General features: G+C 66.5%; 57 protein-coding genes and 1 pseudogene (1 of these 58 cut by a window edge). 40 read left to right on the top strand and 18 right to left on the bottom strand.

The window, feature by feature from the left end; genetic code table 11:
- Positions 1–642 carry the 3' portion of a DUF4333 domain-containing protein gene (locus tag M1248_RS24040; RefSeq protein WP_317149938.1) on the top strand. 216 nt of this gene lie to the left of the window's left edge, so 642 of the gene's 858 nt are visible here — the last part of the coding sequence; the start codon falls outside the window, past its left edge; its stop codon occupies positions 640–642.
- Here M1248_RS24040 and M1248_RS24035 read toward each other — a convergent pair whose 3' ends face one another.
- Positions 643–1,614 carry a 5'-3' exonuclease gene (locus M1248_RS24035; RefSeq protein ID WP_317149937.1) on the bottom strand — a complete coding sequence of 324 codons (972 nt, stop codon included), beginning with the start codon at positions 1,612–1,614 and terminating at the stop codon, positions 643–645. It abuts the gene before it with no gap.
- Positions 1,615–1,637: 23 nt separating this feature from the next.
- On the opposite strand from M1248_RS24035, the gene M1248_RS24030 reads away from it, so the two are divergent.
- Positions 1,638–1,811 (top strand): VOC family protein, encoded by a 174-nt coding sequence (locus M1248_RS24030; RefSeq protein WP_232076097.1) that lies wholly within the window; start codon positions 1,638–1,640, stop codon positions 1,809–1,811.
- 5 nt (positions 1,812–1,816) lie between these two features.
- A complete protein-coding gene (locus M1248_RS24025) occupies positions 1,817–2,953 on the top strand; it encodes a Xaa-Pro peptidase family protein (protein ID WP_317149936.1) in 1,137 nt (378 codons plus the stop codon).
- Here the strand turns inward: M1248_RS24025 and M1248_RS24020 are convergent.
- Positions 2,950–3,375, bottom strand: coding sequence for a F420-dependent biliverdin reductase (locus M1248_RS24020; RefSeq protein ID WP_163727890.1), 426 nt, complete (start codon positions 3,373–3,375; stop codon positions 2,950–2,952). The two genes, M1248_RS24025 and M1248_RS24020, sit on opposite strands and share 4 nt — an antisense overlap.
- Before the next feature lie 35 nt (positions 3,376–3,410).
- On the opposite strand from M1248_RS24020, the gene M1248_RS24015 reads away from it, so the two are divergent.
- From M1248_RS24015 to M1248_RS24000, 4 genes are read left to right on the top strand one after another with little or no spacing between them, the layout of a single operon-like run.
- Positions 3,411–4,163 (top strand): SDR family NAD(P)-dependent oxidoreductase, encoded by a 753-nt coding sequence (locus M1248_RS24015; protein WP_317149935.1) that lies wholly within the window; start codon positions 3,411–3,413, stop codon positions 4,161–4,163.
- Positions 4,160–5,338, top strand: a complete 1,179-nt coding sequence (gene cbiE, locus M1248_RS24010) for a precorrin-6y C5,15-methyltransferase (decarboxylating) subunit CbiE (RefSeq protein WP_163727895.1) — start codon at positions 4,160–4,162, stop codon at positions 5,336–5,338. Before M1248_RS24015 ends, cbiE begins: the two co-directional genes overlap by 4 nt.
- On the top strand, positions 5,335–6,090 hold the full coding sequence (gene cobM / locus M1248_RS24005; RefSeq protein ID WP_163727898.1) for a precorrin-4 C(11)-methyltransferase: 756 nt from the start codon (positions 5,335–5,337) through the stop codon (positions 6,088–6,090). The genes cbiE and cobM overlap by 4 nt, the downstream gene beginning before the upstream one ends.
- Positions 6,090–6,821, top strand: a complete 732-nt coding sequence (locus tag M1248_RS24000) for a cobalt-precorrin-6A reductase (RefSeq protein WP_317149934.1) — start codon at positions 6,090–6,092, stop codon at positions 6,819–6,821. The genes cobM and M1248_RS24000 overlap by 1 nt, the downstream gene beginning before the upstream one ends.
- On the opposite strand, the gene M1248_RS23995 is transcribed toward M1248_RS24000, so the two are convergent.
- Genes M1248_RS23995 through cobG form a run of 4 tightly spaced genes read right to left on the bottom strand, consistent with a single transcriptional unit; the run spans position 6,799 to position 11,113 of the window.
- Complete coding sequence (locus M1248_RS23995) at positions 6,799–7,866, bottom strand: aminoglycoside phosphotransferase family protein (protein ID WP_317149933.1); 1,068 nt, start codon at positions 7,864–7,866, stop codon at positions 6,799–6,801. The genes M1248_RS24000 and M1248_RS23995 overlap by 23 nt on opposite strands.
- A 5-nt stretch (positions 7,867–7,871) precedes the next feature.
- Complete coding sequence (locus tag M1248_RS23990; RefSeq protein ID WP_163727907.1) at positions 7,872–9,353, bottom strand: precorrin-2 C(20)-methyltransferase; 1,482 nt, start codon at positions 9,351–9,353, stop codon at positions 7,872–7,874.
- Positions 9,350–9,976 carry a precorrin-8X methylmutase gene (locus M1248_RS23985; protein WP_163727910.1) on the bottom strand — a complete coding sequence of 209 codons (627 nt, stop codon included), beginning with the start codon at positions 9,974–9,976 and terminating at the stop codon, positions 9,350–9,352. The genes M1248_RS23990 and M1248_RS23985 overlap by 4 nt, the downstream gene beginning before the upstream one ends.
- A gap of 9 nt (positions 9,977–9,985) precedes the next feature.
- Entirely contained in the window at positions 9,986–11,113 is a 1,128-nt protein-coding gene (cobG, locus tag M1248_RS23980; protein ID WP_317149932.1) for a precorrin-3B synthase, read from the bottom strand.
- A 139-nt stretch (positions 11,114–11,252) separates the two neighbouring features.
- On the opposite strand from cobG, the gene M1248_RS23975 reads away from it, so the two are divergent.
- Positions 11,253–11,561 carry a hypothetical protein gene (locus M1248_RS23975; RefSeq protein ID WP_163727916.1) on the top strand — a complete coding sequence of 103 codons (309 nt, stop codon included), beginning with the start codon at positions 11,253–11,255 and terminating at the stop codon, positions 11,559–11,561.
- Between the two features lies 1 nt (position 11,562).
- On the opposite strand, the gene M1248_RS23970 is transcribed toward M1248_RS23975, so the two are convergent.
- Positions 11,563–12,486 carry a TauD/TfdA family dioxygenase gene (locus tag M1248_RS23970; protein WP_317149931.1) on the bottom strand — a complete coding sequence of 308 codons (924 nt, stop codon included), beginning with the start codon at positions 12,484–12,486 and terminating at the stop codon, positions 11,563–11,565.
- 133 nt (positions 12,487–12,619) lie between these two features.
- Here M1248_RS23970 and M1248_RS23965 point away from each other — a divergent pair, with 133 nt between their 5' ends.
- The 5 genes from M1248_RS23965 (at position 12,620) to M1248_RS23945 (ending at position 17,707) form a co-directional block, all read left to right on the top strand.
- The gene (locus M1248_RS23965) at positions 12,620–13,267 is read left to right on the top strand and encodes an ABC transporter permease (RefSeq protein ID WP_317149930.1); all 648 of its coding nucleotides are present in this window, start codon (positions 12,620–12,622) and stop codon (positions 13,265–13,267) included.
- A complete protein-coding gene (locus M1248_RS23960; RefSeq protein WP_317149929.1) occupies positions 13,264–14,445 on the top strand; it encodes an ATP-binding cassette domain-containing protein in 1,182 nt (393 codons plus the stop codon). The genes M1248_RS23965 and M1248_RS23960 overlap by 4 nt, the downstream gene beginning before the upstream one ends.
- Positions 14,442–15,209 (top strand): ABC transporter permease, encoded by a 768-nt coding sequence (locus M1248_RS23955; protein WP_317149928.1) that lies wholly within the window; start codon positions 14,442–14,444, stop codon positions 15,207–15,209. The genes M1248_RS23960 and M1248_RS23955 overlap by 4 nt, the downstream gene beginning before the upstream one ends.
- Positions 15,209–16,183, top strand: coding sequence for a glycine betaine ABC transporter substrate-binding protein (locus M1248_RS23950; protein WP_317149927.1), 975 nt, complete (start codon positions 15,209–15,211; stop codon positions 16,181–16,183). Before M1248_RS23955 ends, M1248_RS23950 begins: the two co-directional genes overlap by 1 nt.
- Positions 16,184–16,249: 66 nt before the next feature.
- Positions 16,250–17,707 carry an NAD(P)/FAD-dependent oxidoreductase gene (locus M1248_RS23945; RefSeq protein ID WP_317149926.1) on the top strand — a complete coding sequence of 486 codons (1,458 nt, stop codon included), beginning with the start codon at positions 16,250–16,252 and terminating at the stop codon, positions 17,705–17,707.
- Positions 17,708–17,937: 230 nt separating this feature from the next.
- On the opposite strand, the gene M1248_RS23940 is transcribed toward M1248_RS23945, so the two are convergent.
- Both M1248_RS23940 and M1248_RS23935 read right to left on the bottom strand, forming a co-directional pair.
- Positions 17,938–18,339 (bottom strand): VOC family protein, encoded by a 402-nt coding sequence (locus tag M1248_RS23940; RefSeq protein ID WP_317149925.1) that lies wholly within the window; start codon positions 18,337–18,339, stop codon positions 17,938–17,940.
- 10 nt (positions 18,340–18,349) lie between these two features.
- Positions 18,350–19,168: a helix-turn-helix domain-containing protein gene (locus M1248_RS23935; RefSeq protein WP_317149968.1), complete on the bottom strand. Its 819-nt coding sequence runs from the start codon at positions 19,166–19,168 to the stop codon at positions 18,350–18,352.
- Between the two features lie 59 nt (positions 19,169–19,227).
- On the opposite strand from M1248_RS23935, the gene cobN reads away from it, so the two are divergent.
- The 7 genes and pseudogenes from cobN to M1248_RS23900 all read left to right on the top strand — a co-directional run.
- Complete coding sequence (cobN, locus tag M1248_RS23930; protein WP_317149924.1) at positions 19,228–22,812, top strand: cobaltochelatase subunit CobN; 3,585 nt, start codon at positions 19,228–19,230, stop codon at positions 22,810–22,812.
- Positions 22,813–22,828: 16 nt separating this feature from the next.
- Positions 22,829–23,209 (top strand): PPOX class F420-dependent oxidoreductase, encoded by a 381-nt coding sequence (locus M1248_RS23925; protein ID WP_163727931.1) that lies wholly within the window; start codon positions 22,829–22,831, stop codon positions 23,207–23,209.
- 73 nt (positions 23,210–23,282) lie between these two features.
- The gene (locus tag M1248_RS23920) at positions 23,283–23,669 is read left to right on the top strand and encodes a PPOX class F420-dependent oxidoreductase (protein ID WP_163727934.1); all 387 of its coding nucleotides are present in this window, start codon (positions 23,283–23,285) and stop codon (positions 23,667–23,669) included.
- Positions 23,670–23,709: 40 nt separating this feature from the next.
- The gene (locus tag M1248_RS23915) at positions 23,710–24,177 is read left to right on the top strand and encodes an FxsA family protein (RefSeq protein ID WP_163727936.1); all 468 of its coding nucleotides are present in this window, start codon (positions 23,710–23,712) and stop codon (positions 24,175–24,177) included.
- Positions 24,178–25,776 (top strand): amidohydrolase, encoded by a 1,599-nt coding sequence (locus M1248_RS23910; RefSeq protein ID WP_317149923.1) that lies wholly within the window; start codon positions 24,178–24,180, stop codon positions 25,774–25,776.
- Positions 25,769–27,469 (top strand): apolipoprotein N-acyltransferase, encoded by a 1,701-nt coding sequence (lnt, locus tag M1248_RS23905; RefSeq protein WP_163727942.1) that lies wholly within the window; start codon positions 25,769–25,771, stop codon positions 27,467–27,469. The genes M1248_RS23910 and lnt overlap by 8 nt, the downstream gene beginning before the upstream one ends.
- Positions 27,466–28,218: pseudogene (locus M1248_RS23900) on the top strand (polyprenol monophosphomannose synthase); the annotation flags it as partial. The gene lnt and the pseudogene M1248_RS23900, both read left to right, overlap by 4 nt.
- 35 nt (positions 28,219–28,253) lie before the next feature.
- Here the strand turns inward: M1248_RS23900 and M1248_RS23895 are convergent.
- The gene (locus M1248_RS23895; RefSeq protein ID WP_006245254.1) at positions 28,254–28,589 is read right to left on the bottom strand and encodes an RNA polymerase-binding protein RbpA; all 336 of its coding nucleotides are present in this window, start codon (positions 28,587–28,589) and stop codon (positions 28,254–28,256) included.
- A 137-nt stretch (positions 28,590–28,726) separates the two neighbouring features.
- Here M1248_RS23895 and M1248_RS23890 point away from each other — a divergent pair, with 137 nt between their 5' ends.
- From M1248_RS23890 to M1248_RS23845, 10 genes are all read left to right on the top strand, one after another.
- Positions 28,727–29,056: a hypothetical protein gene (locus M1248_RS23890; RefSeq protein WP_163737106.1), complete on the top strand. Its 330-nt coding sequence runs from the start codon at positions 28,727–28,729 to the stop codon at positions 29,054–29,056.
- A 54-nt stretch (positions 29,057–29,110) separates the two neighbouring features.
- Complete coding sequence (locus M1248_RS23885) at positions 29,111–30,373, top strand: alpha/beta fold hydrolase (protein ID WP_317149922.1); 1,263 nt, start codon at positions 29,111–29,113, stop codon at positions 30,371–30,373.
- Positions 30,374–30,451: 78 nt separating this feature from the next.
- Positions 30,452–31,171: a hypothetical protein gene (locus tag M1248_RS23880; RefSeq protein WP_163727950.1), complete on the top strand. Its 720-nt coding sequence runs from the start codon at positions 30,452–30,454 to the stop codon at positions 31,169–31,171.
- A gap of 195 nt (positions 31,172–31,366) precedes the next feature.
- On the top strand, positions 31,367–32,113 hold the full coding sequence (locus tag M1248_RS23875; RefSeq protein WP_410506727.1) for an ABC transporter permease: 747 nt from the start codon (positions 31,367–31,369) through the stop codon (positions 32,111–32,113).
- Positions 32,110–32,832, top strand: a complete 723-nt coding sequence (locus M1248_RS23870; protein WP_317149921.1) for an ABC transporter ATP-binding protein — start codon at positions 32,110–32,112, stop codon at positions 32,830–32,832. The genes M1248_RS23875 and M1248_RS23870 overlap by 4 nt, the downstream gene beginning before the upstream one ends.
- Positions 32,833–32,849: 17 nt before the next feature.
- Entirely contained in the window at positions 32,850–33,863 is a 1,014-nt protein-coding gene (locus M1248_RS23865) for an ABC transporter substrate-binding protein (RefSeq protein WP_317149920.1), read from the top strand.
- Between the two features lie 7 nt (positions 33,864–33,870).
- Positions 33,871–35,061, top strand: coding sequence for an LLM class flavin-dependent oxidoreductase (locus tag M1248_RS23860; RefSeq protein WP_317149919.1), 1,191 nt, complete (start codon positions 33,871–33,873; stop codon positions 35,059–35,061).
- Positions 35,062–35,121: 60 nt separating this feature from the next.
- Positions 35,122–35,697 (top strand): hypothetical protein, encoded by a 576-nt coding sequence (locus M1248_RS23855; RefSeq protein WP_317149918.1) that lies wholly within the window; start codon positions 35,122–35,124, stop codon positions 35,695–35,697.
- 22 nt (positions 35,698–35,719) lie between these two features.
- Positions 35,720–36,106, top strand: coding sequence for an ArsR/SmtB family transcription factor (locus M1248_RS23850; protein ID WP_163727961.1), 387 nt, complete (start codon positions 35,720–35,722; stop codon positions 36,104–36,106).
- Positions 36,106–37,029 (top strand): cation diffusion facilitator family transporter, encoded by a 924-nt coding sequence (locus M1248_RS23845; protein WP_317149917.1) that lies wholly within the window; start codon positions 36,106–36,108, stop codon positions 37,027–37,029. The genes M1248_RS23850 and M1248_RS23845 overlap by 1 nt, the downstream gene beginning before the upstream one ends.
- On the opposite strand, the gene M1248_RS23840 is transcribed toward M1248_RS23845, so the two are convergent.
- Positions 37,019–37,696, bottom strand: a complete 678-nt coding sequence (locus M1248_RS23840; RefSeq protein ID WP_163727970.1) for a hypothetical protein — start codon at positions 37,694–37,696, stop codon at positions 37,019–37,021. The genes M1248_RS23845 and M1248_RS23840 overlap by 11 nt on opposite strands.
- 75 nt (positions 37,697–37,771) lie before the next feature.
- Here M1248_RS23840 and M1248_RS23835 point away from each other — a divergent pair, with 75 nt between their 5' ends.
- Genes M1248_RS23835 through M1248_RS23825 form a run of 3 tightly spaced genes read left to right on the top strand, consistent with a single transcriptional unit; the run spans position 37,772 to position 43,265 of the window.
- Positions 37,772–39,280: a carboxylesterase/lipase family protein gene (locus M1248_RS23835; protein WP_163727973.1), complete on the top strand. Its 1,509-nt coding sequence runs from the start codon at positions 37,772–37,774 to the stop codon at positions 39,278–39,280.
- 60 nt (positions 39,281–39,340) lie between these two features.
- Positions 39,341–41,305, top strand: coding sequence for a primary-amine oxidase (locus M1248_RS23830; protein ID WP_163737115.1), 1,965 nt, complete (start codon positions 39,341–39,343; stop codon positions 41,303–41,305).
- On the top strand, positions 41,292–43,265 hold the full coding sequence (locus M1248_RS23825) for a phosphotransferase (protein ID WP_317149916.1): 1,974 nt from the start codon (positions 41,292–41,294) through the stop codon (positions 43,263–43,265). The genes M1248_RS23830 and M1248_RS23825 overlap by 14 nt, the downstream gene beginning before the upstream one ends.
- Before the next feature lie 79 nt (positions 43,266–43,344).
- On the opposite strand, the gene M1248_RS23820 is transcribed toward M1248_RS23825, so the two are convergent.
- From M1248_RS23820 to M1248_RS23810, 3 genes are all read right to left on the bottom strand, one after another.
- The gene (locus M1248_RS23820; RefSeq protein ID WP_317149966.1) at positions 43,345–43,671 is read right to left on the bottom strand and encodes a YnfA family protein; all 327 of its coding nucleotides are present in this window, start codon (positions 43,669–43,671) and stop codon (positions 43,345–43,347) included.
- 94 nt (positions 43,672–43,765) lie between these two features.
- The gene (locus M1248_RS23815) at positions 43,766–44,653 is read right to left on the bottom strand and encodes an SCO6745 family protein (protein ID WP_317149915.1); all 888 of its coding nucleotides are present in this window, start codon (positions 44,651–44,653) and stop codon (positions 43,766–43,768) included.
- 15 nt (positions 44,654–44,668) lie between these two features.
- Entirely contained in the window at positions 44,669–45,397 is a 729-nt protein-coding gene (locus tag M1248_RS23810; RefSeq protein WP_317149914.1) for a FadR/GntR family transcriptional regulator, read from the bottom strand.
- Positions 45,398–45,521: 124 nt separating this feature from the next.
- Between M1248_RS23810 and M1248_RS23805 the strand changes: the two genes are divergently transcribed.
- Entirely contained in the window at positions 45,522–46,037 is a 516-nt protein-coding gene (locus M1248_RS23805; RefSeq protein ID WP_163727982.1) for a gluconokinase, read from the top strand.
- Positions 46,037–47,500 (top strand): GntP family permease, encoded by a 1,464-nt coding sequence (locus M1248_RS23800; RefSeq protein ID WP_317149913.1) that lies wholly within the window; start codon positions 46,037–46,039, stop codon positions 47,498–47,500. Before M1248_RS23805 ends, M1248_RS23800 begins: the two co-directional genes overlap by 1 nt.
- Positions 47,501–47,512: 12 nt before the next feature.
- Here M1248_RS23800 and M1248_RS23795 read toward each other — a convergent pair whose 3' ends face one another.
- From M1248_RS23795 to M1248_RS23785, 3 genes are all read right to left on the bottom strand, one after another.
- Positions 47,513–48,004 carry an RDD family protein gene (locus M1248_RS23795; protein WP_317149912.1) on the bottom strand — a complete coding sequence of 164 codons (492 nt, stop codon included), beginning with the start codon at positions 48,002–48,004 and terminating at the stop codon, positions 47,513–47,515.
- 107 nt (positions 48,005–48,111) lie between these two features.
- A complete protein-coding gene (locus tag M1248_RS23790; protein ID WP_317149911.1) occupies positions 48,112–49,068 on the bottom strand; it encodes a DoxX family protein in 957 nt (318 codons plus the stop codon).
- Positions 49,069–49,104: 36 nt separating this feature from the next.
- Positions 49,105–49,608, bottom strand: a complete 504-nt coding sequence (locus M1248_RS23785; protein ID WP_317149910.1) for a DUF6328 family protein — start codon at positions 49,606–49,608, stop codon at positions 49,105–49,107.
- Positions 49,609–49,719: 111 nt separating this feature from the next.
- On the opposite strand from M1248_RS23785, the gene xylB reads away from it, so the two are divergent.
- The 3 genes from xylB (at position 49,720) to M1248_RS23770 (ending at position 52,137) form a co-directional block, all read left to right on the top strand.
- Positions 49,720–51,114: a xylulokinase gene (gene xylB / locus M1248_RS23780; RefSeq protein WP_163727994.1), complete on the top strand. Its 1,395-nt coding sequence runs from the start codon at positions 49,720–49,722 to the stop codon at positions 51,112–51,114.
- Positions 51,111–51,827 (top strand): MBL fold metallo-hydrolase, encoded by a 717-nt coding sequence (locus M1248_RS23775; protein ID WP_317149909.1) that lies wholly within the window; start codon positions 51,111–51,113, stop codon positions 51,825–51,827. The genes xylB and M1248_RS23775 overlap by 4 nt, the downstream gene beginning before the upstream one ends.
- Before the next feature lie 76 nt (positions 51,828–51,903).
- Positions 51,904–52,137, top strand: coding sequence for a DUF6400 family protein (locus M1248_RS23770; protein ID WP_163728001.1), 234 nt, complete (start codon positions 51,904–51,906; stop codon positions 52,135–52,137).
- A gap of 220 nt (positions 52,138–52,357) precedes the next feature.
- On the opposite strand, the gene M1248_RS23765 is transcribed toward M1248_RS23770, so the two are convergent.
- Positions 52,358–53,278, bottom strand: coding sequence for a LysR family transcriptional regulator (locus tag M1248_RS23765; protein WP_163728004.1), 921 nt, complete (start codon positions 53,276–53,278; stop codon positions 52,358–52,360).
- Positions 53,279–55,248: 1,970 nt separating this feature from the next.
- Between M1248_RS23765 and M1248_RS23760 the strand changes: the two genes are divergently transcribed.
- Both M1248_RS23760 and M1248_RS23755 read left to right on the top strand, forming a co-directional pair.
- Entirely contained in the window at positions 55,249–56,121 is an 873-nt protein-coding gene (locus M1248_RS23760) for an EamA family transporter (protein WP_163728007.1), read from the top strand.
- Positions 56,122–56,134: 13 nt separating this feature from the next.
- Positions 56,135–56,482 carry a hypothetical protein gene (locus M1248_RS23755; protein ID WP_163728010.1) on the top strand — a complete coding sequence of 116 codons (348 nt, stop codon included), beginning with the start codon at positions 56,135–56,137 and terminating at the stop codon, positions 56,480–56,482.
- The last annotated feature ends 51 nt before the right edge of the window (positions 56,483–56,533 follow it).

Raw genomic sequence — 56,533 nt, 5'->3', positions numbered from 1 at the left:
GCTGCTGCCTACGACCCGTCACAGCAACAGCACTACGGCCAGTACCCGCAGCAGCCGGCATACCAGCCGCCGCAGGAGTACCAGCAGCCCACCGAGTACGGCCAGCAGGCCTACCCGCAGCAGGGTCAGTACGGTCAGCAGCCCGGCTACGACCCGTCCAGTCAGTACGCGACGCAGTACGGCCAGCCCGGGCAGTACGGCCAGCAGCCGACGCAGTACGGCCAGCCCGGTCAGTACGGTCAGCAGCCCGGTCAGTTCGGGCAGCCCGGTCAGTTCGGCGCGCCCGGCACCGAGGAGGGGTCGAAGCGCTCACTGGCGGTCATCGGCGGTGTGATCGGCCTGCTCGCGGCGGTCATCGTGGCCGTGGTGCTCGTGATGGGCTTCTGGAAGCCCGGTTTCTTCGTCACCACCAAGCTCGATATCGATGCGGCGCAGACCGGTGTACAGCGGGTGCTGACCGATGAGGCCAATGGCTACGGCGCCAAGAACGTGTCCAACGTCAAGTGCAACGACGGCCAGAACCCGACGGTCGAGAAGGGTGGCACCTTCGACTGCGAGGTCAGCATCGACGGAACCAAGCGCCAGGTGACGGTGACCTTCCAGGACGACAGCGGCACCTATGAGGTCGGCCGCCCCAAGTAACTAGCGGTTCGGCAACTCGTCGAGCGCCTTCTGCAGTCGGGCGATCGACGACGTGACGCCGTACTGCTCGGCGAGTTTGACGACCTTGCGCGGGTGTTCGGCGGCCAGCGGCAGGGTGTCGGACGACGTCGACCAATCGAGCTTGGCGTCGGGGGCCAGGTTGCTGGCCACCCGCACCACCGGCCCGGCTTTCTCGATGTAGTCCATGGCGTTCAGCAGTTTCGTCCGATATGCCTTGGACATCTTGGACTTTGGATCGTGTGCGGCGGCCAGAATGTTCTCCAGCGAGCCGTGCTGGGCCAGTAGCGTCGCCGCCGTCTTGTCCCCGACACCCGGTATGCCGGGCAGACCGTCGGACGGGTCGCCGCGCATCATCGCGAGTTCGGCGTAGGCGGCACCGGCCCGCTCGACCGGCACCTTATAGGTCTCGGCCACCTCTTCCGGTCCCCACTTGGACGCCTTCGCCAGGCCGCGACCCAGATAGAGCACCCGGACGGGCACCGGCTCGTCGCGCACGAGCTGCAAGAGGTCCCGATCACCGCTGACGACGACCACCGGATCGCGTCGCTCATGAATGGCCAGCGTGCCCAGGATGTCGTCGGCCTCGCATTCCGGGGCGCCTGCTGTCGCGATGCCGAACGCGTCCAGGATCTCCATGATCATGTCGACCTGCGGTGTCAGGTCGTCGGGCACCTCCTCGACGTCAGGCTCGTCGCCGGGGTTCTCCTCGACCACCCGGTGCGCCTTGTACGACGGGATCAGGTCGACGCGCCACTGCGGCCGCCAATCGTCGTCACGGCACACCACCAGGCGGCTCGGCCGTTCACGGGTGATGACCGTCGCGACGGCGTCCAGGAAGCCGCGCAGCGCGTTGACCGGCCGCCCGTCGGGCGCCGTGATCGACGAGGGCACACCGAAGTACGAGCGAAACCACATGCTGGCGCCGTCGAGCAAGACCAGGGGAGCGGACACGGTTTCAAACAGTAGCGTGGGGTATGGCCTTCGCCGTTGACCGAATCGACCACGTGGTGCTCAACTGCCGCGACGTCGAGCAGACCGTCGACTGGTATGTGCGGGTGCTGGGCGCAGGGGCCGATGACGTCACACTACTGCCGGGATCCCGCCGGCAACCTGATCGAGGTCGCCAGCTATCGGGTCGATTAGCCTGAAAGTCATGCCCGCCACCAGCACTGCGCGATTCGACACCGACGTATACGCACACCGTCTGCGGGTGGCCGCCGCCGCGGCAGCCGATGCGGGCCTGACCGGCCTGGTCATCACGCCGGGCTACGATCTGCGATATCTGGTCGGCTCCCGTGCGCAGACCTTCGAACGGCTGACGGCGCTGGTACTGCCCACGACCGGCGAGGCCACGGTCGTGGTGCCGCGGCTGGAGCTGGCGTCGCTGAGAGACTCGGCGGTGACCGAATTGCCTGTGGTGGTGCGTGATTGGGTGGACGGCGACGATCCCTACGCATTGGTGGCCGACGCGCTCGGTGGGGCGCCGGCAGCCGTCGCGGTGACCGACGCGATGCCCGCCTTGCACCTCCTCCCGCTGGCCGACGTGCTCGGGGTGGTTCCCGTGCTGGCCACCGACGTGCTGCGCCGGTTGCGAATGATCAAGGATCCCGCCGAGATCGACGCACTGCGCAAGGCAGGCGCGGCGATCGACCGGGTGCACGCCCGCGTCCCTGAGTTCTTGGTGCCCGGCCGCACCGAAGCCGACGTGGCGGCCGATATCGCCGATGCGATTGTCGCCGAGGGGCATTCGGAGGTCGCGTTCATCATCGTCGGCTCCGGACCGCATGGCGCCGATCCGCACCACGAATGCTCTGACCGTGAACTGCGGGCCGGCGACATCGTCGTCGTGGACATCGGCGGTCCGTACGAGCCCGGCTACAACTCCGACTCCACCCGGACCTACAGCATCGGCGAGCCCGATCCGGAGGTCGCGCGGCGCTACGCCGTTCTCCAGCGCGCCCAGCAGGCCGCGGTCGACGCGGTGCGGCCCGGCGTCACCGCAGAGCAGGTCGACGCCACCGCCCGCGACCTGCTGGCCGCGGCAGGACTGGCCGACGCGTTCGTCCACCGCACCGGACACGGCATCGGGTTGTCGGTGCACGAGGAGCCCTACATCGTCGCGGGAAACGATCTGCCCCTCGAGGAGGGCATGGCGTTCTCCGTCGAGCCCGGCATCTATTTCCCTGGCCAGTGGGGTGCACGGATCGAGGACATCGTGATCGTCACGGCGGATGGCGCCCTCTCGGTCAACAACCGCCCCCACGACCTGGTCGTCGTGCCTGCGGGCTAGTCGGGCGAGCGGTCCAGCAGGTCCGAGGACCCCAGCACTCGCTCGACGCGGACCTCGATCACCACGCGCTTGGGGTTGGGCCGTGGTGTTCGGTACCGCTGCGCGTACCGCAATTCGGCATCGCGCACCGCGTCCGGGTCGGGGTTGACCGTCGCCTTGCCTTCCAGGGACAGCCATCGCGCGCCGTCGACCTGGCTCAGGACCGCGACACCCTGCTTCTCGGCGTTGACCGCCTTTTGGGAGCCGCCCGAGGTGATCACCCGGGCGATGTGCGTCTTGGGATCGAAGGTGAAGCCCACGGCCACCACGTGCGGCGAATTGTCCGACCGGAGCGTGGCCAGCATGGCCAAGTGGCGTTCGGAGAGGAACGCGATCGCGTCGTTCGTGAGTCGGGTTGTTGCCCGACGACTTGACTGGGCCATCAGGGCCCAACTTAGCGCAGGCCATAATCGCAACCGTGGATGACACGGCCGATACCGAGTTCGTCGTGATCTTCGGCGGACGCAGCGAGATCGGACTCGAGGTGGCGAAACGGTTGGCGCCCGGATCGACCGTGCTGCTGGCGGCGCGCCGCTGCGGCGATCTCGATCAACAGGTCGCGGCGGTGCGAGCAGCCGGTGCCGCCGCGGTGGCGGTGCGTGAGTTCGATGCCGACGCGCTGGCGACGCACCGCCCGCTCGTCGACTCGATCGTCGCCGACTTCGGTCCGATCGACACCGCGGTGCTCGCGTTCGGGATTCTCGGCGACCAGACCCGCGCCGAGCGGGACCCCGCGCATGCGGCGGCGATCCTGCACACCGACTTCGTCGCACAGGCCAGCCTCTTGACAGTGCTGGCCGCCACGATGTCAGCCGCAGGTTACGGCCGCATCGTGGCGTTCTCCTCGATCGCGGGCGCCCGCGTGCGGCGAGCCAACTACGTCTACGGTTCCGCCAAAGCGGGACTCGAAGGCTTCTGCAGCGGGCTGGCCGACGCGCTGCACGGATCCGGGGTACGGCTACTGGTGGTGCGGCCAGGTTTCGTGATCGGACGGATGACCGAGGGAATGAAGCCGGCGCCGCTGTCGAGCACCCCGCAGCAGGTAGCGGACGCGGTAGTGCGGGCACTGCGCAAGGGCCGCGCCACGGTGTGGGTTCCCGGGGCGATCGCAGTACTGGCGTTCGCCTTCCGAATGACGCCGCGGTTCGTGTGGCGAAGGATGCCCAGATGATCATCGTCGTTGGAATCGGCGCCGACGGCATGTCTGGCCTGGCGCAGGCGTCGCGGGCCGAATTGGCCCGGGCCACAGTCGTTCACGGGTCACGACGTCAGCTGGATCTGCTGGACGGCAGTCTCACCGCTGTGCGCCGGGCGTGGCCGACACCGATGTTGCCGGCGCTGCGCACGATCCTCGACGGGGCCACCGGCGATGTGCACGTGGTGGCCAGCGGCGACCCGCTGCTGCACGGCGTGGGCACCTCGCTGATCCGGCTGCACGGCGCCGAGAATGTCGTCGTGCTGCCGCACGTGTCGTCGGTGACGTTGGCATGTTCGCGGGTCGGGTGGGCGGTGCAGGACACCGAGATCATCAGCCTCGTCACCAGCGAGCCACACACCGCGGTACGGCGCGGCGGGCAGGCCGTCGTGCTGTCCCGGGACTCCACCAGCCCGGCGGCGTTGGCAAGGTTGCTCACCGACACCGGGCGCGGTGACGCGGAGATCACCGTGCTCGAGCAGCTCGGCGGCCCTGCAGAGCGGCGCCGTACGGCCACCGCACGTGAGTGGGCCGCCCGCCCGCCGGGCGATGTCGACGATCTCAACGTGATCGCCGTGCGATACCTGCCCGACGAGCGCCGGTTCGCAATAATGCCCGACGAGGCGTACGCCAACGACGGCCAGATCACCAAACAGCCGGTGCGCGCGTTGACCCTGGCCGCGCTCGCACCGAGGCCGGGCGAACTGCTGTGGGACGTCGGGGCCGGGTCGGGAAGCATCGCGATCGAGTGGTGCCGCAGCGGACCGGGCTGTCATGCGGTCGCATTCGAACGCGACGAAGGGCGACGCAAGCGCATCACCGAGAACGCGATTGCCTTCGGCGCCCGCGTCGAGGTTCAGGTCGACGCACCCGGCACGTTCGATTCCGTGCCGCCGCCCGCCGCGATCTTCATCGGCGGGGGCCTGACGCAGCCGGGCCTGCTCGAGGCGTGCTACGACCGGCTGACGGTGGGCGGGCGCCTCGTCGTGAACACCGTGACGGTTGAGTCGGAAGCGGTTGTCGCCGAATGGTATTCGCGATATGGCGGGCATCTTGTCCGATTCGAGTATCAACGAGGCGAGCCGCTGGGCGGGTTCACCGGATGGCGGCCGGCGATGCCCATCACGCAGTGGTCGGTGACCAAACGATGACCGTGTACTTCATCGGGGCAGGCCCGGGCGCGGCCGATCTCATCACCGTGCGCGGCCAACGGCTGCTCAATCGCTGCCCGGTCTGCCTTTATGCCGGCTCGATCATGCCCGAGGACCTGCTCGCACTGTGCCCACCCGACGCAAGGGTGATCGACACCGGCCCCCTGGCGTTGGACGCGATCATCACCGAGATCGCCGACGCCAACGCCGCGGGTCATGATGTGGCCCGGCTGCATTCCGGCGACCCGTCGATCTACAGCGCGGTCGCCGAGCAGTGCCGCCGCCTCGACGCACTTGGCATCGACTACGAAATCGTGCCCGGCGTACCAGCTTTCGCGGCGGCCGCTGCGGCACTCGGACGAGAGCTCACCGTCCCCGGAGTGGCGCAGACCGTCACGCTCACCCGGGTGGCGACACTGTCGACGGCGATGCCGCCGGGCGAGGATCTGGCGACGCTGTCGGCCTCCGGCGGCACCCTGGTTCTCCATCTCGCCGCCGCACAGATCGATGCGATCGTCCCGCAGTTGCTGGCAGGCGGATACCGGCCCGAAACGCCATGTGCCGTCGTGGCGTTCGCCAGTTGGCCTCAACAACAGATCGTCCGGTGCACGCTCGCCCATCTCGCCGAGCAGATGCATTCCGCCGAGATCACCCGGACCGCGGTCATCGTCGTCGGCGAGGTGCTCGCCGCCGAAGGCTTCGCCGACAGCTACCTCTACTCCGCCGGTCGGGCCCGCCAGGAACGGCATTGATGCGGATCCTGTTGCTGGGCGGTACGTCTGAGGCCCGTGCGCTGGCGGCCCGGCTGCATCCTGACGACGAGGTGATCAGTTCCCTGGCCGGCCGGGTGCCCGACCCGGCGCTGCCGGCGGGTCAGGTGCGGATCGGCGGATTCGGCGGTGTCGACGGGCTGCAAGACTGGTTACGCGAAAACGTCGTCGACGCAGTCGTCGACGCCACCCATCCGTTCGCGGCGACCATCACGGCCAATGCCGCCGCGGCGTGCCGGGAGCTCGGCGTGCCGCATCTGCTGCTGGCCCGGCCCGCCTGGCCCTCCGCTGATGCCATCATGGTGACGTCTGATGTTCAGGCCGCAGAAGTGGTTGCAGAACAAGGCTTTTCGCGGGTGTTCCTGACGACGGGACGCACCGGGACGGCCGCATTCAAAGACGCCGATGCCTGGTTCCTGATCCGCGCGGTGACCGCGCCGGACGCGGCCGCGCTGCCGGCGCACCATCGGATCCTGTTGTCGCGCGGTCCCTACCGCTACGAGGGCGAGCTGGAATTGTTGCGTGAACACCGCATCGACGTCTTGGTGACCAAGAACAGCGGCGGCGCGATGACCCGACCCAAGCTCGACGCGGCGGCCGCGCTGAGCATCCCTGTGGTCATGGTCGAGCGCCCGGCGTTGCCGCCGGGCGTTCGAACGGTGACCACGGTCGACGACGCGGTCGCGTGGGTCAGGACGATTGGTAGGAGTTGATCAGTTCGAGCGTTTCCAGCTCGCGGATGGCCTGGCAGCCGCGGCTGAGCATGGCCAGCATCATGTCGTCGCCGCGGTCGGTGGTGGCCGCGAAGGCGGTACCGAGGGCGACGAGCAGCGGAACCTGTACGGCGCCGAGACGGTAATCGCGCCAACAGGTTTCGGCGTCGTAATCCGTTATCCCGTACCCGATCAACGCTTGGTGATAGGTCTCGACGAGGCCGCGCTCGACGTCGGCGCGCAACGCCGGTTCCAAGCTCGTCCCGGTGAAGTAGGCGAGGTCGCGTCCCGGCAGTCCGATTCCGACGGTCTGCCAGTCGACGACGGTGATGCGGGTGCGGTCCGGGTCGAACAACATGTTGTCGAGCCGGTAGTCGCCGTGCATGAGTGCGAACCGTTTCGGCTCGGCCCTCAGCCACGTGGTGACGGAAGCCATCGAAGCGACCAGGGTTTCCTGATCCTCGGGGCTGATGCGCGCGCCGAGCCGGTCGAGCACGATGTCGGCGGCCATCGTCGAGATGTCGCCGAGGCCCTTGGCGGCGTCGTCGTCGCCGGGTTTCGGCATGGCGATGGCGGCCAGATCCATCCACTCCGGGTCACACCAGCTCGGGCCGTGCAGGCCGGCCAGCGCTTCCACCGCCAGCCGGGCCTCCTGTTCGGTGCAGCCGGCGATCTGATCGCCCTGCACCGCAGGCGCCATGTCACCGAGCAGCAGCACGACATCGGCGCCGTCGGAGGAGATGTCGCAGTAAAAGCTCCGGGGTACCGGGATGCGCATCCGGTCGGCGATCCGCGAGTAGAACTCGACCTCCGACCGGTAGCCGAGCGCCACCCGTTCGCGGACCGCATCGTCTTGCGCGGAGAGCTTGACCGCAAACGAGTTCGGCAGGCCCGCCTGCGGAGTGGCATACGTCGCCGAAACCCGATACGTGGCACCGGTCTGGCCGGTACCGATCGCGGTGACGTCGACCTCGCTCACGTCGGCGTCGAGCACCGACCCCAGCCATGCCGCCGTTACATCTTCGGGTCCGTGTGGAATGCCCATGGTCGTCAGATCCTAGGTGGGTAGCGCCGGGGCGTGAAGACGGTGTCCCCTTCGTCGCTCAGGTACCACTGCGTCTGAGACGAACCGACGATCAGCAGGGTGCGCATGTCGACGTCGGCGGGATCGAGATCGGCCAACCGCACCACCCGCACCTCTTCGTTCGGACCGGAGACGTCGCGGCCGATCACCACCGGCGTACCCGGGTCACGATGTTCGAGCAGCAGCTCGCGCATCGCACCGACCTGCCAGGTTCTGCTCTTGGATGCGGGGTTGTAGATGGCCAGCACCAGGTCGGCCGTCGCAGCGGCGGTCAGTCGCGCCGCGATCACCTCCCATGGCTTGAGCCGGTCGGACAGCGAGATGACGGCGTAGTCGTGGCCCAGCGGCGCCCCGACCCGGCTCGCGACCGCCTGCGCCGCAGTCATCGCCGGGATGACCCGCACCGCCACCCCGGGCCATTCCTTGGCCTCCTCGAGCACCGCAGTCGCCATCGCGAACACTCCAGGGTCGCCCGAGGACACCACCGCGACGGCGCGGCCCTGTTCGGCCAGTGTGCATGCTAAGCGGGCCCGCGCGGGTTCATCGGTGTTGTCGCTGGGGTGGCGGCGCTGACCGTCGCGAGTGCCGACGCGGTCCAGGTAGGGGCCATAGCCGATGAGGTCGGTGGCCAGCGCGAGCTCGCGGCGGCTCTGCGGGGTCATCCACTCGACGTCGCCGGGCCCGAGTCCGACCACCGCGACGCTGCCGCGCTGCGTCTCGGGCCGGGGGGTTCCCGGCAGCATCGCCAGCGAGAAGTAGGGAACCGATGTCTCGTCGACGTCCGCGGCGGCCAGCACTCGTTGCGCCGGTGTGCTCGCGCGCTCCACGTAGAAGGTCTCATCGAGGCGACCCGCCGACGAAAGCGCTTCGCGCACTGCCGGATACGAACGGCCGAGCTTGAGGATGACGGCCGCGTCGGTGTCGGCCAGCCTGCGCTTGAGTTCGTCGACCGGAAGGGTCCCCGGCAGGATCGTCAGCACCTCCTCGCCCTGGACGAGGGGAGTGCCGGTCGCCGCCGACGCAGCGCTCACCGACGTGACGCCGGGGACGATCACCGCGTCGAACCGCTCGGTCAGCCGGGTGTGCATGTGCATATAGGAGCTGTAGAACAGCGGATCGCCCTCCGCGAGGAGGGCGACGTCGCGGCCCGCCTCGAGATGTACCGCGATCCGATCGGCGGACTCACGGTAGAAATCCTCCATCGCCCCGGCGTAGCCGCCGGGATGTTCCGTGGTCTCGGTGGTCACCGGGTACACCAGGTGCTCTTCGATCTGGCCGGCACGTAGATAAGGCTCGGCGATGCCACGCGCAATGCTCTTCCCGTGCCGGGCACTGTGGTACGCGACGACGTCGGCCGCGCCGATGACCCGTGCCGCCTTGACCGTCACCAGCTCAGGGTCGCCGGGACCGAGCCCTACGCCCCAGAGAGTTCCCCGCTTCTCAGTCATTCGCGTTCTTGCGCAATCGAATTCACGGCGGCCGCGGCCATCGCGCTGCCTCCGCGGCGGCCTGTCACGACCAGATACGACATTCCGCGGGGCCGCTGGATCAACTCCTGTTTGGACTGTGCGGAGCCGACGAACCCGACCGGTCCGCCCAGTACCGCGGCGGGTGTTGGGGCGCCGTCGTCGAGGAGTTCCAGGAGACGGAACAGCGCGGTCGGCGCGTTGCCGATCGCGACCACCGCACCACCGAGCCGGTCGGCCCACAGATCCACACCCGCGGCGGACCGCGTGCTGCCGAGTCGCTCGGCCAACTCGGGCGCCCGTTCGTCGGCGACAAGCGAGACGACGTCGTTTCCGGCCGGCAGCCGAGATTTGGTGATGCCGGCGGCCACCATCGACGAGTCGCACAGCACCGGGGCTCCGGCGACGAGTGCGGCGTGGGCCTTCGCGACGACGTCGTCGCTGTAGGCGACATGATCGGCGACATCGACCTGCCCGCAGGTGTGGATCAGCCGGACCACGACACGGGCGACGTCATCGGGAAACCGCGACAGGTCCGCCTCGTCGCGAATGGTCGCGAACGACTGCCGGTAGATCTCGGCGGCGTCACGGATGTAGTCGAGCACCCGATCACCCTACGGGTGGGTGTCCCGCGGCCGGTATCCGTCTCCGGTCGCGACCAGCACGTCACCTGTCGCAGGGCTGCCGCAGGCACGGTCGCATCCGACGAAGTGCCGATGACCGGTCGCCGGCCCGTCGATCGCCATGGCCACGGCGGCGGCGGCGTCGGCTCGGACGTCGGCAGCGGAGCGCTCACAGCCCGGGCTGCCAGTGCATGCACTGACCGACAACCACGGCGAGTTCTCGTCGAACACCAGACCCATGGGCGCCAGTACCCGCAGCGCAACGTCGGCGACGTCCTCGGTGAGGTCGAATACGAGCACCGAACGCCAGGGCGTGATCACCATCGGCGCGTTGATGGCCGCAAGGTACTCGGCGACACGGGCGTTGAGGACGCCCAGCGGAACAGCGGCGCCCAGCGCGACGCACCCGTCGTTCTGCTCGATCCAGCCGACCGGCGGCCGACTCACCGGGGGCCACGTCGCACCGGGTTCGGCGGTCAACGGGAATCCCGCCAGCAGTTGCGCCGTGTCGTCGAGCTCGCTGATGCGCCAGTGTGTTCCGCGACTGGTGGCGAACCGGTCCGCCACCGTCACGAGCGTTCGGACCGCGTCGCCGGGCGGCACCCGCACGCCGGTATCGCGGCCGGCCAGCAGCAGCGCCGCCGAATCACCGATGATCTGGACCCCGGCATCGACTCCCAGTCCGCTGATGTCGCCGCGTCCGTCGTCGATGCCGAACAGGAATCTGCCGGTCAGCCCCGCCAGCGCCGGCTGCCCCCGGATCGCATGGTCGAGTTCCGCGACCATCGCACGGATGTCGGCATCTTCGCCGACCCGACCGGACAGCGGTGAGGCGACGATGTTGCGCACCCGCTCGTGGGTCGCTGAGGGCAGCAGACCCGACGCCACCAACGCCTCGGTGACCGCGGTGGTGTCGGTGACAGCGCGGATCTGGACGTTGCCGCGCGAGGTCAGTTCCATTGCCGGGGACGCCCACTGCGTCGCCGCGAGCGCCAGCGATTCGAGCTGCTGCGCGGTGATCATCCCGCCCGGAAGCCGCACCCTGGCCAGCGCTCCGTCCGCAGCCTGGTGAACCTGCAGCGCACCCGGGCAGGCATCCTGATCGCGGGTCCTGGCCATCAGTTCACGGTACGCCCGGGTTGCTGGCGTGTTCAGCACGGACTGAGGTAGTCGCCTACGCATGTGTTCTCGACGCGCCGCTCGTAGTTTTCCCTGATAGGAGCCCGGGCAGCCCGGGCGCACACGGTGGGAGAGAGCCATGATCGATCTGACGACGATTACCCGTCCGACTTTCCGCAAGACGGTCGTCCCGTCGCCGGTCGCGATTCCGGCGCCGTCGTCCGAGGGAACGACGCTGATCACCGAACAGCAGGTGCTGTTCGCCACCGCGGCTGCGGTAGCGATGCCACACGTGCGGCCCAGCCGCTGGTCGGTCGCGATGAAGTCGGTGTCTCAGGCGATGAGTGGGCTGGTCCACTCCTCGCGACCGCCTGCGCAGCGTTACCAAGCCCGGCGCTCCCTCTACCTGGAGAACGCCTTGATGTCGCGGGAGATGGGCCGGCTGTGACTCAGCTGGCCAGCCGCACCGGGCTGACGACCTCGGAGTACGCCGACGCGTCGCCGACGACGGTGCGGCTGCGCTGGCCGTAGACGTCGACCGGGATGTCGCCGGCCAGCGTGACCCGGTTGAGCCGCCGGTACTGATCGTCGTAGTCCGATACCGCGTAATGCTGAGTGGCCCGGTTGTCCCAGATCGCCAGATCGCCGGGTTGCCAGCTCCAGCGAATAGTGTTCTCCAGCTTGGTGATCCGGGCCTGGAACAGGCCGAATAATGTCGCGGACTCGGTTTTCCCCAAGCCCACAAAGTGCTTGACGAACTGGCCGAGCAGCAGCACGCGCTTCCCGGTCTCCGGGTGAACGCGCACCACCGGATGCTCCGTTTCGTAGTGGTCGGAAACGAACTCGTCGCGATACTCGCGGACCTCGTCGCTCACCGCCTCGAGCCTGCGGTCGACCTCGGCGGCATAGTCGTAGTCGTTGGTGTGCACGGCCCACAGATTGTCAGCGAGGGCACGAAGCGGTTCCGGCAACAGCTCGTAGGCCGTCTCCGTGTTGGCCCACGTGGTGGTACCGCCGTATTCGGGGAGCGAAATCGCGCGCAGCAGCGATGCTTTCGGAACACGATCGACGAATGTGACATCGGTGTGCCAGGCGTTGGCCTTGTCGTAGCGGGAGTCGATGGGAAGCAATCGAGAGCCGCGGGAGGTCACCGTCGGGTGAGCGGTCGTCGGCGTACCCAGCTTGGCCGCCAGAGCGAGTTGACCGTCGTCGTCGAGCCGGTGCTGATCGCGAAAGAAGACCACCTTGTGTTCGAGCAGCGCGGTGTTGATTTTCGAGGCACTTTCCTGATCCACATCCGCGCTGAGGTCGATACCGTCGATGCGCGCGCCGATATTCGCACTGAGCTTCACCACCCGCAGAGTCGAAGTCATCGGGCCTACCTCCCACCGTCGAACGAACCCAGCACACGCTGGCGTTTCGGCGCCGTGCCGACAAGTGTTTTCATCACCACGAATCGAATGCGGTTCTCGTTTGGTTTTGCTCGCGCGCGGGTACCGTCGGGCTGTGAGGGCACTGTGGGAGTACATCGCTGCCCACCATTCGCAGTTGGCTTTCGACTCTTACCAGCACGTAAGCGCGGTGGTGCAGAGCCTTCTCATCGCCACGATCGTCGGGGTGGCCGTCGGCGTGCTCACGTACCGCAATTCGCTGGCCTCCAACCTCGCAACAGCGACGTCCAGTGTGATTCTGACCGTGCCTGCCTTCGCCCTGCTGGGCCTTCTCATTCCGCTGTTCGGCCTCGGCGTGGTGCCCAGCGTCGCGGCGCTGGTGCTGTATTCGCTGCTGCCGATCATCCGTAACACCATCGTCGGTCTGAACGCCGTCGATCCAGCGTTGACCGACGCCGCGCGGGGTCTCGGAATGGGCCGGCTTGCCACCCTGAGTCGTGTCGAGTTACGGCTGGTGTGGCCGTCGATCCTGTCGGCCATGCGCATCAGCACACAGATGTCGATGGGCGTCCTTGCGATCGCCGCGTACGTGAAGGGGCCAGGCCTCGGCAACATCATCTTCGCGGGGCTCGCCAGAGTGGGCAGCCCGACTGCCATTCCCATGGCGCTCACCGGAACCCTGCTGATCGTCATCCTGGCGTTGCTGCTCGATGGGATCTTGGTGCTCATAGGGCGCTTCACTACGTCGAAAGGCATTCGGTGACAGACCAACTCGAGTCAGCGACCGCGCAGCCGTCGAGCGGGGCGCGAATCGTCCTCGACCATGTCTCCAAGGTCTACCCAGGCGCCAAACAACCCGCGGTCGACGACACCTCGCTGGACATCCCCGCGGGCGAGATCGTGATTTTCGTCGGACCCTCGGGATGCGGGAAAACCACGATGATGCGGATGATCAACCGGCTCAGCGAACCGACGTCGGGGCGCATCCTGATCGGCGACAAGGATGCGTTGTCCATCAAGCCGACCGAGCTGAGGCGGTCGATCGGCTACGCGATCCAGCAGGCGGGCCTGTTCCCACACATGACGATTCGGCAGAACGTCGGCCTGGTACCCGGCTTGCTGCGCTGGGACCGCAACAAGATCGACGACCGAGTCGATGAACTGCTCGATATGGTCGGGCTCGAGCCGGGACAGTACGCAGACCGCTATCCGCGACAGCTGTCCGGTGGCCAGCAGCAGAGGGTTGGTGTGGCACGCGCACTGGCTGCGGATCCGCCGGTGTTGTTGATGGACGAGCCGTTCGGCGCCGTCGACCCCATTACCAGAAGTACGCTGCAGGACGAACTTCTGCGACTGCAATCCGAACTGCGCAAGACCATCGTCTTCGTCACCCACGACTTCGGAGAAGCGGTCAAACTCGGCGACCGGATCGCGGTACTGGGACAGCAGAGCAAGGTCCTCCAATACGACACGCCGCAGGCGATCCTGGCCAACCCGGCCGACGATATCGTGGCCGGGTTCGTCGGATCCGGAGCATCGCTGCGCCAGCTCAGCCTCGTCCGAGTCAAGGATGTCGATCTGCGGGCCCACCCCGCTGTGCACCGCAACGACTCGCTTGAGAGCGTGCGAAATACGTTGGCTAACAGCGACTTCGATTGGCTTGTCGTTCTCGACGATCGGGACCGACCGGTGAACTGGGTCCGTGAGCGACACCTCCGCCACGCTCAGACGCTGGCCGATGCCTTCGAACCGCTCGACGTCGTCAGTACCCAGTCGACGCTCGAAGACGCGTTGGAGGCGATCCTGGCCGAGCAACACGCTTCCGCTGTCGTGACCGGACCCGGCAGCAAGTACGTGGGTGTCGTGACGTTGGACACCCTGATCGACACCATCACGCGGCTGCGTTCCGACGCCGAATCACCGGACGGTGACGAGTCGTGACCACCGCCGTCGACAACGCCGCACCGAAGACGACTGCAGCCGAACGCCTTCGGCTGTTGTTCCAACCCGCGCTGGTACTCGTCGTCGGCGCCGTGGTCATCTTCTGGGCGTTCGACCGTGACCTGACGGCCACGCAGCAGGAGAACATCAACGTCGGAAACGTCTCGACGTTGATCTGGCAGCATCTGCTGATCACCTTCGCGGTGACCGCGATTGTGCTGGCGGTCGGCATCCCGCTCGGCGTATTGGTCACGCGCCCGGGCGCAAAGGTACTGCGGCCGTTCATCGTCGGCATCGCCAACATCGGTCAGGCCGCACCGGCGATCGGCCTGTTGGTGCTGCTGTTTCTGTGGACGGCGAAGACCGGCTTCTGGATCGGGGTCCTACCGATCGCCCTCTACTCCCTGCTGCCCGTGCTCGCCAGCACGATCCTCGGCCTCGATCAGGTGGACCGATCGCTGATGGACGCAGGACGCGGTCAAGGAATGGCGCGCAGCGCGCTGCTGTTCAGAGTTGAACTGCCACTAGCGATTCCGTATATACTGCCTGGTCTGCGGACATCGCTGGTGATCGCGGTGGGGACGGCGACGCTGTCGTTCCTGGTGAATGCCGGTGGGCTCGGCATCCTCATCGACACGGGCTACAAGCTGCAAGACAACGTGACGCTGATTTTGGGCAGTGTGCTCGCGGTGTGTCTGGCGCTGCTGGTCGACTGGTTCGGCGGGCTCGCGGAATACTTCCTCAACCCCAAGGGACTTCGCTGATGCGGCGCGCGCTGGCCATGGTCGTCGCCGCGATATGTGTGCTGACCGTTTCGGCATGCGGGCTCGGTTCGGGCGGCACGGTGCCCTTCAAGGTGGGACCCGGTTCGATCAAGCCCAACGCCGCGTTGGAGGGCGTCAGGATCACCGTGGGCTCCAAGGAGTACACCGAACAGGTGATCATGGGCTACATCCTCGAATACACCTTGGCCGCCGCCGGCGCCGACGTGCGGGATCTGACCGGGATCGTCGGATCCCGCAGTACGCGAGAGGCGCAACTGCGCGACCAGGTCGACGTGGCCTACGAGTTCACCGGCAATGCCTGGATCAACTACCTCGGCAACGAGAAGCCGATACCGGACAGCCGCGAACAGTACGAAGCCGTCCGCGACGAAGACCTCGAGCGCAACGACATGGTATGGCTGCCACCGGGCCCGATGGATGACACCTACGCGCTGGCGGCCAGCAAAAGGGTGGTCGAGCGCACCGGTGTGCGAACACTTTCGCAGTACGCCGACCTGGTCAAGGCGAATCCTGCCGCCGCGAAAACCTGTGTGGACACCGAGTTTCGCGCCCGCCAGGACGGCTATCCCGGCATGGCCGCGGCCTACGGTTTCGATCCGGCTCGGGCGCAGACACCGGTGCTCCAGGTCGGCATCATCTACCAGGCCACCGCGGATGGCGACCAGTGCGACTTCGGGGAGGTGTTCACCACCGACGGCCGTATCGCGGCGCTCGATCTCGTGGTTCTCGAAGACGACAAGCAGTTCTTCGCGCACTACAACCCGTCGGTGACGATGAAGCGCGAGTTCTTCGAGGCGCACCCGGAAATTGCTGAGGTGACGGCGCCGGTGACCGCCGCGCTCACCAACGACGCGATCATCGAGATGAACAAGCAGGTTGACGTCGAGGGTCGGGACCCCGCGGTCGTCGCACGCGACTGGATGCTCGCCGAGGGTTTCGTCACGGCCGATTAACCGGCGAATTCGTCGATATCGGCCCTCGTCCGGCGTACCGTCCCGTACATCGGGAGGGGGCTGACCATGTCCAGACAACGTGCCCTCAGGGTCGCGATCATCGGCGCGGGCATGTCCGGCATCTGCATGGCGGTCAAACTGCAGGACGCCGGCATCGACGACTTCGTGATCTACGAGTCCGCCGACGACGTCGGCGGAACCTGGCGCGACAACACCTATCCCGGGTTGAGTTGCGACGTCCCGTCGCGTTTCTACTCGTATTCCTTCCGGCCCAATCCCGATTGGTCGCGTTTCATGTCGCCGGGTCCGGAGATCCACCGCTACTTCCGGCAGGTGGCCGACGAGCGTGGCATCACACCGCATATCAGGTTCGGTGCCGAAGTCACCGCCGCGCGATACCGCGACGGCCGGTGGACGGTGGGCACGCGCACGGGCGAGGAGCAGTTCGACGTCGTCGTGACAGCGACCGGTGTGCTGCGCATACCGCGGTATCCGGATATCGCCGGACTGGACAGCTTTGCGGGCGTCACGTTCCATTCGGCGCGATGGGATCATTCGGTCTCGCTGTCCGACAAGAGAATCGGATTGATCGGAACGGGATCAACGGGTGTACAGATCACCGCCGAACTGGGCGGCCAGGCGCGTGGCCTCACTGTCTTCCAGCGCACGCCCCAATGGGTCCTTCCGATGCCGAACCCGCGCTACGCGCGGCGCACCAGCGCGGCGATGCGCCGCTGGCCGACCCTGAACCGAGCGAGCTACCGGTTCTGGCAGTACTTCTTCGAGAACGGCTTAGCCCCTGCGGTCGTCGGACCGGGTTGGCAGCGTCGCTTGGTGTCCGCGCTGTGCCGCTGGAATCTGCGCTTTTCGGTGCGCGATCCGCAGATGCGCCGACGACTGACGCCCGACTACCAGGCGATGTGCAAACGGCTGGCGATGTCCTCGCATTACTACCGGGCGATCCAGAAGCCGGGTGTCGATCTGGTCACGGCGGCCATCGATCACGTCGAGGCGCGCGGCGTCGTGACTACGGACGGCGTGCTGCACGAACTCGACGTGCTCGTGCTCGCCACGGGTTTCGACGCCCACGCATACGTTCATCCGATCGAACTCGTCGGAGAGAACGGGCTCACGCTCGAGCAGGCGTGGGCGGACGGACCGCAGGCTTATCGGTCGGTCGCGGTGCCTGGCTTTCCGAACCTGTTCATGCTGATCGGACCGCACTCGCCGATCGGGAACCAGTCGCTGGTGATCATCGCTGAGAGCCAGGCCGAATATGCGATGTGGTGGATCGATCAGATCCGGTCCGGGCGCGTCGCAGCGGCAGCGCCGACCGAGGTTGCCACCAAGGATTACAACGAGCAGATGAAAGCCGATATGCCGCAGACGGTTTGGGTGACCGGATGCAAGAGCTGGTACCTCGGGAAGGACGGCCTGCCGGAGCTCTTCCCGTGGCGGCCGATCCGTCACCGCGAACTATTGGCCTCGCCTGAGCTTGGCGATTTCGACGTCCGAACCGCCTGAGTGTGACGGCCGACACACTATTGGTTCTAGTGATCTGTCCCACACATGTTGCGCTATTTCCGCCGTTTGAGCAGTACGTTCCTGACAACTGCACGCGTGTGCAGTAAGCGATGTCAGGAAGGAACAACGATGTTCGAATTCATCGTTTTCGGCGCCTTGATGGTCGTGCTCATCGGCGCGCTCGGACTGCTGCCGTACTCGCAGAGCACGTACGACCGCTGGAACCGCCGCTAACTCTGGCCCGGTCGGTAGGTGCCGAAGCACCAGACGTTGCCGTGCGGGTCGCGCGCGGCGAATTCGCGTGAGCCGTAGTCCTGGTCGGTCAGCCCCATGACGATATCGGCGCCGCCGGCAACCGCCCGGTCGTGCAGCCCGTCAGGGTCGTCCACCACGACGTAGAGCACGACTGGGCCCGGCAGCGCGAACGGGCTGTCGGTGCGGGCCGCGTCGTCGATCATGTCCAGGCCGTTGCCGACCTTCAGCTCCGCGTGCTTGAGCGGCTCGTCAGGTTCGGGGGGAACCACGAGGGTTGCGACGGCGCCGAATGTCCGCTCGAGCCAAGCGATCCCGGCGCGCGGGTCGCTGAAGGGAACAATCGGCACGGCTCCGTTGGTGGTCAGGGTTTCAGTCATGACATCGACGCTAGGCCGACACCGTCGCCTCGTCTTGGACGAAATTTACGGTCTGCGCCCGCAACTCGGTGGGGGTGATGTCGGCCAATTCACGTACCTCGCGGGCCAGGTGGGCCTGATCGAAGAAACCGCAGTCGAGTGCGACACCGGCCCAATCGACCGCCGGCTCGGAGGCCACGAGGGCCGCGAGCCGCTCGAATCGCACGATCCTCGCGACGAGCTTCGGCGGCAGCCCGACGGCGTCGCGGTAGCGCGCGATCAGCCGCCGGTGACTCCAGCCCAACTCCGCTGCCAGGCCTGAGATCGTCGCGGCACCGTAGCTCTCGGTGATGCGGCGCAGCGACCACGCCACTCCGGCGTCGACTGGTTCGGTGTCGGCAAGCCGCGCCCGGATCACGGCATCGACCAGACTGAAGCGGGCAGCCCAGTTGGGTGCGTCGCCGACCCGCTGCACGAGTTCGGATCCGAATCGGCCGAAGACGTCGTCTATGGGCACAGTTCGGTTGGCCAGCTCGCTCATCGGCATCCCGACCAGCCGGCGGGCGCCCAGTGGCGTCAGATCGACCTGCAGGCAGCGCGCGGAGCCGCCGTGGCCGACCATGACCGGCCCGTCGGTGATTCCCGCGACAAACGAGTTGAGCCGCAGCGGACCGGTCCGTGCGTGCTCGCGGTGGGCGACGGTCCATCCCGCATCGAGGTCGATGATGATCGGCACGAACGTGCACGGCAGTTCGCGAACCGTCACCGGACCGGAGCCTCGCTCCGCGTAACCCTCATAGCGCAACACGACGCCGCGCAGCGACGGGTGAGGTGTTCCGGACGCGAACATCGCGCTCACTCGATCCACGCTAGTCCTCACCCGCAGCAGCGGTGGGGTAGTAATGACGGGTGACTCCGCCGACCCAATCGCCGACGGTTTTGCTGTTGTCGACGTCCGACACCGACCTCATCACCGCCCGCGCCACCGGTGCTGGCTATCGGTGGGCCAATCCGTCCCGGCTGGTCGACGGCGAGCTCGACGAACTCGTCGGTGGCGCCGACATCGTCGTGGTCCGCATTCTCGGCGGCTACCGGGCCTGGGAGGACGGCATCGACACGCTGGAGGCCAGCGGTGTGCCGACGATCGTCGTCAGCGGTGAGCAGTCCCCGGACGCCGAGCTGATGGGCCATTCCACGACGCCGGCCGGTGTCGCGCTGCAGTCCCACGTCTACCTCGCCAACGGCGGTGTCGACAACCTGCGGCAACTGCACGCGTTCCTCTGCGACACGTTGTTGATGACCGGGTACGGCTTCGCACCGCCGGTCACCACACCGAACTGGGGCGTCCTCGCGCATCCGTCCGAAGGTGCCGAGGGGCCCATTGTCGCGGTGCTGTACTACCGCGCCCAGCATCTCGCCGGAAACACCGGCTATGTCGAGGCGCTGTGCCGTGCGATCGACGAAGCAGGCGGACGGCCACTGCCGGTGTTCTGCGCGTCATTGCGCACCGCCGACACCGAGCTGCTGGAGCTGCTCGGCACCGCCGACGCGTTGGTAACCACTGTGCTGGCCGCCGGCGGGTCGACCCCGGCCAGCGTCTCGGCCGGTGGTAACGACGACACCTGGAATGTCGCGCATCTGGCCGCGCTCGACGTCCCGATCCTGCAGGGGCTGTGTCTTACCAGTTCACGCTCGCAATGGCGGGACAACGACGACGGTTTGTCGCCACTCGACGTCGCGACCCAGGTCGCGGTCCCGGAGTTCGACGGCCGCATCATCACGGTCCCGTTCTCGTTCAAGGAGATTGACGACGAGGGCCTCATCTCCTATGTCGCCGACCCGGAACGCTGTGCCCGGGTCGCGGGGCTTGCGGTCCGCCACGCACAGCTGCGCGGAATCGCAGCCCCCCGGAAAAAGGTAGCGCTGGTGTTCTCGGCGTATCCCACCAAACACGCCCGCATCGGCAACGCCGTCGGCCTCGACACGCCGGCCAGCGCGATCGCGTTATTGCGCGCGATGCGCGACCACGGTTACCGGATCGACGACATTCCCGGCTTGGACGCGGGGGATGGGGACGCGTTGATCCATGCGTTGATCGAGCGCGGCGGTCAGGATGCCGACTGGCTGACCGACGGTCAGCTCGCCGGCAATCCGATCCGCTTGCCCGCCAAGGAGTATCGGGAGTGGTTTGCCACCCTGCCCGCCGAACTCACCGACGCGATGGTCGAACACTGGGGCCCGCCGCCCGGCGAGTTGTTCGTCGACCGCAGTCGCGATCCCGACGGCGAGATCGTGATCGCCGCGATACAGGCGGGCAACGTGGTGCTGATGGTCCAGCCCCCACGCGGTTTCGGGGAGAACCCGGTCGCGATCTACCACGATCCTGATCTGCCGCCCAGTCACCACTATCTGGCCGCCTACCGCTGGCTCGACGTCATGTTCGGCGCGGACGCCGTCGTGCACCTCGGCAAGCACGGCAACCTCGAATGGCTGCCGGGTAAGACCCTGGGCATGTCGTCGTCCTGCGGCACCGACGCCGCGCTCGGCGATCTGCCGCTGATCTACCCCTTCCTGGTCAACGATCCGGGGGAGGGCACGCAGGCCAAACGCCGCGCCCACGCCACGCTCGTGGATCACCTGATTCCGCCGATGGCCAGGGCCGAAACGTACGGCGACATCGCGCGCCTGGAACAACTGCTCGACGAGCATGCCAACATCGCGGCGCTCGACCCCGGCAAGCTGCCCGCCATCCGGCAGCAGATCTGGACGCTCATGCGGGCCGCCAAGATGGATCACGACCTCGGGCTCGACGACCGGCCCGACGAGGACTCGTTCGACGACATGCTGCTGCATGTCGACGGCTGGCTGTGCGAGATCAAGGACGTCCAGATCCGCGACGGACTGCACATCCTGGGCGAAAAGCCCACGGGTGAGGCGGAAATCGATCTGGTGCTCGCGATCCTGCGCGCCCGCCAGCTGTTCGGCGGCGAACAAAGCGTGCCCGGACTTCGACAGGCCCTCGGCCTGGCCGAGGACGGCCACGACGAACGCGCCGCGGTCGACACCGCCGAGGCCCAGGCCCGCGGACTCGTTGTGGCACTTGCGGACTCGGGATGGGATCCCGCCGTCGTCGACACGCTCTCCGACAACGCCGACGTCGCGGCGATCCTGCGGTTCGCGGCCACCGAGGTGGTGCCGCGACTGGCGGGCACCGAAGCAGAGATCCCGCAGATCCTGCGTGCGCTCGACGGTCGCTTCGTCCCGGCAGGGCCGTCGGGTTCGCCACTGCGCGGCCTGGTCAACGTGCTGCCGACCGGCCGCAACTTCTACTCCGTCGACCCCAAGGCGGTGCCGTCGCGGCTGGCGTGGGAAACCGGTGTGGCCATGGCAGATTCGCTGCTGGCGCGCTACCGGGAGGACCACGGCGACTGGCCGCGCTCGGTCGGGTTGTCGGTGTGGGGCACGTCAGCCATGCGCACCTCGGGCGACGACATCGCCGAAGTGCTCGCGCTGCTGGGGGTCCGGCCGGTATGGGACGACGCGTCGCGGCGTGTGGTGAACCTGGAACCGATCGGGCTGGACGAACTGAGCCGTCCGCGCATCGATGTCACCGTGCGTATCTCGGGCTTCTTCCGCGACGCCTTCCCGCATGTTGTCACGATGCTCGACGACGCGGTGCAACTCGTCGCGGGTCTCGACGAGGGGGGCGAGCACAACTACGTCCGCGCCCACTCGCAGGCGGATCTGGCTGAGCATGGCGACCAGAGGCGTTCCACGATAAGAATATTCGGCTCCAAGCCGGGGACCTATGGCGCCGGTCTGCTGCAACTGATCGACAGCCGCAACTGGCGCGACGACGCGGACCTAGCGGAGGTCTACACCGCGTGGGGCGGTTTCGCCTACGGCCGCGGTTTGGACGGCAGGCCGGCGACCGACGACATGAACCAGAACTACCGTCGCATCGCGGTCGCAGCCAAGAACACCGACACCCGCGAGCACGACATCGCCGACTCCGACGACTACTTCCAGTACCACGGTGGCATGGTCGCGACGGTGCGCGCGTTGACCGGAAAGGCGCCCGCCGCCTACATCGGCGACAACACCCGGCCCGACGCAGTCCGCACCCGCACCCTTTCGGAGGAGACCGCCCGCGTGTTCCGCGCCCGCGTCGTCAACCCGCGGTGGATCAACGCGATGCGGCGACACGGGTACAAAGGCGCCTTCGAGATGGCTGCGACCGTCGACTATCTGTTCGGCTACGACGCGACCGCCGGTGTGATGGCCGACTGGATGTATGAGCGGCTGTCAGCCGAGTACGTCCTCGACGACGACAACCGCAAGTTCATGGCGGAGTCGAATCCGTGGGCCCTACACGGCATGGCCGAAAGGCTGCTGGAGGCGGCGGGCCGCGCCATGTGGGCACAGCCCGACCAGGCGACGCTCGACGGACTGCGGCAGGTGCTGTTGGAGACCGAAGGCGACCTCGAGGGCTGACCGCTACGTTTGGGGAATGCCAACGACCTTTGCCGACATTGCCAAATCGGAATACATCCTGCTGACCACGTTCACCAAGGACGGCCGACCCAAGCCCACCGCGGTCTGGGCGCCCCCGGACGGCGACCGTCTCCTCGTCATCACGCAGGAGAAGTCGTGGAAGGTCAAGCGCATTCGGAACACCCCGCGCGTGACGATCGCGGAATGCGACCGCAGCGGCAATCCGAAGAGTGAAGCGGTCGAGGCGGTGGCGACGATCCTGGACAAATCTGCGAACGCCACCACATACGACTTGATCGGAAAGCGCTACGGTCTGCTGGGCAAGACGTTCAACGTCTTCTCGAAGCTGCGCGGTGGCATGAAGAACAACGTGACCATCGAACTGAAAGCCCCGTAGCCGACGCACCGTTTCAGCGGCGCCGCCGGTGGGTATCCTTGTGCATCGTTTGGGCATCGAAAGAACGGAACCCATGGCAGACACCTTTGAAGACATCGCCCGGTCGAAGTACATGCTGCTGACCACCTACACCAAGGACGGCCGGCCGAAGCCGACGACCGTATGGGGCGTGTACAACGACGGCAAACTGCTTATCTCGACCGACGACGGCTCGTGGAAGACCAAGCGCATCAACAACACGCCGCGGGTCACCATTCAGCGGGCCTACGCAATCGGCAACAAGCCGAAGGGCGAACCGGTCGAGGCGGTGGCGCGGAATCTGCCCAAGTCCGAGAATCGACGCGTCTTCGACATGGTCACCAAAAAGTACTGGTGGCACGCGTGGTGGTGGATTCCGCAGGCGATCGTCCGCGGGGGCATCGACAAGGTGCACAGCGCCATCGAGGTGAGGCCCGCCTAGGGCTGGAACCCGGAGCGGCATCCCATACGTTGTCCAATGCATGGCGATGCGGCTGCTTGTTCTGTACTGGGTCATCGAGCTGGCGGTGATCGTCGCGCTGGTGTCGACAATCGGCTTCGGCTGGACGATGTTGCTGCTGCTCGGCACCTTCGTGGTTGGCATTGCACTGGCCGGATCCCAGGTGAAACGGCATTTCCGCCGGCTGCGCTCCGGGATCGACCCGGCATCGATGCACGGGGCGGCGGCGGACAGCGTGCTGGTCGCGCTGGGCACCGTGCTCGTCGTCATCCCGGGTTTGGCCAGCTCCGTCATCGGCGCCCTGCTCCTGCTGCCGCCGACGCGGGCGGCCGCCCGTCCCATGGTGTCGGCCATGGCCGCGCGTCGCATGCCGCTGATCACCGTTCAGAGTGCTGCCCGTTACAGGGCGCCGCGCGGTGACTACATTGACGGCGAGGTCATCGATGTCACCGACATCGAGCCTGCTGCCGTGGAGCGCAAACCCGACTAAGTGACGACCCTCCTCCTGAACGGCCGGGTGCACAGCCCGGCGATGCCCGACGCGTCCGCATTGGCGGTGCGCGACGGTGTCGTGGCGTGGCTGGGCAGTGACGACGTAGGCCGCGCGCAGTATCCCGACGCGCAGATCGTCGACCTGGAAGGCGCCTTCGTCGCACCGGCGTTCGTCGACAGCCACGTCCACCTCACCGCGACCGGACTGACCCTGATCGGGCTGGACCTGCGGCGCGCGACCTCGCTGGGGCACTGCCTGCAATTGCTCGGTGACTACGCCCGCGCCCACCCGAAAGGTGCGGTGTGGGGGCATGGCTGGGATGAATCCCGCTGGCCCGAGCGAACCCCGCCGAGCACCGCCGATATCGATGAAGCGGTCGGCGACAGGCCGGCATACCTGGCCCGGGTAGACGTCCACTCCGCCGCCGCCTCGACCGCACTGCGCCGACTCGCACCCGGTCTCGCCGGCGCGCACGGTTTTTCCAAGGAACAGCCGCTCACCGCCGACGCACACCATGTGGTCCGCGCGGCCGCACGCGACGGGCTGACCACCCAGCAACGACGGCACGCGCAGCTGGCCGCCCTGAATGCCGCCGCTGCACTCGGCATCGTCGCGGTGCACGAATGCGCGGGCCCGGAAATTGGTGGCCTCGATGACTGGAACGAGGTGCGTGGCATCGAGCACGGTGTCGAGGTCATCGGCTACTGGGGTGAAGCGGTGAGCAGCGCTGCCGAAGCGCGAGATCTGATCGCGCGCACCGGTGCCCGGGGACTGGCCGGCGACCTGTTCGTCGACGGTGCACTCGGCTCACGCACCGCGTGGCTGCGCAGCCCCTATCTCGACGCGCCAGACTGCTGCGGCAACGCGTATCTCGATACCGACGCGATCGCAGCACACCTGCGCGCCTGCACGGAAGCGCGGATCACCGCGGGGTTCCACGTGATCGGCGACGCGGCCGTCGGCGCCGTGATCGATGCGTTCGAGCGCGTCGTAGAACTATTCGGCGCACCCGCGGTCGCCGCGTGCGGACACCGCCTAGAACACCTCGAGATGGTGACCGAGGATCAGGCGCACCGGCTCGGCGTGTGGGGCGTGGTCGCCAGCATGCAGCCCAATTTCGACGCGCTGTGGGGGGGAGAACACGGCATGTACGCCCAGCGCCTCGGGGCCGAGCGGTCAAGATCGTTGAATCCGTTTGCGCTGCTAGCATCCCAAGGCGTGCCACTCGCTTTCGGCTCCGACAGTCCCGTCACCAGCATGAATCCGTGGGCGACCATACGTGCGGCAACACAGCATCAGACCCGGGGTAGCGCACTGTCCGCGCGCGCTGCGTTTGCCGCGGCCACCCGTGGCGCATGGCGCGCCGCCGGCGTTCGGGACGGCGCGACCGGCACCCTGGCACCCGGCGCCCCGGCAAGCTACGCCGTCTGGGACGCCGACGAGCTCGAGGTCAGCGCGCCCAGCCAATCGGGGTCTCGCGCGGTGCAGCGCTGGTCGACCGATGCCCGCTCGCGCGTACCCGCGCTACCTCGACTCGACGACGTAATGCCGCGCTGTCGCCAAACCGTGCACCGAGGTGTCGTCATCCATGGCTGACGACGTGCGTCCCGCCGCCCTCGACGACGCCGACGATGCAAACGACGTAGCCGACGAACCGGTCGAGCGTCGTTCGCGGGCAAAGCGGTTCGGTCACGGTGTGATCGAACGCCTGCCCCAGCTGAGCGTCGCGATCGTCGCCGGTCTGGCGCTGTGCCTGAGCTTCCCGCCGTTCGGCTGGTGGTATATGGCTTTCCTGGCGTTCGCGTTGCTGGCATGGGTGCTGACCCGCGAAACAACCACTGTCGCAGGCGGATTCGGCTACGGATTCCTTTTCGGGTTGACCTTCTACCTGCCGTTGCTGCCGTGGGTCAGCGGGTTCGTCGGTCCGGTTCCTTGGCTGGCGCTGTGCATGCTCGAGGCACTTTTCCCCGCTCTGTTCGGCGCGCTGGCGGTCGCTGTTCGGCGGCTGCCGGGGTGGCCACTGTGGTTCGCGGGGCTGTGGGCCGCGCAGGAGTGGCTCAAGTCGACCGTGCCCTTCGGCGGATTCCCGTGGGGCGTCGTGGCCTACAGCCAGACCGATGGACCGCTGATATCACTGGTACAGGCGGGCGGCGCACCGTTGCTGTCGTTCGCCGTCGTGCTGATCGGATTCAGCTTGGCCGCAATCACTCTGGAGATCGTGACGTGGTGGCGGTCAGGCAGTACCAGAACCGCGAGGCCGCCTGCGGTGGTGATCCCCGGGGCATGCGTCACCGTCGTCCTGTTGCTGACCGCGCTCACCTGGCCGCAAGTCCGGCACTCGGGCATGGGCGCGGACGACGAACAGCCGGTCACGGTCGCCGCGGTTCAGGGGAACGTGCCCAGACTCGGCCTGGAATTCAACGCCCAGCGGCGCGCGGTCCTGGACAACCACGTCCGAGAAACGGAGCGGCTGGCCGACGATGTGCGCGCGGGCCGGGCGCAACAGCCGATGTTCGTCATCTGGCCGGAGAACTCCTCAGACATCGACCCGCTGGCCAATCCGGACGCGAACGCGGAGATCTCGGCGGCTGCGGACGCCATCGACGCACCGATCCTGGTCGGAAGTGTGGTGGCGGCGCCGGGCTACACCCGGGACAACCCGGTCTCGAACAATTCGGTCATCGTATGGAACCCCGAGACCGGTCCGGACGAACGTCACGACAAACAAATCGTCCAGCCGTTCGGCGAATACCTGCCGTGGCGCAGCTTCTTCCGCCTGTTGTCGCCATACGCCGACCGCGCCGGCTATTTCATCCCCGGCAGCGGCACCGGTGTGGTGCACGCCGCGGGCGTACCCATTGGGGTCGCCACGTGCTGGGAGGTGATCTTCGACCGCGCCACCCGCGAGTCGGTGCGCAATGGGGCGCAGATCCTGGCCGTCCCCACCAACAACGCCACGTTCGACGAGGCGATGAGCCGACAGCAGCTCGCCTTCGCGCGGTTGCGCGCCGTCGAACATGACCGCTACGTCGTGGTCGCCGGAACGACCGGTATCAGCGCGGTCATCGCGCCAGACGGACGTGAGCTTGCCCGCACCGAGTTCTTCGAACCCGCCTACCTGGACACTCAGGTGCGGCTGAAGTCCCAGCTCACAGCCGCGACGCGATGGGCGCCGCTGGTCGAGGGCGTGCTGGTCGCCATCGGCGTTGGGGCTCTGCTCGCCGCGATACTGCACAATGGGAGTTTCGTTCGTCGGCTACGAACGACGAAAGACAGAGGAGCTAAATGACGACGGGCCCGGGCCCCGGGGATCGCCCAAGTCAGCGCACGCTGGTCATCATCCCCACCTACAACGAGCGGGAAAACCTGCCGTTGATCGTCGGACGCGTACAGGACGCATGTCCCGACGTGCACATTCTGGTCGTCGATGACGGCAGCCCAGATGGCACCGGCGAGCTGGCCAACGAGTTTGCGCTCGCCGATCCAGACCGAGTGCATGTGATGAACCGTGCTGGCAAGGGTGGCCTCGGAGCGGCGTATCTGGCGGGTTTCGAGTGGGGCCTGGGGCGCGGTTACAGCGTCCTGGTCGAGATGGATGCCGACGGCAGCCATCCGCCCGAACAGCTGCACCGTCTGCTCGACCGCATCGACAACGGCGCCGATCTGGTGATCGGCTCGCGATACGTCAAGGGTGGGCAAGTCCGCAACTGGCCGCGAAAGCGACTGGTGCTGTCCCGGACCGCCAACGGCTACTCGCGAATCCTGCTCGGTGTCGACATCCACGACATCACTGCCGGGTACCGCGCGTACCGGCGCGAGGTGCTGGAGAAGATCGACCTGTCAACGGTCGACTCGAAGGGCTATTGCTTCCAGATCGACCTGACGTGGCGAACCATCAACAACGGGTTCGTCGTCGTCGAGGTGCCGATCACGTTCACCGAGCGTGAGTTCGGCCAATCGAAGATGAGCGGATCCAACATCCGCGAGGCGCTGTTCAAGGTCGCGGAGTGGGGTTTCCGCGGGCGTCTCGATCGCGCCCGCGGCCGTGGCGTGACGCGCTAACCAGCCCCGAATCAGCCCCGGCGGCGAGCCTTGATGATGTCGAGGCGCTCCTTGAGCAGTTCCTCGAGTTCGTCGACCGAGCGGCGCTCCAGGAGCATGTCCCAGTGGGTGCGCGGCGGCTTGGTCTTCTTGGGCTCCGGCGCGTCACCCTCGATGAGCGTGCCTTCCATACCGTTGCGGCACAGCCAGGTGTGGGGGATCTCGGCGTCGTCGGCGAACGGGACGTCGAACTCCTCGCCGTTGTCGGTGCGGTAGCGAGCCACCTGACGCGGCGCAAGATCGTGGTTACGGTCGGTCTCGTAGCTCACGGCACCGAGACGACTACCCCTCAAGACGCGATCAGCCATGGTCAACACTCCTCAGTCAATGCAGTTCTCCGGAGAATCAACGCAGCGGCACGACACGCAGTTCCCGACTCGGCCTTTGATGATACCGGGATTCCTGCGTCGGCCGGTTTACAGTCGGCTCCGTGGTTCCCGGGACATTGAAAAACCGCCGACGTTCTCAACCGTGTCGCTGGTGCGGGCGCGAAGTCGCTGACGCTGGGCTGGGCCGACGCAGGCAGTACTGCAGGCAGTCGTGTCGTCAGCGGGCCTACGAACAGCGATCCGTCGTCAGGGGCACCTCACTTGCACCCGACGCGGTGGTGTTGACCGCCGACGAGGCCGCGGAGCTCGCCGACCGCGTCTACCAGGTCAGATGTGCCGCCGAGGATGTATCGACCGCCGTCGACGAGGGCGCGGACGGCATCGAGTTGCGGCAACTGTGCGACGCGCTGATGCGTGCGGCCAGGGCGGCCGACGGCTGGCGTTAGTTTCGAACCTTCTCGGGGGGCTGCTCGTCGTTACGATGACCTGCAAACCTCCCGATGGGACCCGCCGTGACCTTGTCAACACCTGAGTCTTCATCCCCTGTGCCCACCTCGACGGGCGTGTGGAGGTTCGGACAATTCGTGCTGGACACCCAGCGCTATGAATTGCGATCCGGCGCAGAGTTGATCCGCGTCGAGCCCCAGGTGTTCGATGTGCTGACTCAATTGGTGAGCAACGCGCACCGATTCGTATCGAAAGAGGAACTGTTCGATTCGGTGTGGGGCGGTCGCTTCGTCACGGAAGCCGCGTTGACGAGCCGTATCAAGGCCGCCCGCCGCGCACTGGGCGACGACGGTGAGTCGCAGCGCTTCATCCGGACCGTCCGCGGCCGCGGCTATCAGTTCGTCGGCACCCTCACCGCCGACGAACCGCCGGCACCTGCGCCGCAGGAGATCGCGGTACCCGATGAGCCGCCGCCGCCACGACAGCACATCGCGTTCTGCAAGGCCGCCGACGGAGTGCGGCTTGCCTACGCGGTGGCGGGGGAGGGACCGCCGCTCGTGCGGGCCGCGAACTGGATGACCCACCTCGGATACGACATCGAAAGCCCGGTCTGGAAGCACTGGGTGCGCGACCTGTCGAACAACCGCCAATTCATTCGCTACGACGAGCGCGGGTGCGGGTTATCCGATTGGGATGCAACAGAATTCACATTCGATGACTGGGTGACCGACTTGGAGTCCGTCGTGGAGGCGCTTGGTCTGCAGCGGTTTCCGCTTCTCGGCGTCTCACAGGGCGGCGCAGTAGCGGTGGCCTACGCGGCCCGTCATCCCGAGAAAGTCAGCCGCCTGGTGCTGTGCAGCGCTTACGCGCGGGGCCGAGCAGTTCGCGCGTCCGGCGAGGACGAAAAACGTGCCGCGGCGCTCGATCTCGAACTCGCCCGAGTCGGTTGGGGTCGTGACGATCCCGCGTTCCGGCAGGTCTTCGCCGCACAGTTCATTCCCGACGGCACCCGCGCCGACTGGGCTGCCTTCGATCAACTGCAGCGTCGCACCACGTCGCCCGAGAACGCGGTGCGGTTCCTCGAGGAGTTCGGGCGCATCGATGTCCGCGACCTGGCGCGCGAGGTCTCCTGCCCGACGCTGATCATGCACTCCCGTGACGATCACCGGGTTCCGTTGCGGTACGGCGAGGAACTGGCGTCGCTGATTCCGAATTCCCGCCTCGTCGCGCTGTCCAGTAACAACCATCTGCTGACCGCAACCGAGTCGGCGTGGCAGGTGTTCCGGGCCGAGATCGACGAATTTCTGGCTGTCTGATCAGCTGCCGTACAGATCTCCACGCAATCTCCATGCATTCTTCATGTAAGGCCGGTCGCGGAGATCCATGCTGGTCACATGAAGAAACTCACTCGCACCCTGCTCGTGGGTATCAGCGCATTCGTCGCGCTCGGCACCCTCTCCGCCTGCTCGGGCGGATCATCCAATCAGGCGACCTCCTCATCGGAGGCGCCGACTACCACCACCGCCAGCGCCGAAGCCGCGCCTACCGCGTTCCCGCAGTCGGGACGCTACATCGCCGATATGACGGCGCCCGACGGCAAGACGATGACAATCGGTATCTCCGTCGAGGGCGACGAGATTGCGGCCTACGCCTGCAACGGAACCGACGACGAGGCATGGTTCTTCGGAAACCAGACCGACGGCACGATCGACGTGAAGTCGAGGTTCCGCGACACCCTCAACGCGGAGTACGACGGCACCAACGTCGAAGGCGATCTGAACATGAACGGTGTGGCATATCAGTTCACAGCGAAGCCGGTGACCGGCGAGGCGGGCATGTACACCGCTGAGCTGGACGGTGTCCGCGCGTCCTGGGTCGTTCGCGAGGACGGCTCGGCGATCGGTGTGCAGTTCGGCACCAGCAGCGTCGGTGACATCACACAAGCGGAGATTCAGCAGCTCAACGACGCGCAGTTCCGCTCCGAGGTGCGCAACAAGCGGCAACTGCAGCAGGCCCAGCAGATCACGCGTCTGTCCAACGGCAAGATGAGCTCCAAGATCAACGGCCAAGACGTGACGCCGACCCTGGTCAACGGGAGTTTCCGGCTCGGCTGACATCTCAAAGTCGTTGTCAGTCAACGGCCCTGCCGGTGTGCCAACTCACATCGGCAGGGCCGATGTCTTTGCATCAGGCAGAATCAAAACCTACTGACCCCAAGGTGGCGTGCGTAGCGTCGACGTACCGTGACCAGTCCTGCCAAGCTCGCGGCGCCGATAGCGCCCGTCCCCGCCGCGAATGCCAGATGGCAGCTGCGCAAATGGGGCTTGATCCGGCTGGCCTCCCCGGTCGTGATCATCGCGTTGTGGCAGCTGGGCAGCGCGCTGGGGCTCATACCCCAGGACGTGCTGCCCGCACCCTCGTTGATCGCCGAGGCCGGCATCGAGGTGCTGCAGAACGGACAGCTGACCGATGCACTGCGGGTTTCCGGTATCCGAGTAGTCGAAGGACTCCTGCTCGGCGGAATTCTGGGCGTTGCGTTGGGAACCGCCGTCGGACTGTCCCGCTGGTTCGAGGCGACGGTGGACCCACCGATGCAGATGGTCCGGGCATTGCCACACCTCGGCCTGATACCGCTGTTCATTCTCTGGTTCGGTATCGGCGAGCTTCCCAAGGTGTTGTTGGTGGCGCTCGGGGTGAGTTTTCCCTTGTATTTGAACACCTTCTCGGCGATCCGCCAGGTGGATCCGAAGCTTTTCGAAACGGCTCAGGTGCTCGGCTTCTCGTTCTGGCAACGGTTCCGCACCATCATCGTGCCCAGCGCCGCACCCCAGGTGCTGGTCGGTTTGCGGCAGTCACTGGCCATCGCATGGTTGACGCTGATCGTGGCTGAACAGATCAACGCCGACAAGGGAATCGGCTTTCTGATCAACAACGCTCGCGACTTTCTGAGGATCGACATCATCATCTTCGGACTGATCGTCTACGCACTGCTGGGCATCGGCACCGACGCCATCGTCCGGGCACTGGAACGACGAGCATTGAGGTACCGCACATGACAATGACGGCATCACGAACAACCCACATCGCAGGCGAACTGCGCGACGTGAACAAGTGGTACGGCGATCACCATGTCCTGACCGATATTTCGGTGCGCGTTGACAGCGGCGAGATCGTCGCGCTGATCGGACGGAGCGGCTCCGGCAAGTCGACGGTGCTTCGCGTCCTGGCCGGCCTGTCGACCGATCACACCGGTCATCGCGCCGTGGTCGGAGCGCCTGCACTGGCCTTCCAGGAACCCCGCCTGTTTCCGTGGCGCGACGTGCGCACCAACGTGGCGTACGGTCTCACCCGTAGCAGGCTGCCGCGGGCGCAGGTACTGGCCAGCGCCGATCGGGCGTTGGCCGACGTCGGGCTGAGCGACTGGGCCGACGCGTGGCCCCTGACACTGTCCGGCGGTCAGGCGCAACGCGTTTCGCTGGCGCGGGCACTGGTGGCCGAACCCGAACTGCTGCTGCTCGACGAGCCCTTCGGTGCACTCGACGCGTTGACCCGGTTGAGCATGCGGGCGCTACTGCTCGATTTGTGGCGCGAGCACCGGTTCGGTGTGCTTCTCGTGACGCACGACGTGGACGAGGCGGTCGCGCTCGCCGATCGGGTGGTGGTCCTCGAGGACGGCGAAGTCATCCACACCCTCGAGATCGACGATCCACGGCAATCGACGAATTCCGAGCACTACCGTGCAGAGCTGCTCGATCAGCTCGGTGTGCGCGACTGATACGAAAAGGGGTCTCTATGCGGAAGCTCGCCGTTGTCACTGCACTACTCGCGGTGCTCCTCGCGGGATGTGTCTCCCGCCAGGACAGCTCCGGCCCCTCCGAAGCGCCTGAAACGGTTGCGCTTTCGGAACTGTCGGACCTGACGCTCAACGTCGGCGATCAGAAGGGCGGCACCGAATCACTGCTGCGTGCCGCAGGGGCGCTGGACAATTTGCCGTACAAGATCGCGTTCTCCACGTTCACGTCTGGCCCACCTCAGATCGAGGCGGCCACAGCGGGCAAGATCGACTTCGCGATCACCGGTAACACGCCGCCGATCTTCGGTGCGGCATCGAACGCGAAGGTGAAGGTCGTATCCGCCTACGACGGCAGCGGCAGGGGAGACAAGCTACTCGCCCACGCCGATTCGCCGATCCGCGCGGTATCCGACCTGCGCGGCAGGAAGATCGCCGTGGGCAAGGGCAGCTCGGCTCACGGCAACGTGTTGGCTCAGCTGCAGCGTGCCGGTCTTTCGCCGTCCGATGTCGAGCTGGTGTTTCTGCAGCCCGCCGACGCTCTTGGCGCGTTCAGGCAAAAGCAGGTCGATGCGTGGGCGATCTGGGATCCCTACACGGCGCAGGCCGAGGCCGACATCCCGGTACGCAGCATCGCCGAAGCTGCCGGCGTCACGAACGGCGCCGGTTTCGGGATCGCATCCGATGCCGCACTCGCCGATCCGAAACGCAACACCGCGCTGAGCGACTTGCTCGTGCGGTACGCCAAGGCAACGCGATGGGCGCAGGACAACCCCGATGAATGGGCGGCGAGTTATGCGGCCGCGGTCGGCCTGGATCCGGCGGTCGCGGCAGCTGCACAGGGCCGAAGCCTGCGACTACCCACCGATCTCTCTTCCCAGCTCGTCGCGTCCGAACAAGAATTGGCCGATCTGTTCGCTGAATCCAACCAGATCTCCGACAAACCGGAGTTCAAGAACTGGGTGGATACCCGATACAGCGAATCGCTTGCGCCGCTTTACCTCGACCGAAATTAGGAACGATATGACCGCCCAGCCAACCGGCACGGCCCCAGCCGAATCGCCGTCTCCGACGGCCCCAGCCGAATCGCCGTCTCCGACGGCCCCAGCCGAATCGCCATCTCCGACGGCGAAGTTCTTCTGGTTCCTGCCCACCAACGGCGACAGCAGATCCATCGTCGGCGCATCGCACGCGTCGTCACACCACACCGTGCCCGCCACCTACCGGGCACCATCACGCAGGTATCTCGCGGAGGTGGCCCGCGCCGCGGATCGCCTCGGGTTCGAAGGTGTGCTGACCCCGACCGGAACCTGGTGCGAGGACGCGTGGTTGACGGCGTCGGCCCTGCTCGCCGAAACCGAACGGCTGAAGTTCCTGGTCGCATTCCGGCCTGGGCTGGTTCCCCCGACGCTGGCAGCGCAGCAGGCCGCGACCCTTCAGAGGTTTTCCGAGGGACGGGTGCTGCTCAATATCGTCAGCGGCGGCGACGACGTCGAGCAGCGCCGCTTCGGCGACTGGCTGGGCCACGACGAACGCTATGCCCGCACGGGGGAGTTCCTGCACATTGTCAACACGTTGTGGCGTCAGGACTCACTCGATTTCGAGGGCAGGCACTACACGATCAAGGACGCGCGGGTATCGGCAGCACCGGATCCGTTGCCGCAGATTTACTTTGGCGGATCGTCGGCCGCGGCACTGCCGATCGCCGCCGAGTACGTCGACGTGTACCTGACGTGGGGTGAGCCGCCACAGGCTGCGGCGGCCAAGATCGAGCAGGTGCGCAAGCTCGCCGAGGCGCGAGGACGCAAGGTGCGCTTCGGCATCCGCTTGCACACCATCAGCCGCGACACCGCTGCGGCGGCGTGGGGGGTTGCTGACGAGCTGCTCGCCGAACTTAGTCCTGAGCAGATCGCCAAACAGACTGAGCTGCATGCCAAGTCGGAATCCGAAGGTCAACGCCGGATGACCGCTCTGCATGGTGGCCGGGTGGACAACCTGGAGATCTACCCCAACCTGTGGGCCGGTGTCGGCCTGGTTCGCGGCGGGGCGGGCACGGCGCTGGTCGGCAGCCATGAAGAGGTCGCGAACCTGATTTACGAGTACCACTCGGTCGGGTTCGATGAGTTCATCCTGTCCGGCTATCCGCATCTCGAGGAGGCCTACTGGTTCGCCGAGGGCGTGCTTCCGCTGTTGAAACACAAGGGAGTCGCGTAAGGGTCGCCGACTGCGAGCCTAGCTTTTGCCTCCGCGCCGGTAGTTAGGTAAACCTGACTCGTGGACGAGTGGTTCGAGCGCAGCCCATTCGTCGGCTTCGCACCGTGGATTGTCTATTGGGTCGTCGCCGACGGCCCGAGCACGTGGATGTTCGGGGCGATCTGCGCGGTGATCTCGGCGCTGTTCCTGGGCATCTCCGCAGGGCGGGGAGGGGCGCGCATGCTCGATGTGGTGACGGTGGTGTTCTTCGTCGGGGTCACCGTCGCCGGCATGGCCGTCGGCGCCGAGGACCGCGACTGGATGGACACCTACGCGACCACGTTGTCCGGCGGAGTTCCCGCGTTGATGGCCCTTGCATCACTGGCGTTCGTCCCTTTCACCCAGCAGTACGCACCGCCGTCAGCGCCGCGACATGACTGGGAGAAAGCGGCGTTCCGCAGGACCAACCAGGTGCTGACGCTGATGTGGGCTCTCGTGTTCGCGCTCATCGCGGTCCTGGGATACGTCGCCGTCGCGGCACCGGCCACGGTCAGCTGGACCAAGGCCGTCATCCCGGTGGTCGTGATCGTCGGTGCCATCGGCATGACCCAGATCTATCCAGACCGGGCGCGGGCCAGAGCCGAACCACTCACCTGAAACTTCGCGCTAATATCTGCGTATGAATGCAGATAAGCAGGTCTGCGGACGACGGCTTGCCGATGACCAGGCCGACCTCGTCGTCGAGGTGTTCAGGATGCTGGCCGATGCCACTCGTGTTCAGCTGCTGTGGGCGTTGGCCGATCGTGAGATGTCGGTCAACGACCTCGCGTCGAGGGTCGCCAAACCGGCGCCGTCGGTGTCTCAGCACCTGGCCAAACTCCGGATGGCGCATTTGGTGCGCACTCGCCGCGAGGGCACCCAGGTGTTCTACCGGCTCGAAAACGATCACGTCCGGCAACTCGTCACCGATGCGGTGCACAACGCGGAGCACGCTACGGGCGGGGTCCCCGCACACCACCTGGACGAGGGCAAGCTGCGCGTCCTGCACGAGAAAGGTGCGGGGTAGTGGGGGTCGGACATTCCCACGACCACACCGATCGCGTCGACGATGCGCTGCGTGACAGCGCCGCGGGCATCCGCGCGGTCAAGATCAGTCTGGTGCTCCTCGGCACCACCGCGGCGGCGCAGCTGATCGTCGTCGCGGTATCGGGTTCAGTCGCCCTGTTCGCCGACACCGTGCACAACTTCTCCGATGCGCTGACCGCCGTGCCGTTGTGGATCGCGTTCGCGATGAGCCGACGCCCGGCGACGCGCCGGTACACCTACGGATTCGGACGCGTGGAGGATCTGGCGGGCCTGTTCGTGGTGACGGCCATCGCCGTGTCCGCGCTCGTTGCCGCCGTCCAAGCCGTTCGTCGGCTCGTGGACCCGGTGCCGCTGAACCATCTGAGCTGGGTGGTCGCCGCGGGGATCATTGGGTTCATCGGCAACGAGGTCGTGGCGGTGTATCGCATCAGAGTGGGCCGCCGGATCGGATCGGCGGCGCTGCGTGCGGACGGAATGCACGCCCGCGCAGACGGTTTGACCTCACTGGCGGTCGTGGCCGGCGCGGTGGGCGTGTGGCTGGGCTTTCCCCTTGCGGACCCGATCGTCGGTTTGGTCATCGCCGGCGCGATCGGGGTCGTGCTGGTCATCGCGACCCGGGATGTATTCGGCCGGTTGTTGGACCGCATCGATCCTGAATATCTGGACACCGCGCGCACCGTGCTGTCGCGGCAGCCGGGCGTGCGGGGAGTGCGGCGCGTCAGGATGCGGTGGATCGGGCATCGACTGGAAGCCGACACCGAGCTCGACGTCGACCCGTCACGGAGCCTGGCCGACGCGCACGCAGTTGCCCATGCCGCGGAACATGAACTGGCACATGCCATTCCGAAGCTCGGCTCGGTGGTCGTACACGCCTATCCGGCTCACGAGCCGGTCAGCAGCTGAACCTCTCGCCGATCTGCGGGGGAGCAGTGGCCGGCTGCAGGCAACCGAACGGTTCGATACCCGCGTCGCTGAACCGGACCGCCGTGTCGTGCGCGCGGTTGGCGCAGTACAGACCGACGGTGTCGACGCGGCACTGGTAGTCGCCAAATCCCAGAGCCCGGCCGTAGGGCAGTTCGGGCCCTGTTCCCGCGGTGAACCTGCCCGGATCGCCGCGCACCGACCCGACCTCGACACTCTGCCCGTCGAAGTCGACCCAGCCGCCCTTCCACTCGCCGTATGCGTCCTCCGGCCGCGGCGGTGGGTTGACGAGGTCGACCAGACACGCCAAGGCGCCACCGGCATATTTCGAGTCGGTCATGCAGTTGGTCTTGCCCGATGGTGTGACGAACGCGACGTCCGCGCCGAGATCGGTGGTCACCCCGTCGCGCACCGCGGTGTGGTACTCGGCGGCGTCGGCCGTGTCACCCGCCTCGATCCAGGCGACGACCTCGGCCACCGGCGCGCCGGGGTCCGGCGGTGTGGTGGGTACCGTGCTCGTCGTGGTGGTGGGCGACGACTGCCTGCTGGTGTTGGGCGGTATCGGGGTGATTCGTTCGGCCCCGCCGTCTGTCGAGGATGAACACCCCGCCACCAGTATCAAGATCGCGATCAGCCCAGCGAGTCGCATACCGGCCAGGCTAGCGGGCCGACTCGCCGATACCGTCCAGGCGCGGCGGCGGGCGGCATTCGCTAACGTCGGGTGATGCACGAACACACGGTCCGCGCGACCATCGCCTCCGGCGTTGTCGAGGGGTTCACCCGCGACGGCGTGAATCGCTGGCGTGCGATCCCGTACGCCAGCCCGCCGGTCGGTCGGTTGCGCCTGCGCGCGCCGCAACCCGTCCAGGCCTGGCCGGGCGTGCGGTACTGCCACGGGATCGGCTACTGCGCACCACAGCAGCGCATGTACACCCTTCTCGCGCCGGGTAAGTACCAGCCGATGAGCGAGGACTGCCTGACGCTCAACGTGGTGGCGCCGAAGACGCTGCCGGATGATCCGTTGCCCGTCATGGTGTTCATCCACGGCGGCGGTTATTTCATGGGCAGCTCGGCGACGCCGATCTACGACGGTGCGGCGTTGGCACGCCAGGGTTGTATCTACGTATCGGTCAACTACCGGCTGGGCCCGCTGGGATGTCTTGACCTGTCGACGCTGTCCAACGGCAGCCACACCTTCGACGACAACCTCTACCTGCGCGACCTCGTGATGGCGCTGCAGTGGGTGCGCGAGAACATCGCGGTCTTCGGCGGCGACCCGGAGAAGGTCACGATCTTCGGCGAGAGTGCCGGTGCCCACGCAGTGGCCACGCTGCTGGCCGTCCCCGCCGCTAAAGGTCTTTTCGCCCAGGCGATTTCCGAAAGTCCGGCGGCCGGAATGGTGCGCACTCCGGACATCGCGGCGGACTACGCGGCCAAGTTCGCCGAGCTGGTCGACCCGAACGAGCCCGACGGCGCGGCAGCCGTGATGTCGGCCCGGCCGACGGAGCTCGTGGCCGCATTCGAACGGCTCATCGTCGCGGGCCAGCGCGAGATGCTCGGCGCGTTCGCGGCCGGCCCCACCAGCGGCAGCGAGTACCTACCGCTGGACCCGGTCGAGGCGATGCGCGAAGGGCACGCCCACCGCGTGCCGCTCATCGTCGGCACCAACGCCGACGAGGCCCGGCTGTTCGGGCGGTTTCTCAAGCTGTTGCCGATGACGGAGCCCATGATCGAGCGACTGCTCTCCGGAACTGAACCCGCTGAACGTGAACGCATTACATCCGCCTACCCCGGATATCCGGACTCGGCGGCGTGCATCCAGTTCGGCGGGGATTTCGCGTTCGGGTCGGCGGCGTGGCAGATCGCGGAGGCGCACAGCAGACACGCGCCGACCTACCTGTATCGCTACGACTATGCGCCCCGGACGTTGCGATGGTCGGGTCTTGGCGCCACGCATGCGACAGAGTTGCTCGCGGTGTTCGATGTGTACCGAACGACTTTCGGGAAGCTGCTCACCGCCGCTGCGGATCGCAAGACGGCACTGCGCGTCAGCGACGACATACAGAAGCGCTGGCGCGCGTTCGCCCAGACCGGGGTACCCGGTACCGAATGGCCTACCTACGCGGAGCCGGATCGGGCGGTGCGGGTTTTCGACAGCCGGCCGCGCGTCGAATTCGATCCACATGCCGATCGTCGCCAGGCGTGGGAGGGCTTCACGCTGGCGGGCCGCTGAATCCGTAGCAGTGGCTGAAATCGCTGCGCATCCAACCGAGAATGTGGTTGCGTGAATCCTGTGGCTCATCCCCTGGATCCGCTCAGCGGCGACGAATTCACGGCGGTCGCGTCGATCTTGCAACGCGAGCACGGTGTCGGCGCCGGAGCCGAAGGGTCGGCGACGTCCGGCCCGGGCTGGCGGTACGCGTCCATCGAATTGATCGAACCCAGCAAGGCCGCCCTGCGCGAGTTCGACAACGGGGGAGCGTCCCCGCCCCGCCGCGCGCGGGTGACCTGTTTCGAACGAGCGGCCAACGCGACCTACAAGAGCACGGTGTCGCTGACCGACGACCGGGTGGAGTCGTTCGAACACATTCCCGGGGTGCAGGCCAACTTCACTGTCGACGAATTCGCCGAGTGCGACCGGCTGCTGCGCACGCACCCCGACGTCGCGGCCGCATTGAAGAAGCGCGGTATCACCGACATGGACCTCGTCTTCTTCGATACCTGGACCTACGGCAATGCGGTCGCGCCCCCGGAGTACCGCGACCGGCGGATCGGCTGGTCGGACACCTGGCTGAGAGATTCGGCAGGTGGCAGCCCCTATGCGAATCTCGTCAGCGGGCTGCATTGCGTCATCGACCTCAACGCGATGGAACTGCTCCGCGTGGAGGACACCGGTGGGGTCGAGAAGCCCGACGTGATGGGCGAATACGTGCCGAGCATGATTCCTGAGGCGGTGCGTTCGGCGTCGCGCAGGGAGCCGCTCAAGCCACTGCACATCGAGCAACCCGAGGGCCCGTCGTTCACCCTTGACGGCAACCTGCTGCAGTGGCAGAACTGGTCGCTTCGTGTCGGCTTCAATCACCGAGAGGGGATGACGCTACACACCGTCCGTTACCGCGACGGCGACCGGGAACGCTCTGTGGCACACCGGATATCGCTTGCCGAGATGATCGTGCCATACCGCGATTCGTCGGTGGACCACTACCGGCGGACCGCCTTCGACATAGGCGAGTGGGGCCTCGGGTTCATGACCACATCGCTCGAGCTGGGCTGCGACTGCCTCGGCGAGATCCGCTACCTGGACGCGGTGCTGCACAACAGCAGGGGCGAGCCATACACGATCACCAACGCCATCTGCATCCACGAAGAAGACAACGCGGTGCTGTGGAAGCACGTTGACCACAGCATCGGCGCCGAGGTGCGCCGGATGCGCAGGCTCACGGTGTCGTCGCATGTGACCGTCGCCAACTATGAATACCTGATCTACTGGCGGCTCTATCAGGACGGCAACATCGAGTGCGAGATCCGGGCCACCGGAATCATGGTCACCACGCCGGTGGCCCCCGGTCAGCAGCACCCCAACGGCACGCTGGTCGACGAGCGCACCTACGCGCCATATCACCAGCACTTCCTGGTCGCCCGGCTCGACATGGACATCGACGGCACCGACAACACCGTCGTCATGACGGAGTCTCACGCCGAACCGATGGGACCCGACAACCCGTACGGACTCTCACTCGTGACGCGCAGTATCCCGTTGCGCACCGAGAGCCAGGGCAAGCAGGACGTCAACTACGCGACCCAGCGCACGTGGAAGATCGTCAATCCCAACGTCGTCAACGGCATCGGCACGCATCCGTCATACAAGCTCGTACCCAGCGGGGCGATCCCACCGATGTTCGACCCCGACTCCCCGGTGATCGAGCGTGCCAGTGTCATCGGCCATACTCTGTGGGTGACCCCGAATCATCCCGACGAACGTTGGCCTGCTGGCGAATTCGTGAATCAGTCGTCGACGGACACCGGCCTGGCCAAATGGACGCTGGCCAACCGTTCGATCGACAACACCGACGTCGTGATGTGGTACGTGTTCGGTATCCATCACATCACCCGGCCGGAGGATTGGCCGGTGATGCCCGTCGACATCGTGTCCTTCTGGCTCAAGCCGTTCGGATTCTTCGACCGCAATCCATCCCTCGATGTCGTGGGGACCGCGCCCGACATGTGCCACACCTCGTCGACCAGTGCGCACCACTGACGTCATGGAGCGGCCGTCGGATCTGACGGCCGCGTGGCTGAGCGACGCGCTCGACATCCCGGTCACGGATTTCACGTTCGAGCGCATCGGCACCGGGCAGATGAGCGAGTGCTATCGAGTCGAGTTGACCCGCGCGTCCGGGAACGACGGGCCGTCGTCGGTCGTGTTGAAGGTGGCGGCAACTGACCCCGCGAGCAGGCAGACCGGACTGGCACTCGGGCTCTACGAGCGCGAGGTGCGCTTCTACACCGACATCGCGCCCAACCTCGGCGGCGGGCCGGTAGCGATTTGCTATTCCGCCGGCTTCGATCCTGGGACCGGCGCCTTCCACCTGTTGCTCAGTGATGCCGCGCCCGCCGTCGTCGGCGACGAACTGCGCGGCGCGACAATCGAACAGGCGATGCTGGCGCTAGCCGAGCTGGCCCGGCTACACGCACCGGCGTTCGGCGACGCATCGATGGCGCAGGCCGACTGGCTCAACCGCGATGCGCCGATGAACCAGGGGTTGATCGCCACGCTGTATGCCGGATTCCTCGACCGGTACGGCGATCGGATCGCGCCCGAGCATCGTGAGATGTGCGAGCGCCTCGTCGGCAGCTTCGACGCGTACCTGGAGGCTGAGAGCGCCGCCGACCGGCTGATGGGCCTCGTGCACGGCGACTACCGTTTGGACAACATGCTCTTCGGCCAGCCGGAGGCAGACCGGCCGCTGACGGTCGTGGACTGGCAGACCGTCACCTGGGGCCCGGCCATGACGGACGTCGCCTACTTCCTCGGGTGCGCGCTGCCCAGCGATGTCCGCCGCGAGCACTATGACGCGCTGCTGCGGGCGTACCACGACGCGCTGGGTCCCGACACCCGAGTCAGCCTCGCCGACGTACGTGACGGCGTGCGGCGGCAGAGCTTCTTCGGCGTGATGATGGCGATAGTGAGCTCGATGCTCGTCGCGCAGACGGAACGTGGCGACGAAATGTTCATGACGATGCTGTCGCGGCACGGCGACCACGTGCGTGACACCGGCGCGCTGGATATGCTGCCGGACCCCTCCGAAGGCACTGCGGCGCAACCGCTCACGCCTGATCCCGCCGATGAGCAGGCCCACGCCGCGGGCGCCGAGCCGCTGTGGAGCGAGAGCTGGTACTTCGACTTCGCCGACCCACAGCAGGGCATCGGCGGCTGGGTGCGGCTGGGGCTGATGCCCAACGAGAACACCACCTGGGTGAACGCGCTGTTGTGCGGTCCGGACATGCCGACCGTCGCCCTGCTGGATTTCGAGAACACCGGAGCCATCGACCTGGCCCTGGAGGCGACCGAGCCGCTGCAGACCTACACGGTGACGGTGCGGGGGAGCGCACAGGCGTACGACGATCCGTCCGCGCTCCTACATGGTCAGCCGGGCAGGCCGGTCGAGGCCACGATGGAGTTGATCTGGACGACGGTCGGCGTGCCGTACCAGTACCGGATCACCCCGCGATACGAGATCCCGTGCGCAGTGTCGGGCACGGTGACCGTCGACGGCCGCGAGTACGCGCTGAACGCCGTTCCGGGCCAACGCGATCACTCCTGGGGAGTGCGCGACTGGTGGTCCATGGACTGGGTCTGGAGCGCACTGCATTTCGACGACGGCACCCACGCCCACGGCGTCGATCTGCGGATACCGGGTGCCCCGCCGATCGGCATCGGCTACACCCAACGGCAGGGCGAGCCGCTGATCGAACTGCAGGGCGTCAGTGCGGAGGCGACGTTTGCGGACAACGATCTGCCTGCCACGACCACGATCACGTACACGCCGGGTGACCTCGTCGCGACCGTCGACATCCGTGGACACGCGCCGGTTCTGCTGACGTCACCCGACGGGCGGATCAGCCACTTCCCGCGTGCATGGGCAACGGTCACAACCGCCGACGGTCGTAGGGGTGTCGGCTGGGTGGAATGGAACCGCAACCTGCCCAGCGCTTAATCCCGCGAGCGACCGTGTTTGTGCGGCGACACGCCGTGCAATGCGTGCATTTTGAGGTCGCTCGCTGAGCGGGAGCACCCTAGCGTGGCGCGTACATGATGATGCCGACGCCGGCCAGCGCCACCACGGCACCCGTGACGTCCCAGCGGTCGGGGCGGAAGCCGTCGGCGACCATGCCCCACAACAGCGAGCCGGCGATGAATACGCCGCCGTATGCGGCGAGCACTCGTCCGAAATGCGGGTCGGGTTGAAACGCCGCGACGAACCCGTAGGCACCCAACGCGATGACACCGGCACCGATCCACGCCAGGCCGCGATGCTCACGGACGCCCTGCCAGACCAGCCACGCTCCACCGATTTCCAGGACTGCGGCGAGGACGAACAACGCGATCGATCTCAGCACCATCACGACTCTCAGCCTGTCGCGAGTGACCGCAAAATGTACGCAGGACACGGCGTGTCGATGTACAAACGCGGTCCTCGCGGTGGGTAGCAGCCTGTCAAACCAGGTGGGCGCTGTCGTCGTCGAGGTCGTGACGGTTCAGGCCCATCGGCGTTGCCGCGGGCACATCGCCGGCGGCGACCACTTTCCGGGTGATGGGCGTCAGGCCGCGGAACAGTGCCTCGACCTCGTCGTCGGTGAGCGCGTCGAGTGCGGTGAGCGCCAGTGTGTCGGTGGAGTCCTCGATGCGCTGTTTGAGTTCGCGACCCTGCGCGGTGAGCTCGTCGTGGTCGTCGAGGAGCCCGCGCCGCACCAATCTGTCACGATGGTGGGCCCATTGATCGTCGTCGTAGTCGCGGCTACGCATGATCATGTCCTTCGGTACCCGGCCGGCCATCGCGTGCAGGACGTTGCAGTCGCGGCCGGAGACGCCGAGCGACGTCAACACCGCAACATGCCCGTCGCCGCGCTGTTCGCGTAGCAGCGTCGCGGCATGCCATAACTTGGCCAGCGGTTCGTCGGGCCACTCGAGTGCCAGGTTGGCCGCGAACAGCGGACGGCCGTCAAGGGGAGCGCTGCGCGCAGCCTTGGCGGCGAGGTCGGCGACCAGGGCCAGATCGTCGTCGGCGCCGACGCCGTAGCGGCGCAGCGCGTCGACCGCAGATTGTTCGCGCGCCCGCAGGGCGTCGGCCGGCGGAGCGACCTCCCACCCCGCGGGCAACGCCTTCGCCACGCGTTGCGGAGCGAAGTTGTAGAAGATCGCCGTCACCACGTCGGCGGGCACCACACCGAGCGGCGCCGAGCGAGCGGCGAAGTACCCCATCCAGAAGCCCCGATATCCGAGCCCATCGAGGGCGGCGCGAGCTTCCGGCGCGAAGTACGTCACGGCGTGTACCGGTTCGATTCGGTCGAAGAAGCGCCGCGCGAGCCTGGGGTCCCTGTCCATGACCCCAGTTAACCATTAGGCCTCTGGCTGGCCCGGGGGCGAAAACTCTTCGGTCACAGCGGATGCCGCCTCGTCGATGATCGCCCGCATGGCACGTTCGGCGGCGGCCTCGTCACGTAGCCTGATGGCACGCGCGACCTCGTCGTGCAGCGCGATGGCGGCGGGGTTCGGGATGTCGGGCATCATGCCGTGGTGGGTCCGGCCGGTGAGCACCTCAGCGACCACACCGTTCAGGGCGCGGAACATCTCGTTGCCACTGGCCTCGAGCATCGTCTGGTGGAAGATCTTGTCGGCCAACAGGTATGCGTCGAGGTCCCCAGACCGTCCATGCACCACCATGTCCGAGACTGCGGCCGCCATGATGCGGCACTGATGAGGGTCGGCTCGCCGCGCGGCGAGCGCCGCCGCCGCGGGTTCGAAGCCTCGCCTCAACTCCGAGAGTGACAGCAGCTGTGCGGCCTGGTCGCCCGACTCGAGCCGCCACCGAATCACGATGGGGTCGAAGACGTTCCATTTGCTCGCGGGCTGAATCGTGATGCCCACCCGGCGGCGGGACTCCACCATGCCCATGGACTCGAGTACCCGAACCGCTTCGCGCACGACGCTCCGGGAGACACCGTGCTGCGCGCTCAAGCCGTCCAGCGTGATGACCTGACCGGCCGAATATTCACCAGACACGATCGCGGTGCCCAGAGCGGAGAGCAAACCCCCGTGCAGAGCGCCGACGATTGGTTGAGACACCACCTATACATCTTGTCATAGACTTTGCTGACGTTATTAAAAACATACGATTGCGAAAGATACTTGCAATCGTATGATCATTGAGGCATGCTGTGTGACGTCAAGCACAACGGGGTAGGTGGAGAAGATGGCGTCACCAATCGTCGCAATGGGCGTCTCGGGTTCGGGTAAATCAACTGTTGGAGCGGCGCTGGCGCAGCGCCTTCGGGTGCCGTTCGCCGATGCCGACGACTTCCATCCGCCGGCCAACATCGCAAAGATGACCGCCGGTGAAGCGCTGAATGACGACGACCGGTTTCCCTGGCTGGAAGCCATCGGAGAGTGGCTGGCCGAGCGCTGCGACTCCGGCGGTGTGATGAGCTGTTCAGCCCTCAAGCACAAATACCGCGACCAGCTCCGCCGCCACTGCCCTAATGTCGAGTTTCTCCATCTGAGCGGCACACCCGAGGTCATCGCCAAGCGCCAGGCCAGCCGGCCCGGCCACTTCATGCCTGCTTCGCTGCTGGCCTCGCAGTTCGAAACGCTCGAGCCTCTCGGCGATGACGAACGCGGCCTAGCCATCGACGTCGACCAGAGCATCGACACCATCGTCGACACCTACGTCTCTCAAACCGCAACGCGCACAACCGAACAGGAGTTCTAGTGGAAGCGATCGAACCGGCATACGGCACCGCCACGCTCTTAATCATTGCCGCGGTGGCAGTCGCCGTCCTGCTGTTCCTGATCATGAAGGTGAAGCTGCACGCGTTTGTGTCGCTCGTGTTGGTGAGTGTGCTGACCGCACTGGCTGCCGGTATCCCCGTCGGCGACGTGCCCGACGCGCTGTCGTTCGGCTTCTCCAACACCCTTGGCTCGGTGGCCCTTCTGGTCGGCTTCGGCGTCATGATCGGCCGGCTCCTCGAAGTCACCGGCGGCGCACAGGTTCTCGCCGACACACTGATCGGCAGGTTCGGTGAGAAGCGTGCACCGTTCGCACTCGGCATCGCCGCGCTGATCTTCGGCTTCCCGATATTCTTCGATGCCGGTCTCGTGGTCTTCCTGCCGATCATCATGACGGTCGCGCGGCGCTTCGGCGGCTCGCTGCTGCTGTATGCCTTCCCCGCCGCCGGCGCCTTCGCCGCCATGCACGCGATAGTTCCGCCCCATCCAGGACCGGTCGCCGCGGCGGAAGCCCTCGAAGCCAACATCGGGCTGACGTTGCTCGTCGGAACGCCCATCGCCATCGCATCCTGGTATATCGGCGCCTATCTAGTCTCCCAATTCATCGGACGCCGTGTACATGTCGACATCCCCGAGGCACTGTTCGGTCCGATGAACGGCGGCCGCGAAATCGCCACGGATACCGATGCCGACGGGGACAGCGACGGCGTCAGCGTTGGTGCGGGTACAGGTCAGACGGTAACTCAGGCACCCGCCCGTAAGGCGCCGACCTTCGGGACAGTGCTCGGCATATTGCTCCTGCCGTTCTTCTTGATCTCGTTCAACACCGTGCTCAAGACCCTGACAACCGCAGGAGTTATCGAGGAAGGTACGGCTTGGGCCGAGTACCTGATGCTGCTCGGGAACACGCCTGTCGCATTGCTCATCACGGTGCTCGTGGCCACGTTGGTGCTGGGCTTGCGCGGCCGGTCGATGGCCGCGGTGAGCGATATTTTCGACAACGCCCTCGGTCCGATCTGCACCGTCATCCTGATCACCGGCGCCGGCGGCATGTTCGGTGGCGTGCTGCGGCTGAGCGGCATCGGAGATGCGCTGAGCAGCTCACTCTCGAATCTGGGGATGTCCCTGATATTCCAGGCGTTCATCATCGCCACGTTGCTTCGCGTCGCCCAGGGCTCGGCGACCGTCGCGATCACGACGACGGCAGGCCTTCTTGGCGCCGCGGCAGCTGAGGCGAGCTTAGGCAGCTTTCATCTCACGCTCTTGGTGGTCGCCATCGCTGCGGGAGCCACCGTCCTCTCGCACGTCAACGATTCGGGTTTCTGGCTGGTGAGTCGCTTCTTCGGGATGGACGTGAAGACGACGCTGAAAACGTGGACGGTGATGGAGACGACGCTCGGCGTCACCGCCTTTGTGATTGCCCTGGCGCTGTGGGTCCTCACCTGACCCGAAGCGACGTCAGGCCTTGAGGACCTGAGTTCCGCCAGCGAGCTCGTCGTGCTTGCCCTGCTTGGTCGGGCTGCCGTTGATGGTCACCGCGATGATGATGATCGCGACGACTCCCAGCAGACCGCCGACGAAAGGAATGATCGGCAGCAGCGTCCACGAGTTGCGGATCGCCGACTGCGCGGGCGTCGGCTTGGGTGCGCCCCCTGGACCGTGGACGCTGAGGCCGAGCAGCTTCTTGCCGGGTGTCGCTCCGATGGAGACCTCGAACGCGACGAAGTACACGAAGGTGAGCACGCCGGTGAACAGCCCCGTCGCCCAGAAATTCGACAAGGTGTCGGTGAGGAAAATCAGCGCATAGCTGACGATGGCGACCAGGATGCCGTCGATGACTCGGGCGAGCCAGCGCCATAGCAATCCACCGGGCTGCTGACCCCCGACGGGTGGGTAGGCGCCTTGCTGACCATATTGGCCCGGCTGAGGGTTGTAGTCAGGTGATGTCATCTCGCACTCCTCGCGTCCGCTGCGCGGAAGGCGAATCCAACCGCGGGGATGGTGGAGTCAATCTACAACTGAATGTCGCGCGAACGCGCCTGTTCAGCGCACGATGATCATGAATTCAGACGCTTGCGTTCCTGCTTGATCTGCTTCCGCGCCTGCTTGACCTGTTTGCGGCCCTGCTTGCGTGCCGTGTCGGCGAGACCCGTTGCGCGATCGCGTGCGGTTTCAGCCAATTCCGGCGCGCGGTCGCGGGCGACCTCTGCCAATTCCCAGCCGCGGTCACGCGCGACATCGGCGATCTCAGCGCTGCGCCTGCGCGCCAGGTCCGCGAACTCAGGTCCCCGCTCGCGGGCAACGTCGGCGATCTCAGCGCTGCGCCTGCGCGCCAGCTCGGCGAACTCGGGTGCACGCTCGCGAGCGACGTCAGCGATCTCGGCGCCGCGCTTGCGCGCCAGCTCGGCGAACTCGGGTGCACGCTCGCGAGCGACGTGAGCAAACTCGCGGCCGCGTTCCGCACCGATCTGCAGGCCGTGACCGACCTTCTCGGCGAGTGGGCTGTCGGCGAGCGCTCCACCGGTCGCCGCACCGACGGGCAACGCGGCACTGACGGCGTCGGAGACCTTGTGGGCGGCGCGGCGGCCGCGCCATCCGAGTGAGGGTTTGCCCTCGGTGTCGACTGCGGCGATGATCAGCCCGCCGATGAGGCTGATGTCGGTGAGGAAGGCGCGACGCTCGTCGGCCTTGCGCTGGGGATCCGTCTCATTCCAGAAGGTGTGTCCGCCAAGGCTTCCCGGCACCACGCTGGCCGCAAGCGCGGCCGATGCCAGCCGGGGCAACTTGCCGCTGGCGAGCAGTAGGCCACCGCCGATCTGAACCGCGGCGTTGACCCGGGCGACCGTCTCGGCGTTCGACGGGACATTGGTACCGACAGGGTCGGGCAGCTTGCTCAGCCCCTCGAGCGTGGGACGGGCCGCATCGGCGGCGGGCTTGGGGCTACGCAGGGCATCGACGCCGCGGGCGATGAAAGCCGCAGAAAGCATGGGACGGGCAACACGTCGGATCAACATGGCCACCGTGTTCCCCGGGCAGGGTCGTCACAAACGTCAATAGGTGGCGTTCCGCAGGTCCCTGTCCCGCAGAGGCAGCGCGTACCAGAACACGATCAGCGCCACCAGTGTGCAACCACCGGCGATCCAGGCGCCGGTTCTGCCGACCACGCTGTCGAAGATCACCACAGCGACTCCGGACAGCGCTATGCCCAGCAGCATGATGCCGACTTCGGCGTATCTATGGGAGACCGCGACCAGCGTCTCGAGTCGGTGCCGACGGAAGAGCACGCGATGCATGCTGACGGGCGCGACCAGCAGCACTGTCGCGCCGAGCGAACAACCGACCGTCACCAAATAGACGATGCGCATCACGACACTCAGGTCGGCGAAGCGCGGCTGAAACGGCAGGATGAGCAGGAACCCGGTGAGCAACTGAACGCCGGTCTGGGCCACTCGCAATTCCTGCAACAGACTCGACCAGTTGCGATCCAGCCGTTCGGCTTCCGTTTCGTCGCGCTCCCCACGCCCCTCGTCGGTGCCGGGATGTTCGCTGGTCACGACTGCATTGTCCCACCGCAACCCGGGATCTACGACCGGTTGGCACCATGCCACGGGGTGACAACCACCGGTCGGTGCGCACCACGAACTCATCGGCGTAGCGTCGGCGTCGTGGCCCTCGTCGCTGGCATCGACTCATCCACCCAGTCCTGCAAGGTCGTCATCTGCGACGCCGACAGCGGTGCGGTCGTCCGCTCGGCCAGCTCGCCGCACCCGGACGGCACCGAAGTCGATCCGCGGTGGTGGTGGTCGGCTCTGCAGGAGACGATCACGGCCGCGGGAGGCCTCGATGACGTGTCGGCGGTCTCGGTCGGTGCCCAGCAGCACGGCATGGTGTGTCTCGACGGTGCGGGCGCCGTCGTACGAAATGCCCTGCTGTGGAACGACACCCGATCGAGTGCCGCCGCCGACGAGCTGGTGGCCGAGCTGGGCGCTCAAGAGTGGGCAAAGCGCATCGGCGTGGTCCCCGTCGCCGCGATCACCGTGGCCAAACTGCGTTGGCTCGCCGATCACGAACCCGCGCATGCCGATGCGACGGCCGCGGTGTGCTTGCCGCACGACTGGCTGACCTGGCGGCTGAGCGGTTCGACTGACATCGCCGATCTGCGCACCGATCGAAGCGACGCGAGCGGAACCGGCTACTACTCATCGGAGGCCGGCACCTATCAGCTCGACCTGCTCGAAACGGCGATGCGAGGTCGACGACCCCACGTCCCGACGGTGCTCGGCCCTGCCCAGGAGGCGGGGCGGACGTCGACCGGCGCGGTGCTCGGGCCCGGTGCCGGGGACAACGCGGGGGCGGCCCTTGGACTGGGCGCCGAGCCCGGTGATTGCGTGGTCTCACTGGGCACGTCGGGTGTCGTGAGCGCGGTGGGTGACGTGGCGCCGCACGATCCCGACGGGATCGTGGCGGGCTTCGCCGATGCAACCGGGCGCCAGTTGCCGCTTGTCTGCACGCTCAACGGCGCCCCGGTACTTGCCGCGGTAGCCACCATGCTCGGCGTGGACTTCGACGAGTTGGACCGGTTGGCGATGTCGGCGGAGCCCGGTGCCGGCGGGTTGACGCTGGTGCCGTATTTCGAGGGTGAACGGTCACCGAACCTGCCGTCGGCCGCGGGGGCGATGCACGGGATGACCACCCGAAACCTCAACGCCGCCAATATTGCCCGCGCCGCCGTGGAAGGCCTGCTCAGCTCGATGGCCTACTGCATCGACAGAATCACCGAACACGGCGTCGACGTCAATCGCATCATCCTGGTAGGCGGGGGAGCGCGGTCGGGGGCGGTGCGTCACATCGCGTCCGCACTGTTGGGGGCACCTGTACATGTGCCCACACCCGCGGAGTACGTCGCGCTGGGCGCCGCTCGCCAGGCGGCATGGACACTCGCGCAAGACGACTCGCCGCCGGCATGGTCGTTGGGGATCACGAAAACCTACACGGCAGCCCCGACACCGCACGTCCTCGATCAGTACCGCGCCGCGCAACCGTTGACGCTTGGGCAGTGAACTACACGTGGGAACAGCTGGCGGACAACGTGGTCCGATGTCGCCTGCCGTTCCTTGACGTGACGGTCGGGGTGATCTGGGGACGGCTGGGCGCCGCGCTGATCGACTCCGGATCCACCTTGACCGAAGCTCGGGCGATCCGCGCCGATGTCGAGCAGATGACGGGCCGCGAGGTGAGCCACGTCGTGTTGACTCACCACCATTTCGACCATGTCCTGGGATCTTCGGCCTTCGACGGTGCCGCCGTGTATTGCGCGCCCGCGGCCGCGACGAGCATGACCGACCACTCGGAGCGCTTGCGCTCAGAGGCCCTGCAGTACGGCGCGAAACCGCGCGAGGTCGACGAGGCTGTCGGTGCGTTGCGGCGACCACAGCACGAGGTGGAATCGGACGTCATCGATCTCGGCGACCGTGTGCTTTCCATCAGGCATCTGGGCCGCGGCCACACCGACCACGACCTGGTCGCGGTCGTCGAGGGCGCCGAACGCCGCGTTGTCTTCTGCGGCGATCTCGTCGAAGAGTCCGACGATCCTGCGATCGACGGTGGCTCCGATACCGCGGCATGGCCGGGCACTCTCGAACGACTGCTCGAAGCCGGCGGCCAGCACGCCGTCTACATACCCGGTCACGGCGCGACGGTGGATGCCGGTTTCGTGCGCCGCCAACAGCGGTGGCTCGCGAACCGTGTGACGAAGTCAGATCCGAGACTGTGATGTAGGTCATTGCTTGACCAGCCCTAATTAGGTGACCCTTACCGTTCGTCTTGCTTACGAATGGCTGGAGGGTGCCATGAGGGCCGACCTCGAATTCGCGTATGACCTGACGCTCGACGAGGCGCGACGCCGCGCCACAGTCCTCGAGGCGATCGGTGACGAGTGGGATCCCGTAGCTGTCATGACCGAGGAACAGCGGGCGGAAGAAATGTTGTATTCCGATCTCGACGACGAACAGCAACGGATCTACGACGATCTTGTTCGCGCTGGCGTCCTGCCTGATCGGAAAGTGATCCATGCTGCCGATTGATCCCACCGCCGACCGGTCACGACGTGCCTGGCTGCCCTGCCCGTGTTGCGACCACGCCACCACATGCGTGGAGTGCCATAAGCGCAAGAATTGCGCCGTCCATTGGCAGTACCTGCTGAGCAATAAGGGCACGGTGGTCCACCTGCAGTGCTCTGACTGCGGCTACCTGTGGTCGACCGATACGCGGAATCGAGCGCGGCGACGTCGCGCGGCCTGACCGCTAGCCGCCCGCTTCGGGGCGAGGCCAGCGCGGCCGAGGCAGCGCCTGTCCCGGCGGTGGCCGCATCCGGTCCAGCACGGCTCGCAGCGGTGGCCAATCGGCGCGGCCACGGCGTGTCACCGCGTACGCGGTCAGCACTGCTTCGGGTGTAGGCAGCGGCAGCACCTTCACACCTCGACTGGTCGGTCGCCCCATGGGCAACAGACCGACCCCGAACCCCGCCACGATCAGGTCTTCGACAAGGTCCAAGCTGTCGATCTCGTGCGCGATGCGCGGCGCGAAACCGGCGAGCGACGCCAAGGTGCGAACAGCGGTCTCGTCAGCTGTGTTGCGGGAGTTGACAATCCACGTCTGGTCCGCGAAAGCCGCGATATCCGCGGGTCCGTCGGGATACGTCGAGGGGACGGCCAGCCCCCACGTGATCGACCAGAGCGCCTCGGTCTGAAGCACCTGGTTTGGCGAGGCAGGAGCCAGGTTGTAGTCGTAGGTGAGTGCCAGATCCAGATCGTCGTCGGTCAGCAATGCGAAGGCTTCGATGGGTTCGTACTCGCTGATCACCAAGTTCACGTCCGGGTACTGTGCGGCGAGGTCGGCCACGATCGGCAGCAGCGACACCCGGATGCCGGTGGCAAATCCGCCCACGCGCACCGTGCCCGACGGCTCGGCGTCGGGATCGAGATCCAGTCGGGCGCTGTCGATCGCTGCGAGGATCGTGACGGCGTGGTCAGCCAGTCGCAGCCCGGCGGGAGTCAGCCGCACCCGACGGCCGTCGGGCTCGATCAGCTGTGCTCCCGTCTCCCTGGCGAGCGCGGCGATCTGCTGCGACACCGTCGATGTCGTGAGGTGGTGCGCATCGGCCACCGCCCGCATCGAGCCCAGACGCGAGAGCGACAGGAGGAGTTGGAGCCGCCGGGTGTCCACCGCACGATTGTTCACGATTCGTGAACAATCGTGACCATTTAGGCCTGGTTGCGGGGAGGCCGCCGTCGGTAGGGAAGTGGTCCGGAAAAGAAAGCGCGGCACGCGAGCGACGGGGGGACCGCTCGCGTGCCGCCTCACTGAGTGGTTCAGCTGCGACCATCTCCGCGGCTGCGACCGCCGCCCTGCAAGCCATCGGGGGCGTGACTCTTCGGGGTACTGGTCACAGCACTCTGAAAGTAAGCCAGGCCGATAAGAAGAACCTGTCGACCGGCTAGGAAGTTCCTGTGTACAGGCCTGCGTCGAGATTCTGAGATGCCGCCGTGACGGTTCGTCGGTCAGGAGCCGATACTGTCTGGATCCCAACAATACTGCAGTGCAACGCAATTGACTTCGACTTGACTCCCGCTGAGTTCAAACTCCTTGAAACCAGCCCGCGTACAACGTCGCGGCGAAGGTCATACAGAGCGCCAATGCCACACACAGGTCACGCCAATGTCCATGAGGCAACGTACACGCATCAGCACGGTCTGGAAGTAGTAGCGGCTATACGGAGGTTCGGTGGCGAGTGTTGAGCAAGCGGATCCTCCGGATTGCCGAAGATCTTTGAGCCGCATTCCACCCGTGCCCTAGATGGCGCGATGCTGCGCGTGGAGATCGTTCTCAGAAGTAGCATCCCAACGAAGTCGTACGCGATCGTAATGTTCTGTTCAGCAACACTATTCATGACCCACCGCTCTGCCCACGCTCACGCAGGAGGCGCCCATAGGAAACTAGTGCAACATCCGAGTACCAAGAAATATTGATCACTGTCGACGATGACTTGGGCGATTGCTCCTGTCGTCGAGGCAAATTCACATGGGAGTGTCAAATGTCGACAAATAGTTCTCCGGCGCGCCGCATCATCGGACGGGTGGCAGCCGTGGCCGCAGCGACCGGCGTGCTCGCCGGCTTCGGAATGGCAACTGCGACTGCGCAACCGCCGCCGTGCCCCCCAGGGGCCCCATGCGTCGGCGGCCCAGGTCCGGGCGGCCCAGGTCCGGGCGGCTTCGGTCCCGGCGGTCCCGGGCTTGGCGCTCCGGGTTTGCCACCGCCGGGACCTGGTATGGGGCCGATCGGACCAGGCCCGGGCCTGCCGCCGCCGCCGCCTCAGCCGTGTCCACCCTTTGTTCCGTGCCCACCGAGATGACAGGAAGTCAGAGCTTTTCGAACCCGCACTGATCCTGGATCACCTTGCCATGCAGTCCGTCGCGCGGATGTCGCGCGACGGACTGTTTGCGTCAGCGCATGCAAGATCCCGGCCCCAACAGGACACAGCTAGCACCTAGGGTATCCATCGAGAAGTCCAATACTTCGCTCCTAGCATTCGGGTTGGCAAACCACGCCGCACGAAAAGGGAGCTGAGGGAATGAATTTCAAACGAACCGTCGGGGCGTCGATACTGGCTGGAGGCGTCGCCATCGCTGGAGTGCTGGGTGTCGGACTCGGCTCCGCGACCGCGCAACCCGCTGGCTGCGGGGGCACCGAACTCACCGGCCTGTGGGCCCAATCAACCTGGAAGGCCCAGCCAACCCGGAGGGCCCAATTGGCAGGCGCGGGGCATCGACCAGGGTCGTCAGGATCACCAGCCATTCAACTGGAATGGCCAGCAGGTGACACCGATCCCGGCCGGGAACGGTCAGGGATGGGGCTTTTGGGCTCTCGGACAATGGATTCCGCTGTGACAGTGCTGGGCTGAGCACAGCACACAACTCGTGTTATGCGAAACGGCCACGGCTACTGGAACAGAGTTCCGGTAGCCGTGGCCATTTCATTCGCACGCTTTCTACGGTCGCAGTTCAGGCGTGCGTGCGCTGGTCTACCGGACGACCTTCGGTCTCGGTAACAGTTCCGGCGATTATTCACGATTCGCGAACGGTATGTCCATGAAAATCACGTGGACGTGAACGGTTCCGGTCCCGTTCAATTCATGTGTGACCACAAACCAGGCGCGCACCGGGGCCTTCATGGCGTTGGGTTCGATGCTCTGCGTCCAGTTGGGTCTTGCGATCGCGGTGACGCTGATCGACGACATCGGAGTCGAAGGCGCGGCGTGGCTGCGGCTGGCGTGGGCCGGCATCCTGCTGCTGCTCATTGTGCGGCCGAAGCGTTCGGCGTTCACCCGGTCGAGCTTTCTGATGTGCGTCGTGCTCGGCGTGGTCACTGCGGCCATCACGCTGCTGTTCATGGCGGCCCTGGACCGGATTCCGCTGGGCACGGCCAGCGCCATCGAGTTCCTCGGCCCGCTGTGCGTCGCGGTGGCTCATGGCAAGGGCAGGCACCGCTTCGTGTGGCCGGGCCTCGCCGCGGTCGGCGTGGTGTTGCTGACCCAGCCCTGGGCGGGCGTCATTGACCCCGTCGGTGTCCTGTTCGCGCTCAGCGCGGCGGTGTGCTGGGCCACCTACATCCTGCTGACCCAGCGCGTCGGCGATCAGGTCGCGGGCATCAGCGGACTCGCGGTGTCGATGCCCGTCGCCGGCCTGGTGGCCACCGCGACGGTCGGACCCGCGGTGTTCGAGCGGATGACGCTCGAAATCCTCCTGATCGGCATCGGTCTCGCGATCCTGCTGCCGGTGGTGCCGTTCGCGCTGGAACTGTTGGCACTACGCCGCTTGACGACGGCCGCGTTCGGCACGCTGATGGCGCTCGAGCCCGCGTTCGCGATGATCGTCGGCCTCATCGTGCTGCATCAGATGCCCGGTATCGCGGGGGCGGTCGGGATCACCGTCGTGGTGGCGGCCGGGATCGGCGCCGCCCGTAGTGGGGCGCGCACGCCGTCGCCCGTGCCCGCCGAGGTGAACTCCTAGCTACGCTCGTCGTATGGCAAGCGGATTTTACGGTTCACCGATCGTCGGCCTCATGAACAAGATGTTCGTCGCGCTCATCGATGCGCCCCTCGTCGGACCGGTGGTGCGGCGCGGCATGATCAACATCCGCTATGTCGGACGACGTTCCGGCAAGACCATCGAGACCCCGATCGGCTACCGGCGCACCGACGACGGAATCGTCATCAACGTGATGTCACCGGACAACAAGACGTGGTGGCGCAACTTCCTCGGCGACGGCGGCCCCATCACCCTGCTGAAGTTCGACGGCAATGACCGTACCGGTCACGCCGTCGCCAGCCGCGACGCCAACGGGCGCGTGTCGGTCGCCGTCAAGCTCTAGCCCCGATTTTTCGTCCAAGGTGATGGCAGTAGCGGTTTCCGGCTGGGAAGC

Origin of the sequence: Mycobacterium sp. 29Ha (assembly GCF_032883055.1) — a bacterium.
GTDB classification, from domain to species: Bacteria; Actinomycetota; Actinomycetes; order Mycobacteriales; family Mycobacteriaceae; genus Mycobacterium; species Mycobacterium gallinarum.
The sequence above is the reverse complement of the archived record's forward strand: the minus strand, read 5'-3'. Positions and strand labels throughout refer to the sequence as shown.

What these genes read in the sequence shown, in the direction of transcription:
- M1248_RS24030 (WP_232076097.1), top strand. Translation starts at nt 1,638, where the DNA reads ATGGCCTTCGCCGTTGACCGAATCGACCACGTGGTGCTCAACTGCCGC.
- M1248_RS24025 (WP_317149936.1), top strand. Translation starts at nt 1,817, where the DNA reads ATGCCCGCCACCAGCACTGCGCGATTCGACACCGACGTATACGCACAC.
- M1248_RS24020 (WP_163727890.1), bottom strand. Translation starts at nt 3,375, where the DNA reads ATGGCCCAGTCAAGTCGTCGGGCAACAACCCGACTCACGAACGACGCG.
- cbiE (WP_163727895.1), top strand. Translation starts at nt 4,160, where the DNA reads ATGATCATCGTCGTTGGAATCGGCGCCGACGGCATGTCTGGCCTGGCG.
- cobM (WP_163727898.1), top strand. Translation starts at nt 5,335, where the DNA reads ATGACCGTGTACTTCATCGGGGCAGGCCCGGGCGCGGCCGATCTCATC.
- M1248_RS24000 (WP_317149934.1), top strand. Translation starts at nt 6,090, where the DNA reads ATGCGGATCCTGTTGCTGGGCGGTACGTCTGAGGCCCGTGCGCTGGCG.
- M1248_RS23995 (WP_317149933.1), bottom strand. Translation starts at nt 7,866, where the DNA reads ATGGGCATTCCACACGGACCCGAAGATGTAACGGCGGCATGGCTGGGG.
- M1248_RS23990 (WP_163727907.1), bottom strand. Translation starts at nt 9,353, where the DNA reads ATGACTGAGAAGCGGGGAACTCTCTGGGGCGTAGGGCTCGGTCCCGGC.
- cobG (WP_317149932.1), bottom strand. Translation starts at nt 11,113, where the DNA reads ATGGCCAGGACCCGCGATCAGGATGCCTGCCCGGGTGCGCTGCAGGTT.
- M1248_RS23975 (WP_163727916.1), top strand. Translation starts at nt 11,253, where the DNA reads ATGATCGATCTGACGACGATTACCCGTCCGACTTTCCGCAAGACGGTC.
- M1248_RS23970 (WP_317149931.1), bottom strand. Translation starts at nt 12,486, where the DNA reads ATGACTTCGACTCTGCGGGTGGTGAAGCTCAGTGCGAATATCGGCGCG.
- M1248_RS23950 (WP_317149927.1), top strand. Translation starts at nt 15,209, where the DNA reads ATGCGGCGCGCGCTGGCCATGGTCGTCGCCGCGATATGTGTGCTGACC.
- M1248_RS23945 (WP_317149926.1), top strand. Translation starts at nt 16,250, where the DNA reads ATGTCCAGACAACGTGCCCTCAGGGTCGCGATCATCGGCGCGGGCATG.
- M1248_RS23940 (WP_317149925.1), bottom strand. Translation starts at nt 18,339, where the DNA reads ATGACTGAAACCCTGACCACCAACGGAGCCGTGCCGATTGTTCCCTTC.
- M1248_RS23935 (WP_317149968.1), bottom strand. Translation starts at nt 19,168, where the DNA reads ATGTTCGCGTCCGGAACACCTCACCCGTCGCTGCGCGGCGTCGTGTTG.
- M1248_RS23925 (WP_163727931.1), top strand. Translation starts at nt 22,829, where the DNA reads ATGCCAACGACCTTTGCCGACATTGCCAAATCGGAATACATCCTGCTG.
- M1248_RS23920 (WP_163727934.1), top strand. Translation starts at nt 23,283, where the DNA reads ATGGCAGACACCTTTGAAGACATCGCCCGGTCGAAGTACATGCTGCTG.
- M1248_RS23915 (WP_163727936.1), top strand. Translation starts at nt 23,710, where the DNA reads ATGGCGATGCGGCTGCTTGTTCTGTACTGGGTCATCGAGCTGGCGGTG.
- lnt (WP_163727942.1), top strand. Translation starts at nt 25,769, where the DNA reads ATGGCTGACGACGTGCGTCCCGCCGCCCTCGACGACGCCGACGATGCA.
- M1248_RS23895 (WP_006245254.1), bottom strand. Translation starts at nt 28,589, where the DNA reads ATGGCTGATCGCGTCTTGAGGGGTAGTCGTCTCGGTGCCGTGAGCTAC.
- M1248_RS23885 (WP_317149922.1), top strand. Translation starts at nt 29,111, where the DNA reads ATGGGACCCGCCGTGACCTTGTCAACACCTGAGTCTTCATCCCCTGTG.
- M1248_RS23880 (WP_163727950.1), top strand. Translation starts at nt 30,452, where the DNA reads ATGAAGAAACTCACTCGCACCCTGCTCGTGGGTATCAGCGCATTCGTC.
- M1248_RS23870 (WP_317149921.1), top strand. Translation starts at nt 32,110, where the DNA reads ATGACAATGACGGCATCACGAACAACCCACATCGCAGGCGAACTGCGC.
- M1248_RS23865 (WP_317149920.1), top strand. Translation starts at nt 32,850, where the DNA reads ATGCGGAAGCTCGCCGTTGTCACTGCACTACTCGCGGTGCTCCTCGCG.
- M1248_RS23860 (WP_317149919.1), top strand. Translation starts at nt 33,871, where the DNA reads ATGACCGCCCAGCCAACCGGCACGGCCCCAGCCGAATCGCCGTCTCCG.
- M1248_RS23850 (WP_163727961.1), top strand. Translation starts at nt 35,720, where the DNA reads ATGAATGCAGATAAGCAGGTCTGCGGACGACGGCTTGCCGATGACCAG.
- M1248_RS23840 (WP_163727970.1), bottom strand. Translation starts at nt 37,696, where the DNA reads ATGCGACTCGCTGGGCTGATCGCGATCTTGATACTGGTGGCGGGGTGT.
- M1248_RS23835 (WP_163727973.1), top strand. Translation starts at nt 37,772, where the DNA reads ATGCACGAACACACGGTCCGCGCGACCATCGCCTCCGGCGTTGTCGAG.
- M1248_RS23820 (WP_317149966.1), bottom strand. Translation starts at nt 43,671, where the DNA reads ATGGTGCTGAGATCGATCGCGTTGTTCGTCCTCGCCGCAGTCCTGGAA.
- M1248_RS23815 (WP_317149915.1), bottom strand. Translation starts at nt 44,653, where the DNA reads ATGGACAGGGACCCCAGGCTCGCGCGGCGCTTCTTCGACCGAATCGAA.
- M1248_RS23805 (WP_163727982.1), top strand. Translation starts at nt 45,522, where the DNA reads ATGGCGTCACCAATCGTCGCAATGGGCGTCTCGGGTTCGGGTAAATCA.
- M1248_RS23795 (WP_317149912.1), bottom strand. Translation starts at nt 48,004, where the DNA reads ATGACATCACCTGACTACAACCCTCAGCCGGGCCAATATGGTCAGCAA.
- M1248_RS23790 (WP_317149911.1), bottom strand. Translation starts at nt 49,068, where the DNA reads ATGTTGATCCGACGTGTTGCCCGTCCCATGCTTTCTGCGGCTTTCATC.
- M1248_RS23770 (WP_163728001.1), top strand. Translation starts at nt 51,904, where the DNA reads ATGAGGGCCGACCTCGAATTCGCGTATGACCTGACGCTCGACGAGGCG.
- M1248_RS23755 (WP_163728010.1), top strand. Translation starts at nt 56,135, where the DNA reads ATGGCAAGCGGATTTTACGGTTCACCGATCGTCGGCCTCATGAACAAG.